Genomic DNA, 55,991 nt, shown 5'->3' with positions numbered 1-55,991 from the left:
GTCATCTATACCAAAGCCATGCCACCACACCTGGCCGTATTCTTCTCCGGCGTGTTCAACTTTCTCGGGGTTCTGCTGGGCGGTGTCGGGGTGGCCTATGCCATCGTCCACCTGCTACCGGTCGAGCTGCTGATCAATGTGAACACCGGGCACGGCCTGGCCATGGTCTTCTCCTTGCTGGCCGCGGCCATCACCTGGAACCTGGGCACCTGGTATTTCGGCATCCCCGCGTCCAGCTCCCATACCCTGATCGGCTCGATCCTCGGCGTGGGCCTGGCCAACGCCCTGATCAACGAGATCCCGCTGGGCGACGGCGTCAACTGGCAGAAGGCGATCGACATCGCCCTGTCGCTGGTGGTCTCGCCCATGGCCGGCTTCGCCGTGGCGGCCCTGGTGCTGATCGGCCTGAAGTGGTGGCGCCCGCTGTCGAAGATGCACAAGACCCCGGAGCAGCGCCGCAAGCTCGACGACAAGAAGCACCCGCCCTTCTGGAACCGCCTGGTCCTGGTGATCTCGGCCATGGGCGTGAGCTTCGTGCACGGCTCCAACGACGGCCAGAAAGGTATCGGCCTGATCATGTTGGTGCTGATCGGTATCGTCCCGGCGAAATTCGTCCTCGACCTGAACAGCACCACCTACCAGATCGAGCGTACCCGCGATGCCACCCTGCACCTGAGCCAGTTCTACCAGCGCAATGCCGCCACCCTGGGCGAGTACCTGGCACTGGGCAAGGCCATCCCGAGCGACCTGCCAGAGCAGTTCAGCTGCAACCCGCAGCAGACCGAACCGACCATTACCGCCCTGCAATCGTCGCTGGCAGGCGTGACCGACTACCGTGCCCTGAGCGCGGAGAAGCGTGTCGAGGTACGTCGCTACCTGCTCTGCCTGGACGACACGGCGAAGAAGGTCGGCAAGCTGCCTGGCCTGGATGCCCGTGAAAAGGCCGACCTGGACAAGCTGCGCAAGGACCTGACCGCCACCACCGAATATGCCCCGTTCTGGGTGATCGTGGCCGTCGCCCTGGCGCTGGGCCTGGGTACCATGGTGGGTTGGAAGCGCGTGGTACTGACCGTCGGCGAAAAGATCGGCAAGCAGGGCATGACCTATGCCCAGGGCATGTCGGCACAGATCACCGCCGCTTGCGCCATCGGCATGGCCAACGTGTTCAGCCTGCCGGTATCGACCACCCACGTACTGTCCTCGGGCGTGGCCGGTACCATGGTAGCCAACAAGAGCGGCCTGCAAGGCGGCACGGTGAAGACCATCCTGCTGGCCTGGGTACTGACCCTGCCGGCCTCCATGGGCCTGGCCGCGGGCTTGTTCTGGCTGGCGTCGAAGTCGATCAGCTGAACCGATCGCTGTTGCAGGAAAGGCGCCCCAAGGGCAATGCCGGTCAGTTAAGACTTTCAGTTGTCATTTGGGGCGGCTTCGCGCCCCATCGCCGGCAAGCCGGCGATGGGGGGTTAGCTCAACGTCGCTTGCCTCCCAGCAGCGACCCCATCAGCCCCCGCACCAATTGCCTGCCCAGCTGGTTGGCCGCCTGCCGCACCGCCGACTTGATCGCCTGCCCCGCCGCGCTTTGCAAAAACTCTCCCGCCTTGTCGGCGAAACTGTCCTCGTCAGCCTTGGGCTGCGGCACCGGCTCCACCGGTTCGCCCTTGCGTGCCATGAGCATTTCATAGGCCGACTCGCGATCGATCGGCTTGTCGTAACGCCCGGCCAACGGCGAGGCGGCGACCAAGGCACTGCGTTCGGCCGCGCTCAATGGCCCGATCCGCGACTGCGGCGGCGCCACCAGTACCCGCTGGACCTGTTCCGGCGTTCCCTTGTCCTGCAAGGTGCCCACCAGCGCCTCGCCGATACCGAGTTCGGTCAACACGCTCAAGGTATCGAACGCCGGATTGGGGCGGAAACCATCGGCCACGGCCCGGAGCGACTTCTGCTCCTTGGCGGTGAAGGCGCGCAGGCCATGCTGGATGCGCAAGCCCAACTGCGCCAATACCGCATCCGGCAGGTCGCCCGGCGACTGGGTGACGAAGTACACGCCTACCCCCTTGGAACGAATCAGCCGCACGACCTGCTCGAGGCGGTCTTGCAATGCCTTGGGGGTGTCGTTGAACAGCAGGTGCGCCTCGTCGAAGAACAGCGCCAGCACCGGCTTGTCGGCATCGCCCCGCTCGGGCAACTGTTCGAACAGCTCCGCCAGCAACCACAGCAGGAACGTGGCATACACCTTCGGCGCCTCGTGCACCAGGCGGCTGGCATCGAGCAGGTGGATGCGCCCACGGCCGTCGCTGTCCGGACGCAACAGGTCTTCCAGTTGTAGGGCCGGCTCGCCGAACAGCGCCTCGGCGCCCTGCTGCTCCAGGGTCGCCAAGCGGCGCAGCAAGGCCTGGGTGGAAGCGCTGGTCATCAGTGCGCTGTCTTCGCCCAGCAATTGGGGGTTGTCCTTCAGGTGCGCCAGCAAGGCCTTGAGGTCCTTCAGGTCCAGCAACAGCAGGCCCTCGCGGTCGGCCACCTTGAAGGCGGCATACAGCGCGGCCTGCTGGCTGTCGCTCAACTCGAGCAAATTGCCCAGTAACAGCGGGCCCATTTCGCTGAGCGTGGTGCGCAACGGATGGCCGGACTCGCCGGCGATATCCCACAAGGTGACCGGATAAGCCTGCGGGCGATGCGCCAGCCAGGGCATCCCGGCGATGCGCTCGGCCACCTTGCCCTGTGGCGTGCCGGCGGCACCGAGGCCACACAGGTCACCCTTGACGTCGGCGGCGAACACCGCCACACCTGCATCGCTGAAGATCTCGGCCAGGTGCTGCAGGGTCACCGTCTTGCCTGTACCGGTGGCACCGGCCACCAGGCCATGGCGGTTGGCCAGGCGCATGGGCTGGCCCACAGGCTGGCCGTCCGGGCCTGCTCCTACAACTATTTGCGAAGAATCTGACATCTTCTTTCTACCTCTCCTCAAGCTTTGCCGCCTATCGGCCGATATCCCATCGTGATTTCCCCCTGAAAGACAGGAACAACCCGAAAAGGACCCCGGTGATTGTTGCACTGTTTTCCAAGCTGCCTTCGTGCGAACGACCCGATAAAACCTTAGCGGACCCGATACGCCATGAACAAAAGCCTTCGCTTCAGCCACAAGATCCTCTTGGCGGCCTCGCTGATCGTGATACTCGCGTTCAGCCTGTTCACCCTTTACAACGATTACCTCCAGCGTAATGCGATTCGCGAGGACCTGGAGAACTATCTGGCTGAAATGGGCGAGTCCACCTCGACCAACATCCGCAACCTGTTCGAAGGCCGTATCAAGCTGGTGGAGAACCTGGCCCAGAACATTGCCCAGGATCCCGCCAACGCCGAAACCCTGATGGGCCAGAATGCCCTGATCTCAAGCTTCCTCACGGTCTACCTGGGCAAGGTCGACGGCGGCTTCAGCGTGCGTCCCGACGCGCCGATGCCCGACGGCTACGACCCGCGCGTACGCCCCTGGTACAAGGACGGCATGAACGCCAGCGGCGCGATCCTCACCGAACCCTACATCGACCTGACCACCAACAAGATGGTCATCGGCATCCTCAGCAAGGTGTCCAGCAGCGTCGGCGTGGTTGGCGGCGACCTGACCCTCGATGGCCTGGTGGAGATCATCAACTCGCTGGACTTCGGCGGCATGGGCTACGCCTTCCTGGTCAACGACCAAGGCAAGATCCTGGTCCACCCGGACAAGGCGCTGGTGATGAAATCGCTGTCGGACCTGTTCCCGCAGAACACGCCGAAACTCTCCAACGACCTGACCGAGGTCCGCTCCGACGGCCAGGACCGCCTGCTGACCTTCACCCCGATCAAAGGCCTGCCTTCGGCCAACTGGTACATCGGCCTGTCGGTGGACAAGGACAAGGCCTTCTCCATGCTCAGCAGCTTCCGCACCTCGGCGGTGATCGCTACCCTGGTCGCGGTGGTCATCATCATCGCCCTGCTCGGCCTGCTGATCCGTGTATTGATGCAACCGCTGCACGCCATGACCCGGGCCATGGAAGACATCGCCCAAGGCGAAGGCGACCTGACCAAGCGCCTGCAGATCCACCAGCATGACGAGTTCGGCATCCTCGGCAGTGCCTTCAACCGCTTCGTCGAACGCATCCACAGCTCGATCCGCGAAGTGTCCTCGGCCACCGAGCAGGTCAACGAAGTGGCCCTGCGGGTGATCAGCGCCTCCAACTCGTCGATGGCCAATTCCGACGAGCAGTCCAACCGCACCAACAGCGTCGCCGCGGCCATCAACGAGCTGGGCGCCGCGGCCCAGGAGATCGCCGGCAACGCCGCCCAGGCCTCGCAACACGCCACCTCGGCGCGCCTGCTGGCCGAGGAAGGCCAGCAGGTGGTGGAACGCAACATCGAAGCGATGAACCGCCTGTCGGACCTGATCGTCACCTCCAGCGCCCACATCGAGACGCTCAACAACAAGACGGTGAATATCGGCCAGATCCTCGAGGTGATCACCAGCATTTCCCAGCAGACCAACCTGCTGGCGCTCAATGCGGCGATCGAGGCGGCACGTGCCGGCGAGGCCGGCCGTGGTTTCGCCGTGGTCGCCGACGAGGTGCGCAACCTCGCCCACCGCACCCAGGAGTCGGCGCAGCAGGTGCAGAGCATGATCGAGGAGCTGCAGGTCGGTGCCCGCGAGTCGGTCGAGACCATGGACCAGAGCCAGCGCCACAGCCACGACAGCATGGCGATCGCCAACCAGGCCGGCGAGCGCCTGGGCAGCGTGACCCAGCGCATCGGCGAGATCGACGGCATGAACCAGTCGGTGGCCACCGCCACCGAGGAGCAGACCGCCGTGGTCGACTCGATCAACATGGATATCAACGAGATCAACATGCTCAACCAGGAAGGCGTCGAGAACCTGCAGGCCACCCTGCGCGCCTGCGCCGACCTCGAACAGCAGGCCACCCGCCTCAAGCACCTGGTCGGCAGCTTCAGGATCTAGCGGCAAGCAAAAGCAAAAGCAGGGGTGTGCACACTCCTGCTTTTTCTTGCCGCTTGAAGCTTGCTGCTCACAGCCGTCCCCGATCGAACAAACTATCCTTCAGGAAGGTCAACCTTTAGGCGCGTCATCGCCGGCCCATAGCGGCCGGATGACAGACCCGAAGACGATCCCGGAGGGATGCTGATCGTGCACATCGCTGACATCACCATGTTCTACGCCCCGGCCAGCGGCGGCGTACGTACCTATCTTGATGCCAAACACCGCCGACTCGACGCCAAGACCGGCGTCCGCCACAGCCTCTTGATCCCCGGCCCCAGCGCCAGCCACGCCGATGGCATCTACCAGGTGCCGGCGCCTCCCCTGCCTTTTGGCAACGGCTACCGCTTCCCGGTACGCCTGGCCCCCTGGTGCAACGTGCTGCGCCGCCTGCAGCCCGACCTGATCGAAGTGGGCGACCCCTACCTCACCGCCTGGGCGGCCCTGGAAGCACGGCGCAAGCTCGACGTGCCGGTGATAGGTTTCTACCATTCCGACCTGCCGCTGCTGGTCAGCAACCGCATGGGCAACTGGTTCACGCCCAATGTCGAGGCCTACGTCAGCAAGCTGTACGGCAATTTCGACCGGGTCCTGGCACCGAGCCAGGTGATGGCCGACAAGCTGCGCCGGCTGGGGGTCAGGGATGTGCACGTGCAACGCCTGGGCGTCGACCTGGCCACCTTCAACCCCGAGCATCGCGACCCACACCTGCGTACCGAACTGGGCATTCCCGACACCACCCGCCTGCTGGTGTTCGCCGGCCGCGGCTCGCGAGAGAAGAACCTGCCGGTGCTGCTCGACTGCATGCGCCACCTGGGGCGCCACTACCACCTGCTGCTGGCGGGCTCGAACATGCCAACCAATGTGCCGGACAACGTCAGCGTGATCGACGCGTTCTGCCCGCCCGAGGAGGTCGCGCGGCTGTTCGCCAGCGCCGATCTGCTGGTGCATGCCGGCGACCAGGAGACCTTCGGCCTGGTGATCCTCGAAGCCATGGCCAGCGCCACGCCCGTGGTGGCCGTGCGCGCCGGCGCCTTCGGCGAGATCGTCAACGAGCAGTGCGGCCGGCTGTGCCGCCCCAACGACGGCCAGGCCATGGCGCAGGCCGTGCGCGAGACCTTCGAGGCCGGCGTGCGCCAGCTCGGCGCCCAGGCCCGCCGCCACGTGGAGCAGCACTACTCCTGGGACACCGTGGTCAACGGCCTGCTGGAGCACTACCAGGCGGTCCTTGGCCACCTGCCGCAGGTCCGCGCCCATGCCTGAGGCCACCTCGCCACGCAGCCTGATGCTGGTGCTGCACGACGTCGCGCCTGAGACCTGGCCCGACTACCAGCCCTTCGTCCAAGCCATCGACGCCCTCGGCAATGTGCCCATGACCTGGCTGGTGGTCCCGGACTTCCACCACCGCAACGCCCTGGGCCGCTCGCCGACCTTCTGCCGCCTGCTCGAACGCCGCCTGGCACAAGGCGACGAACTGGCCCTGCATGGCTACTACCATGCCGACGACGGCCCGCCGCCACGCAGCCCCGGGGAGTACTTCATGCGCCGGATCTACACCCATGAAGGTGAATTCTACGGACTCGACGAAGGCGAGGCCTTGCAGCGCCTGGAGGCCGGCCTGGCGCTGTTCGGCCGCCAGGGTTGGCCGGTGGCAGGCTTCGTCGCGCCCGCCTGGCTGATGAGCGAAGGCACACGCCAGGCCCTGCGCCGCCTGCCCTTGCGCTATACCAGCACACCGCAGCACCTGTACCGCCTGCCGACATTCACTGCCATCGAGGCGCCGGGCCTGGTGTGGAGTGCCCGCAGCCCCTGGCGCCGCGGCTTGTCGAGGATGCTCTGCGACTGGCAATGCCGGCGCTGGCGCCAGGCCAGCACCCTGCGCCTGGGCCTGCACCCGGTGGACATGCGTCATCGCGCGTCCCGCGACTACTGGCTGCACACCCTGCTGGCGCTACGGGCGCAAGGCCGCGAGCCACTGACCAAGTCCGCCTGGCTGGACCGCCAGGCCAGGGCATGAACCGCCTGGGCTGGCTGGGCCTGGCACTGCTGTTGGCGGTGCTGGTCCCGGCCCTGCTCGGTGGCAGCGACCTGCTGCCCCGGCTGAAAACCTTCGCCCCCGGCCTGATGCTGATGCTGCTGGGCATGATCTTGCTGTGCTGGGTCATCAACGCCCTGCGTCTGCGCCTGCTGCTCGGCCAGCAAGGTACGCGGCTCGGGCGAGTGCGCAGCCTGGGTGTAGTCATGGCCACCGAGTTCGCCATCTGCACCACCCCAGGCGGTAGCGGCGGGCCCCTCACCCTCATGGCCCTGCTGGCCCGCGAACGCATCGGCCCGGCGCGCAGCGGCGCGGTCTTCGCCATGGACCAGTTGAACGACCTGGTGTTCTTCTTTTGCGCCATGCTGGCGATCGCCGGCTACGCCCTGTTCCACAGCCTGGGGCACAGCCAGGAAAGCATGCTGCTCGGCAGCGCGTCGCTGCTGTGCGTGGTGCTGGCTGGGGTGCTCGGGCTGCTGCGCTACCGGCGCCGGGTGATGCGCCTCAACGGCCGCCTACTGCGCCGGCTGGGCATGTCACGCCTGCGGCGGCGGCGCTGGGCGCGCAAGCTGCTGCATTTCAGCCATGCCCTGGCCGACACCTGGCGTCTGCCCAAGCGCACCCTGGCCCTGGTGTTCACCCTGACCTGCGCGCACTGGAGCCTGCGCTACAGCGTGCTGTACCTGGTGTTGAGGGGGTTGGGCGTAGAGCTGTCGTGGATACCGAGCTTCCTGGTGCAGATGCTGTCGCTCAGCGCCGGCCAGTTCAGCCTGCTGCCTGGTGGCGCCGGGGCCGCCGAGCTGACCTCGGCGAGCCTGCTGGCGCCGCTGGTGGGCAGTTCGACGGCGGCGGCGGCGATCCTGATCTGGCGCGCCGTCACCTATTACTTCTACCTGATCGCCGGTGGGCCGGTGTTCGTCTGCCTGCTGGCGCGTCCACTGCTGGAGCGCTGGCGTCGCCAGGCAGATTGAGCTGGCGCCAGAGTTCGGCGGCACCGGCGAAATCGGTGCCGGCATCGTCGCCCAGGGCGTCGAGATCGAAGCGGGCCAGGCAGCCCTCGCCCAACGTCGGCGGTGTCTCGGCTGCCGCCCTGTCGCGTGGGTCGACCATTATCCAATACTCGTCAGGGGGCGCTTTGCAGCCCCAAGGCTCAGTCGAACACCACGGTCTTGTTGCCGTGTACCAGCACGCGGTCTTCCAGGTGATAGCGCAGGCCACGGGCCAGGACCATCTTCTCCACGTCACGACCGAAACGCACCATGTCCTCGATGCTGTCGGCATGGCTGACACGGACCACGTCCTGCTCGATGATCGGCCCGGCATCCAGCTCCTCGGTGACGTAGTGGCAGGTCGCGCCGATCAGCTTGACCCCACGCAGGGCGGCCTGGTGATAGGGCTTGGCGCCGACGAAGGACGGCAGGAAGCTGTGGTGGATGTTGATCACCTTCTCGGCATAGGCCTGGCACAGCTGCGGCGGCAGGATCTGCATGTAGCGCGCCAACACCACGACATCAGCCGCATGCGCCTCGACCAGACGCGACACTTCGGCGAACGCTGGCGCCTTGTCCTTCGGATCGACCGGGACATGGAAGAACGGGATGCCATGCCACTCGACCATGCTGCGCAAGTCGTCGTGGTTGGAGATCACGCACGGGATCTCGCAGTCCAGCTCGTCGGTGTGCCAGCGGTGCAACAGGTCGGCCAGGCAGTGGGATTCGCGGCTAGCCATCAACACCACGCGCTTCTTCTGTGCCGAATCGGTGATCCGCCAGGTCATGGAGAACTCTTCGGCGATCGGCGCGAAGGCCTCGCGGAAGGCCTCGATATCGAACGGCAGGGATTCGGCGCGGATCTCATGGCGCATGAAGAACCAGCCGCTCTGCTCGTCGGAGTGGTGGCTGGCTTCGTTGATCCAGCCATTGTACAAGGCCAGGAAATTACTGACTTTCGCCACGATACCGACACGGTCGGGGCAGGCAATCACCAGTCGATAGGTGCGCATGAATGAGACTCCAGAACTTCGCAAAGGCGCATATTCTAGCGGCCTGCCAGGAAAAACGCAGTAATGATCGGCACAACCGCAGCGAATGCCGAGCGGCTTGAGTCGATGGTGAGAATGCACGGCGTCCGTAGGAAAACGATGATTTCATCACCGCATATGTAAATTTTTCTTAACCAAACAGATACGTTGTCGTCGGACAATTAACAGTTTATTGCTATTTTAATTGTTTACTTGAGAGTATCGCCTGTCTATTATTGTCCCCTACTGTCTGTCTCCCTGAACACGCATTAAGGAACACTCCATGTCCCTGATCAACGAGTACCGCGCTACCGAAGAAGCCATCAAGGAACTTCAGGCCCGCCTGGCCAACCTGTCGCAAGATGACAAGCTGAAGAAAGAGCTGGAGTTCGAAGGCAAACTGCGCGCACTGATGGGCGAATATTCCAAGTCCCTGCGCGACGTGATCGCCCTGCTCGATCCCGATTCCAAACTGAGCAAGGCGCCACGTGGTGCCGTAAAAACCACCGGCACCAAGCGTGCTCGCAAGGTCAAGCAATACAAGAACCCGCACAATGGTGAAGTGATCGAAACCAAGGGCGGCAACCACAAGACGCTGAAAGAGTGGAAAGCCAAGTGGGGCAGCGACGAGGTCGAAAGCTGGGCCACCCTGCTGGACTGATCCCCGGGTATTGTCCTTTTATACCCCCATGAAAAACGCCGGCACATTGCCGGCGTTTTTCATGGGGCACGCATTCTATAACTGATACTGCACCTTCAACTGCCGGAGATGCGCCTGCCAGGCCTCCAGCACCCGCCGCCCGGCCTCGTCCGCCGTGGCCCAACTGCTCTGCCAGGCCTGTTCGAAGTCACCGACGGTATTCGGCGCCCCCAGGCACGGATCGCTCAAGCGTTGCTGGCAGAATGATTGCCACCGTTGTCGTTCCTCGGTATTCAAGGTCTCGGCGAAGTTTCGTGCGCGATAACGGAACAACAGCTCCGGCAGCCGCGGATCATCGAACATCCAGTGCCCCTGACCCAATTGTGCAGGCTCCAGGCGACGGACTTGTTCGCACAGGCGCCGGTCCCGATCGCCGATAAACCCATCGTACAGTTGTTGTTCCGGATCCTCGCTGGGGGTGAAATCATCAGCGTTGTAAATGTGCGCCAGTTTTTCCTGCCAAACGTTTTGTTGATTGGCCAGTTGTTCGCCACGGCGTTGCAGCAGTGCCATATCCAGGCCCAAACGCTGCTGGTCAGCAGGGCGTAATACCGACAACGGCGCGAGCACCGGGCAACGATTGACCTGCACCAACTTCAAAGGTACAGGTAGTTGTCCCTCGGATAATTCATCGCGGCGCGTGTACAAACGCTGACGTAATGTTTCTGCGCTTTCCTGCAATAACGGCAGTGTTTCCAGGTGCAGGTCGCACACAATCAGTGCATTGCGATTACGCGGATGCCAGGCCAGCGGCAGCACCACGCCAAGATAGTTACGCTCTGCTGAAAAACGCCCCGAAACATGTACCAGCGGCTGCAGCAGGCGTACCTGTTCCATCACTTTGTGCTTGCTGCGCAACTGGAACAACCAGTCGTACAACCGAGGCTGCTGCTGGCGGATCAAGCGGGCCAGGGCGATGGTCGCCCGCACGTCGGAAAGTGCCTCGTGGGCCTGGCCATGGTCGATGCCGTTGGCCTGGCTGAGCAGCTCCAGGCGCAGGCTGGTACGACCATCCTGCTGCGGCCAGACGATCCCTTCCGGGCGCAAGGCATAGGCGGTGCGCACCACGTCGATCAGGTCCCAGCGGCTGTTGCCACCCTGCCATTCGCGGGCATAGGGATCGAAGAAGTTGCGGTAAAGGCTGTAGCGGGTGACTTCATCGTCGAAGCGCAGGGTGTTGTAACCCGCGCCACAGGTTCCGGGGCGCGCCAGTTGCTCATGCACTTTTGTCATGAACTCGGCTTCGCACAGCCCGTTGCCTGCCAGTTGCTCGGGGGTGATGCCGGTCACCAGGCAAGCCGCCGGGTGCGGCAGGATATCGTCGCTGGGCCGGCAATAAAGGCTGATCGGTGCCTCGATTTCGTTGAGTTCGAGGTCAGTGCGCACGCCTGCGACCTGCAGGGGCCGGTCGCGGCGCGGATCGATACCGGTGGTTTCGTAATCGTGCCAGAAGATGCTGGTGCTCACGGGGTCGTCCTGTAACAAGGTCGACCAGAGTCTACCGGAGACAGCCTCAGGCGGAAGCGTTCATGGGCCGGAAACTGAAGTAGCTGCGCAAGGAACGCACGAACTCCTCGTACTCGCGGGGTGCCTGCAACAGCATGAAGCCTGAATCGTAGTGCCCCGGCGTCTGGTCCTCGCGACACCATAGGCAACTGGCAGTCAGGTTGACGTATTGCCACCCGCCGCCTGCCAGCGGCAGGCGCAACTGCAGCTCGAAATCCGGCCCGACCAGCACCGGCAACTGGCTGATCAGCATCAACCCGTCCTCCGAGGCATTGCCGAGGTAGCCGATCTGCTGGTCGGTGAATCGGTTGTACACCTTGAGGACACAAGGCAACTGGTGACGTTCTATATGGCGTTCGATAAACATGCTGTCCGTACCTGATGCCAGGAAGACAAGGTACTGGCGGTGATCGTTACATCTGCCTGACAGATTAGCCCAGGGCGCCTGTCCAATTCCATGAAATCAACAACACCTTGGTGTTAGCGCCAAGGTGCACGGGTGACCGGCGTCGCCACCGCCGCCTCGCCAGGCCGATAGTGACCGAGTTGCTCGAGTGTCTGCAGCCGCGCCCGGGCGCGGTAGGCGTACTCGTTCTGCGGGTAGCGCTGGATCAGGTACTGGTAGGTCTGCGCCGCATCGACGTAGAGTTTCTGGCGCTCCAGGCACTGGCCCCGCAGCAGCGAGACTTCCGGGTGAATGAACGGCCGGGCACGGCTGGTACGGTCGACCTGCGACAGCTCCAGCATCACCCGCTGGCAATCGCCGCGGTCGTAGGCACGGTAGGCATTGTTCAGATGATGGTCCATCGACCAACGGGTGCAACCGACGACACTGGCCGCCACGGCCAAAACGATCAGGGCTCGCATGGGGGATCTCCTTTATTACGCAGTGTATCGGCTTGGTTTGGTATTTCTTCAGCTTCAAGCGGCAAGCTGCAAGCGGGTATGCGGCGCGAATCAGCTAGAGGCTTGCAGCTTGGAACCTCCGTTCAACCGCCAAGCCCAAGCGCTGCCAGGTAGTGCAATGGAACAATGACTACAGCGAGATTCCGGGGTAGCCTTTCGCTGCGCTTCACTATAGGAGTCTGTGCATGACCATCCGCCGTACCAAAATCGTCGCCACCCTCGGCCCCGCCAGCAACTCGCCGGAAGTGATCGAACAACTGATCCTCGCTGGCCTGGACGTGGCACGCCTGAACTTCTCCCACGGCACCCCGGACGAGCACAAGGCCCGCGCCCGCCTGATCCGCGACATCGCCGCCAAGCACGGGCGTCACGTCGCGCTGCTGGGCGACCTGCAGGGGCCGAAGATCCGCATCGCCAAGTTCAGCAACAAGCGCATCGAACTGAAGATCGGCGACACGTTCACCTTCTCCACCGCCCACCCGCTGACCGAAGGCACCCAGGACATCGTCGGCATCGACTACCCCGACCTGGTCAAGGACTGCGGCGTCGGCGACGAACTGCTGCTCGATGACGGCCGCGTGGTCATGCGTGTCGAGACCGCCACTACCGATGCCCTGCACTGCGTGGTGATCGTCGGTGGCCCGCTGTCCGACCACAAGGGCATCAACCGCAAGGGTGGCGGCCTGACCGCCCCGGCCCTGACCGACAAGGACAAGGCCGACATCAAGCTGGCGGCGGAAATGGACCTGGACTACCTGGCCGTGTCCTTCCCGCGTGACGCCAGCGACATGGAATACGCCCGCAAGCTGCGCGACGAAGCCGGCGGCACCGCCTGGCTGGTGGCCAAGATCGAGCGCGCCGAAGCCGTGGCCGACGACGAGACCCTCGATGGCCTGATCGCCGCCTCCGACGCCGTGATGGTCGCCCGTGGCGACCTGGGCGTGGAAATCGGCGACGCCGAGCTGATCGCCATCCAGAAGAAGATCATCCAGCACGCCCGCCGCAACAACAAGGCGGTGATCGTCGCGACCCAGATGATGGAGTCGATGATCCAGAACCCGATGCCGACCCGTGCCGAAGTGTCCGACGTGGCCAACGCCGTGCTGGACAACACCGACGCGGTGATGCTGTCGGCCGAGAGCGCCGCCGGCGCCTACCCGATCGAAGCGGTCCAGGCCATGGCGCGTATCTGCCAGGGCGCCGAGAAGCACCCGACCAGCCAGAAGTCCAGCCATCGCCTGCATACCACCTTCGAGCGCTGCGACGAAAGCATCGCCCTGGCGGCGATGTACACCGCCAACCACTTCCCCGGCGTCAAGGCGATCATCGCCCTCACCGAAAGTGGCTACACCCCGCTGATCATGTCGCGCCTGCGCTCGCACGTGCCGATCTTCGCCATGTCGCCGCACAGCGGCACCCAGGCCCGTACCTCGCTGTTCCGTGGCGTCTACCCGATCGCCTTCGACCCCGCCTCGCTGCCGCCGGAGAAAGTCAGCCAGGCCGCGGTCGACGAACTGCTCAAGCGCGGCCTGGTGCAACAGGGTGACTGGGTGATCCTGACCAAGGGCGACAGCTACCACACCATCGGCGGGACCAATGGCATGAAGATCCTGCACGTGGGTGATCCGCTGATCTGAGTCGATTCTCCAACGCCGTAATCCTGGGGCCGTTTCGCGCCCCTTCGCGGGCAAGCCCGCTCCCACATGGCCCTGCCAACCGCATCATTCGTGATCGACTCGGCCCCTGTGGGAGCGGGCTTGCCCGCGCAAGGAGCCCCACAAGCCATCAGGCATGCTCGAGAAACACATCGGCAAACAGCTGGTTCCTCGGCAACCCGGCAATGAACAGCCGCCGTGCGAAGCGCTCGACACTCCCCGGCGCCCCGCACGCCAGCGCCACCGTCTGCCGCGATGACAGGCGCAACCCCGCCAGCGCTTGCTCCAACTGATCGGCCAACCCCCACTCGACACTCACCCTGGGATATCGATCGGCCAGGTCCGCCAACGGCCCGGCCAGGTACTGTCCGGCGCGGTCATGGGTCACATGCAGCACCCGGATCCCACCCTGGTGCCCCTGGCGCAACGCTTCCCGCAGGATGCCCCACAACGGCGCAAGCCCTGTTCCCGCGGCCAGCAGCCACAAGGGTCGCTCCTGCCAGTCCGGGTCGTAGTGCAAGGCGCCGCCCCGCAGCTCGCCCAGGCGCAGCTCATCGCCCTCGGCCAGCCGCCTGGCCTTGTCGCAGAAGGCGCCAGGGCGCCGGCAATCCAGGTGGAACTCCAGGAAGTCATCTTCCCCCGGCAGGCTCGCCAGTGAATACGGCCGCGCCACGCCGTCCAGCCACAGCACCAGGTGCTGCCCTGCCTGGTAGCGCAATGGCCGCTCGGGCCTAAGGCGCAAGCGCAGCACGTCGCCGAACCACGCCAGGGCGCAGACGCGCGCAGGCAAGCCATCGCTCGACGGATCGAACACCGCCACCCGCAAGTCGGCGCTCACCCGGCACTGGCAGGCCAGGCGCCAGCCCTGCTCGCGCTGCGCAAGGCCCAGCGCCTCGGGCATGGCGTCCTCGGGCTGCCCCTCCAGGCAACGCACCAGGCAGGCATGGCAACTGCCGGCGCGGCAGCTGTAGGGCACGCCACAACCTGCGGCATTGAGGGCATCGAGCAGGTTGCTGGCGGCCGGCACTGTCCAGCAGCGCTCGCCGACGCAGAGTTCAGGCATGGTCGGTATGTCTCCACGAATCACATCGCCCACTCTAGGGCTTCGCGGGTAAATCAGCAAAAAGGGTGCCCGTCGGTTGCCGACCTTGGTCCAGACCACACGCAGGTGTGCCGGGGGCGGATGCGCGCTATACTGCCGCGCCCTTTTGCGTCGGCCAGCCTGCCGGCGCGCCTTGCAAGGCATTTCGACGCGCAGGTCGGCGGTGTCGGAAAGCCTTTATGAATGTTCCCGTCTTTAAGAGGAGCGCGCTGCATGACCGTGATCAAGCAAGACGACCTGATTCAGAGCGTTGCCGACGCCCTGCAATTCATCTCGTACTACCACCCCGTCGATTTCATCCAGGCGATGCACGAAGCCTACCTGCGTGAAGAGTCGCCCGCCGCGCGCGACTCCATCGCCCAGATCCTGATCAACTCGCGCATGTGCGCCACCGGCCACCGCCCGATCTGCCAGGACACCGGCATCGTCACCGTGTTCGTCCGCGTGGGCATGGACGTACGCTGGGACGGCGCCACCATGAGCGTCGACGACATGATCAACGAGGGTGTGCGCCGCGCCTACAACCTGCCTGAGAACGTCCTGCGCGCCTCGATCCTGGCCGACCCGGCCGGTGCCCGCAAGAACACCAAGGACAACACTCCGGCGGTGATCCACTACTCCATCGTCCCCGGCGACAAGGTCGAGGTCGACGTCGCCGCCAAGGGCGGCGGCTCGGAGAACAAGTCGAAGATGGCCATGCTCAACCCGTCCGACTCGATCGTCGACTGGGTCCTGAAGACCGTCCCGACCATGGGCGCCGGCTGGTGCCCGCCTGGCATGCTGGGCATCGGCATCGGCGGTACCGCCGAGAAGGCCGCGGTGATGGCCAAGGAAGTCCTGATGGAGTCCATCGACATCCATGAACTCAAGGCCCGCGGCCCGCAGAACCGCATCGAGGAACTGCGCCTGGAGCTGTTCGAGAAGGTCAACCAGCTGGGCATCGGCGCCCAGGGCCTGGGCGGCCTGACCACCGTGCTCGACGTCAAGATCATGGACTACCCGACCCATGCCGCCTCCCTGCCGGTGTGCATGATCCCCAACTGCGCCGCCACCCGCCACGCCCACTTCGTGCTCGACGGCACGGGCCCGGCCGAGCTGGAAGCGCCGTCGCTGGACGCCTACCCGGAAATCGTCTGGGAAGCCGGCCCGAGCGCCCGCCGCGTCGACCTCGACAGCATCACCCCGGAAGAAGTCGCCAGCTGGAAGCCGGGCGAGACCCTGCTGCTCAACGGCAAGATGCTCACCGGCCGCGACGCCGCGCACAAGCGCATGGTCGAGATGCTCAACCGTGGCGAAGCGTTGCCGGTGGACCTCAAGGGCCGTTTCATCTACTACGTAGGCCCGGTCGATCCGGTCGGTGACGAAGTGGTAGGTCCTGCCGGCCCGACCACCGCCACCCGCATGGACAAGTTCACCCGCCAGATCCTCGAGCAGACCGGCCTGCTGGGCATGATCGGCAAGTCCGAGCGTGGCCCGACCGCCATCGAGGCGATCAAGGACAACAAGGCCGTGTACCTGATGGCCGTCGGCGGCGCCGCCTACCTGGTAGCCCAGGCGATCCGCAAGTCCCAGGTCCTGGCGTTCGCCGAGCTGGGCATGGAGGCGATCTACGAGTTCGAGGTCAAGGACATGCCGGTCACCGTCGCGGTGGACAGCAACGGTGAGTCGGTGCACATCACCGGCCCTGCCCTGTGGCAGAGCAAGATCGCCGAGAGCCTGGCGGTCGAAGTGAAGTAAAACGCCCGACCGTTTGGGGCTGCCTTGCAGCCCCAAGCTTCAAGGCTCTGCCAGACCCGCGCAGCGGCCAACCCAGCCCTACAGAACCCGCTCGAACTGCTCCGGCCAGTCCCGCCGGGTGAACACCTGCCCTTCCCGCCGTACCCGTCGCACCTCCTCCAGATCCACCTCACAGACCAACCAACGGCTACCGCCAGGGCACAATTCGGCGCTCTCGGCGATCACGCCATTGGCCGGCATACCATGGTCCGGCGGCACGAACAGCCCTGCCCGCCCGATGTTCTCATCCAGCGCCGGCGACCAAGGCGCCATGCCCACCGTAGGGCTCTGCAACACGGCGATCTGGTTCTCCAGGGCGCGCGCCTGGGCGCCGATGCGCACGCGGTGATACCCCGCCTCGGTGTCGGTGCAACTGGGGGTGAGGACCAGGTCCGCACCGCCTTCGGCCAGGCGCCGGGCCAGCAGGGGGAACTCGTTGTCATAGCAGATCAGGATGCCCAGGCGCCCCAGGGCCGTGTCGAACACCTTGAGCCCTTCGCCTGCGGCGATCCCCCACTGCTCCCGTTCGAAGCGGGTCATGATCAGTTTGTCCTGATGGCCCAGCACCCCGTCCGGACCGAACAGCCAGGCACGGTTGCGGTAACGGCCATCGGCGTCGAGCACGGGCACGCTGCCAGGCTGCAGGTAGATGCCCCAGCGACGGGCAAGGCTTTCGCACAGCGCCAACCACGGCGCGACCAGCGGCTGGATGCCGGCGATCGACGCCTTCAGGTCGCTGCGCTGTTGTACCGGCAACTGGCCGCTGAGCACCAGGCCGGCATATTCAGGCAATAGCAGCAACTGCCCACCAGCCTCGACCGCCTCGGCGCACAAGCCGTGCAAGTGCTCGGCATAGGCGTCCCAGCTCTCGTACAGTTCGATGGCGTACTGGCACGCCGCGAGGCGGATCATACCGGCAGTTCCTTGAGCCAGAAGGACATGATCTTGGCCGATTCGGTCTGCTCGTCGAGGTCGCGCCAGGCATAGGTGGTGCGCAGCGACGGATCGTGCAGGAAGCCACGGTTGCGCCAGAAGCCATGCAACGGCTTGTAGTCCAGTGGGCGCCGGGGATGGCCGGCCGGGCGCTCGACAGCGCAGAAGGCGCAGTAGTCGAATTCAGCGAGCTTGTGGGCGTAGGATTCGCGCTCGATGAAGAAGCGCACGCCCAGGCCCTGGCCCCGGTAGGCCGGCAGCAACACCGACTCGCCGAAGTAGTAGACGCTCGCCGGGTCCCGGCCCTGGGCCAGGAACGGCTGCTGGAACTCGAGCGTCTCGTCGACCAGGGGCAGGCCGGTCGAGGCGCCGACCACCTTGCCGCCGTCCAGGGCCAGCACCACCAGGCTGCGCCCGGAACGGGCATAGGTGGACAGGTAGTCGGCCTCGTATTCCGGCGAGCCGTCGTAGAGGTAGGGGAACTCGCGGAACACCGTCAGGCGCAGGCGAGCGAGGTCATCGATGTAAGGCGCGATGGCAGCGCCGTGCAACAGGCGGATTTCCATGCGTAGCGGTCGTTTTGTCGATGTGGATGACGCGCTCGGCTAAGCCGGGCTTGAGGGGAAACCCTATCATCCGTTCCACGCCATTCCCTTTCCCGTACACGACAGGAACATTGCCATGACCGCTACCGAGCTCGTCAACGCCTACTACGCCGCCTTCAATGCCGGGGACATGCCGGCCTTCCTCGCCCTGCTCAGCGAGGACGTGATCCATGACATCAACCAGGGCGAGCGGCAGATGGGCAAGGCGGCCTTCGCAGCCTTCATGGACAAGATGAACCGCTGCTACCGGGAACGCCTGGCCGACATCGTGGTGATGCAGAACGCCGACGGCAGCCGCGCGGCCGCCGAGTTCACCGTGCACGGAGAGTACCTGGCCGATGACGAAGGGCTGCCACCGGCCAATGGGCAGACCTACGTGCTGCCGGCTGGGGCGTTCTTCTACATCCATTGCGGGAAGATCGCCCGGGTGACCAACTACTACAACCTCAATGACTGGGTCGAGCAGGTGGGCTGAGGGCTGGGGTTGGCAGTACAGTTTTGGGGGCGCTTCGCACAAGCCCGGGTAAACCTCGGATGATGCGAATGGCCCCCTCCTCTACGTCAGGCAATCCGCGTCCCGAGCAATTTGAGAAATGCCGCCAACCACGCCGGATGCGCTGGCCAGGCCGGTGCGGTCACCAGGTTCCCGTCCACGTGCGCCTGGTCCATGGCGATGTCCACATATCGCCCTCCCGCCAACCTCACCTCGGGCGCACACGCCGGATACGCACTGCACTCGCGCCCATCCAGCACACCGGCCGCCGCCAGCAACTGGGCCCCATGGCACACCGCAGCGATGGGCTTGCCGGCCTGGTCGAAGGCCTTGACCAAACCCAGCACCCGCTCATCCAGGCGCAGGTACTCAGGCGCCCGGCCCCCTGGGATCAGCAGCGCGTCATAGCCCTCGGCCCGCACCTGCACGAAGTCCTGGTTCAGGGCGAAAGCGTGCCCTGGCTTCTCGCTGTAGGTCTGGTCACCTTCGAAATCGTGGATCGCCGTGCGCACGGTCTGCCCCGCCAGTTTCTCCGGGCACACCGCGTGCACCGTGTGGCCGACCATCTTCAGGGCCTGGAAGGGCACCATCACCTCGTAGTCCTCGACGTAGTCGCCCACCAGCATGAGAATCTTCTTCGCCGTCATCGCCGCCACTCCTTCCGTAGCATGAGAACAATCCCTGCACGATAGTCCGCTTCGCCGTCTTAGTCGCGGCGATCCAGCAGGTTGACCACCAGGCGATCGAGCAATCCCCACAGCCGCTGCTGCACCCGCCACCAGAGCGGCCGGGCCTGCCAGCGCGCCAGGTCGACCTCCTGGCTCAGGGCGAAGTCGCGCTCGAAACTGGCCGCCACGGCGGCGGTCAACGGTGGGTCGATGGCCTCGACATTGGCCTCGAGGTTGAAACGCAGGTTCCAGTGGTCGAAATTGCACGAACCGACGCTGACCCAGTCGTCCACCAGCACCATCTTCAGGTGCAGGAAGCAGGGCTGGTACTCGAAGATCCGCACGCCGGCGCGCAGCAACCGCGGATAGTAGCGATGACCGGCGTAGCGTATCGCCGGATGATCGGTGCGCGGGCCGGTGAGCAGCAGGCGCACATCGATGCCCTTCTGTGCAGCCCGGCGCAAGGAGCGGCGCACGCTGAAGGTCGGCAGGAAGTACGGCGTGGCCAGCCAGATGCGACGCTGGCCACTGTTCAGGGCCCGTACCAGCGCATGCAGGATGTCTCGGTGCTGACGGGCATCGGCATAGGCCACCCGGCCCAGGCCCTGCCCCTGGGCCGGTACGCGAGGCAAGCGCGGCAACCCGAAGCCTTCCGGTGGGCGCCAGGCGGTGCGCCGGTTGTTGGCGTGCCACTGGCGATCGAACAACAGTTGCCAGTCAGTCACGATCGGCCCCTGCATCTGCACCATCACCTCATGCCACTCGCTGGTTTCGTCCCCCGGCTTCCAGAACGCGTCGGTGACACCGGTGCCGCCGACCACGGCCCAGCGCTCGTCCACCAGCAGCAGCTTGCGATGGTCGCGATAGAAGTTGCGCAACCCTCGCAGCCAGCGCAGGCGGTTGTACAGCCGCAGCTCGACACCCGCCGTCTGCAGGCGCTGGCGCAGGGCCGAGGGGAAGGCCAGCGCACCGTAGTCGTCGAACAGGCAGCGCACCCGCACACCCCGGCCAGCGGCCTGCTCGAGGGCCTCGACCACCGCCTCGGCGCAGGCGCCGGCTTCCACGAGATAGAGCTCCAGGTCGACCTGGAATTCAGCACGCACGATCGCCATGAGCATGCGCGGAAAGAACCTGGGGCCGTCGATCAACAGCTCGAACTGGTTGCCACCCCGCCAAGGGAAGACCGGCCCCGACATGTCAGCGAGCGGCGAAGATCAGCACCGCACTCACCGGTACCGATGGGCTGATGGAAGAAAGCCCGGCGAGCTTGCGCAAGGTCGCCAGGCCCGGCATCAGGCCGAAGTCCTCGGCGCGCAGCAGCAGCGGCTCCAGGGTCACCACCTGGAAGCGCCGCTCGTCCAGACGAGTGGCCAGCAACAGGACGTTGTAGCTGCGCGACTCGCCATGCAGGGTCACGGTCACCGGCAGGCGCAGCTCCACCTGGGCGCCGTTGGCAAGGTCATTGATCGGCCCCAGGTCGATCTGCGCCTGCACCTGGGCCTCCGGGAAACGGGCGACCTCGAACAGCTCGTTGCGCATGCGTTCGTCACGCAGCGGAACGCCGCCACTGACCGAGTCCATCTCGATGCGCAGTTGCGCCAGGCCCTTGCGGTCGACCTTGCCGTGCAACACCAGGAAGCGATGCACCTCGGCGGTATCGCCGTTCTTGCTGGTGACGAAGGACAGGCGCGAGGACTCGCCGTCCAGGTGCCAATTGGCGTGGGCGGGCAAGCACAGGGCCAACAGGAGGGCGGGCAGGAGACGGAGCAACTTGAACATGTGAAGTCCTTTGAAACAAGGCCGTCAACCTTACCCGCCCCTCTTCATGGCAGCAAGCGGCAGCCCGCGCGCGCCCCCTGCCAGGCGGCCACGCTACTGCGCCCCAGGCCCTCGGCGAACACCCGTCGCCGCGCAGGGTCTTCCTCCAGCCGGCCCAACGGCAGGTACTGCTTCACGTAGCCCTGGCAATACGCCGCGTCGAAGCCCATGACGAACCGGCACGAGCAGTACTCCTTGGCCGAGTAGGCCGAAAGAATCCCAGGGAAGTCCGCCACCGCCTGGCGCTCATGCCAGGCCCAGGCCAGCAGCAACGACATCGGCACCAGCCACACCAGGTGCTTCATGCGCCCTCCGCAGCCAGGGCAGTCAGCACCCGCTTGAGCAGCTCGTTGTGCCGGTAGCTGCCATCACGGTCGTCGCCGTAACGGACGATCACCAGCTTCTGCGAAGGCAGCAGGTAGAGCGCCTGGCCCCAATGCCCGAGCGCCGCATAGGTATCCAGCGGTGCGTCCGGCCAGGGTGCAGGGTGGCCCGGCAACGGCTGGTTGAGCCACCAGTGGCCGCCGGGGTTGGCCTCGCCGGGGGCTGCCTCGGCGTGCTCGAACAGGCGTCGGTTGAACGCCACCCAACCCGCCGGCAGTAGCTGGCGATCGCGCCAGCGCCCCTCGCGCAGCATCAGCAGGCCGATCCTGGCCAGGTCGCGGGCGCTCAGGTAGAGGTAGGAAGACCCCACGTAGGTGCCGGCGCCATCGCGCTCCCAGACGGCACTGTCGATGCCCAGCGGCGTGAACAGCGCCTGCCAGGGGTAGTCCTCGTATTGCCCAGGCTCGAGCATGCCCCGCAGGGCGGCGGCCAGCAGGTTGCTGTCGCCGCTGGAATAGAGAAAGCGTGCGCCCGGCGTCGCGTCGGCGGGCATCGCAGCGGCAAAAGCGGCCATGTCGGCGCGGCCACGGGTATAGAGCATGGCCACCACCGAGGACTTGAGCGGCGCGTATTCGTAATCCTCCTGCCAGGCCAGGCCGCTGGCCCAGTGCAGCAAGTCGACCAGGCGCAAGCAAGGGTGGGCTTGCAGTGGCGGGTAGTAACGGGCCGCCGGGTCCTCGAGGGCGAAGCGCCCTTCGCCCTGGGCCACGCCGAGCAGAGTGGCCAGCACGCTCTTGCTGATCGACCAGGTCAGGTGCGGGGTATCGACACCGCTTGGCGCGGCGTAGCGCTCATGCAGGATGCGCCCATCGCGAATGATCAGCAGCGCGTCGCTGCGCACACCCGTGCGCTCGGTCGCATGGCGCGCCGGGAAGGCATAGGCATCGACGGCCTGCCAGTCGAGCGCATTGGGCTCGGTGTGCCAGTCCGGGTCCGGCCATGCCTCGGCCCAGGCCGGCATGGCGACCATCCCCAGGATGCCCAACAGCCCCTTCAGCGTACCCATGGCCGGCCCTCTCGTCGCGGATCGGGCGAGCCTGCCAGGGTTTCATGACAATCCAGCGGCGGCCCAGGCCTTTTCCAGGCGCTTGTCGCGGGCGGCAGCGGCCAGCGCCAGCACGCCCTGGTCACGCTGCCAGCAATGTGCCCAGGCCTGCGGGCCGGCAGCCAGGGCCTTGTCGATATCGCCGCGCAAGCCCTGGAACTGGGCGAACAGCCCGGCGAGCAGCAGATGGCAGGCGGTGCTGTCGGCGCATTGCCGGCTGCCCTCGGCACAACCGCCAAGCAGGCCCAGCAGACGCAGGCGCAGCTCCCGTGGCCAGCCACTGTCCTGACCGACGCCATATAACCAGGCGACCAGCGCCGCCAGCACATAAAGGTCCTCGAGGGAGCGGAACGGTTTGACATAGGCGTCCCAGCCATCGCCGGCGAGCAGTTCGCAGGCGGCCTGCTGCAGGTGCAGGCGGGCATGCCCGACCTCGGGCATCAGCGGCAGCGCTGGCAGGGCCTCCAGACGCACCCCGGGCTCGCCCGGGTAGACCACCGCCAGGCTCAGGCGGGGAGGTTCGCCCTGCCCTTCGCTGCGCGCCGCCACCAACAGCCACTCGGCCTCGAGCCCTGCCGTCACGAAGTCCTTGCTGCCAGTCAGGCGCAGGCCATCGAGCCGGGTCTGCATGTCTGCCGGCCGCACGCTGCGCCGCTCAGTGGCGCATAGCGCGCCGAGGCTGGCCGGGGCGCTGGGCCAGAGCACGCGCAAAGCGGCCTGGTAGCCGACCAGGAAGGCCAGGCCCGGGGTGGCCATGGCACGGCCGCCGAGCACCGCCAGCTCGAAGGGGTTGACCGGCCCCAGGCGCTCGAGCAGCGCACCGTGGCTTTCGCCCAGGCTGTCGGCCCGGGGCTGGCGGAAAGGGTCGTTGAGTCGTTGCAACCAGGCCATCGGACGCTCCTCGCAAGGGGTTGTCACGCAAGCATCACCAAAGATTCACAGGGGTGACACCGCGCGTACCTAGGCTGACTTTGCACAACAAAGCCGACCGGCCGCAACCCTCTTTGGCTGGCTTAGGGAGACTCGCAATGACTCGGATCGCTCGCTCTGGCGACAACAGCACTGAACGCCGTCTGCAAGCCGAACGCCTGGTCGGCGTCGCGGCCCTGCAAGAAGCGCAGGCCCTGCGTTTCAAGGTGTTCAGCGCCGAATTCAAGGCCAAGCTCAAGGGCGCGGAACAGGGCCTGGACATGGACGACTACGACATCCACTGCCGCCACATCGGCGTGCGCGACCTGGCCAGCGGCCAACTGGTCGCCACCACCCGTCTGCTCGATCACCAGGCCGCCAGCAGCCTGGGCCGTTTCTACAGCGAAGAAGAATTCAGCCTGCACGGGCTGCTCCAGTTGCAGGGCCCGATCCTCGAGCTGGGTCGCACCTGCGTCGACCCGGCCTACCGCAACGGCGGCACCATCGCCGTGCTCTGGGGGGAGCTTGCCGAGGTGCTCAACGAGGGCCGCTACAGCTACCTGATGGGGTGCGCCAGCATCCCCATGCAGGACGGCGGCGTGCAGGCCCACGCCATCATGCAGCGCCTGCGCGAGCGCTACCTGTGCACCGAGCACCTGCGCGCCGAGCCGAAGAAGCCGCTGCCGAGCCTGGCCCTGCCGAACAACGTCATCGCCGAAATGCCACCGCTGCTCAAGGCCTACATGCGCCTGGGCGCGAAGATCTGCGGCGAGCCCTGCTGGGACGAGGACTTCCAGGTCGCCGACGTGTTCATCCTGCTCAAGCGCGACGACCTCTGTCCGCGCTATGCCCGCCACTTCAAGGCGGCGGTCTGATGCCGCGCCTGCGGGTACTCGCCCGCCTGGCCCGGCTGATACTGGTGTTGCTGCTGGGCATGCTCATGGCCAGCGTGATCGCCTTCGGCGAACGCCTGGGCCTGAAAGCCTCCGTCGAACGGCGCCAGCGCTGGACGCGCCGGTTCATGCAGCACTTGGTCGGCGCCCTGCCCTTCAAGGTGCGCGTGGTCGGCCCGTTGCCACGCCAGCCGATGCTGTGGGTCAGCAACCATGTGTCCTGGACCGACATTCCCCTGCTCGGCATGCTCACGCCCCTGTCGTTCCTGTCCAAGGCCGAAGTGCGCCACTGGCCGTTGGCCGGCTGGCTGGCGCAGAAGGCCGGGACCCTGTTCATCCGCCGCGGAAGCGGCGACAGCCAACGCCTGGCCCGGCAGATCGGCAACCAGCTAAACCAGCGACGGCCGTTGCTGATCTTCCCGGAAGGCACCACCACCGACGGCCGCAGCCTGCGTACCTTCCATGGTCGTCTGCTGGCCGCTGCCATCGACCTGGGCACGCCGCTGCAGCCGGTGGCGATCCAGTACCTGCGCGATGGCGAGCCCGACCCTGTGGCGCCGTTCATCGGCGACGATGACCTGGTTTCGCACCTGGTGCGGCTGTTCAGCCAACCGCGCGGCGAGGTGGTCATTCAGTTGCTGCAGCCGATCACCAGTGCGGGCAAGGAGCGGGCGGCCCTGGCCTTCCAGGCGCAGCAGGCGATCCACATGGCGTTGTTCGGCATCCAGGACGTGGAGATGGCGCCGCGTCGTCGGACGCAGGCGGCATAGTTGCGGCGGCGTCGGTACCGGCCTACTCGCGGCGGTACCGCCTCACCTGCCCGCCGCAGCAAAGGCCTGCAACTGCGGATAGAACTCGCGAAAATCCGCCAGCAACGGCTCGTACAGCCGCTCCAACTCCCCCATCACCCCACTCATCCCCTCCGGCCGCGACAGCCGCCGGGCGATCCCCTTGAACACCTGCTCCAGGGTCGCGAAGTCGCCATAAGCCCCCAGCCAGTCATCCGCCGCCATGAACGGCGCAATGTGTGCCAGCCGCCCCGGAAGCTCGGACTGGGCCAGCAGCACGCGATAGAACGCCTCGGTGAACTCGCCCAGTGGCTGTTCGGCATAGTCCGCCCAATGCCGCGCCAGGCAGTGGTCGAAGAACACATCGAGGATGATCCCGGCATAGCGCCGCCGCTCGCGGGGGAAACGCGCCAGCGCCGCCAGCACCAGCGGGTGGCTGTCGGTATAGCTGTCGATATGCCGGTGCAACCGGATCGAGGCCTCCAGCGCCGGCGGGAAACGCCCGTCCAGCGAGCCCTTGACGAAGTCGCCATACAGGCTGCCCAGCAGTTGCTGCGGCGCGTGGCCGCCCAGGTGAAGGTGTGCGAGGTAATTCATGGCGCCAGTCTAGCACCCACTCTGGCCATATCGTTATAACGCGATATAGCGATTCATGCTCAGCTCAGAACCTCTTCATATTTGTATATCGCGAAATATCGATTTATATTTCGCTCCATCGCGATATACCGCTACACACCACGAGCCCAACCATGCCTCTCGATCTCGACGAAATAATAAAAGCCCTGGCCCACCCGGTCCGGCGAGACATCCTCAACTGGCTGAAGGACCCCGCGGCGCAATTCCCCGACCAGCAGCACAGCACCGAATACGGCGTCTGTGCCGGGCAGATCGACCAACGCTGCGGCCTGTCGCAGTCGACCGTCTCCGCCCACCTGGCGACCTTGCAGCGCGCGGGCCTGATCAGCAGCCAGAAGATCGGCCAGTGGCATTTCTTCAAACGCAACGAGCAAACCATCCGGGCTTTCCTCGAGCAGATGAGCCAAGAGCTCTGACAAGGACCTTGCAATGCCCCTTTCCCTGTTGATCCTGGCGCTGAGCGCCTTTGCCATCGGTACCACCGAGTTCGTCATCATGGGCCTGCTGCCCGACGTGGCGCAGGACCTTGGCGTGACCATCCCCGGCGCCGGTTGGCTGGTGACCGGTTACGCCCTGGGCGTGGCCATCGGTGCACCGTTCATGGCCCTGGCCACCGCCCGCCTGCCCCGCAAGGCCGCGCTGGTGACGCTGATGGGCGTATTCATCGTCGGCAACCTGCTGTGCGCCGTGGCCAGCGACTACGACCTGCTGATGTTCGCCCGGGTGGTGACCGCCCTGTGCCACGGTGCCTTCTTCGGCATCGGCTCGGTGGTGGCCGCCAGCCTGGTGCCGGCCAACCGCCGCGCCTCTGCGGTGGCGCTGATGTTCACCGGCCTGACCCTGGCCAACGTGCTCGGCGTGCCCCTGGGCACTGCACTGGGCCAGGTCGCCGGCTGGCGTTCGACCTTCTGGGCCGTGACACTGATCGGGGTGATCGCCTTGATCGGCCTGGTGCGCTTCCTGCCGCTGCAGCGCCAGGAAGAAAAGGTCGACATGCGCGCCGAACTGGCCGCCCTCAAGGGCATCGGCATCTGGCTGTCGCTGGGCATGACCGTGCTGTTCGCCGCGTCCATGTTCGCCCTGTTCACCTATGTGGCACCGTTGCTCGGTGACGTCACCGGCGTATCGCCACGCGGCGTGACCTGGACCCTGCTGCTGATCGGCCTGGGCCTGACCCTGGGCAACATCCTCGGCGGCAAGCTGGCCGACCGCCGCCTGGGTGCCACCCTGGTAGGAGTGTTCGCCGCCATGGCGGTGGTGTCCACCGTACTGAGCTGGACCAGCAGCGCCCTGGTGCCGGCAGAAATCACCCTGTTCCTCTGGGCCACCGCCGCCTTCGCCGCCGTGCCGGCCCTGCAGGTCAACGTGGTGACCTACGGCAAGGCCGCACCGAACCTGGTCTCGACCCTGAACATCGGCGCCTTCAACCTGGGCAATGCCCTGGGCGCCTGGGTCGGCGGCAGCGTCATCGCCCATGGCTTCGGCCTGACCCGCGTGCCCCTGGCCGCAGCGGCCCTGGCGGTGCTGGCGCTGATCGTCACCCTCATCACCTTCAGCCAGCGCGGCGGCGATGCCGAACTGGCCAGCGCTTCCAATTGACCCACGCGAGGCTAAGCAGATGACCACGCTCTTCGATCCGATCACTCTGGGCGACCTCGAGCTGCCCAACCGCATCATCATGGCCCCGCTGACCCGCTGCCGCGCCGACGAAGGCCGCGTGCCCAACGCACTGATGGCCGAGTACTACGTGCAACGTGCCAGCGCCGGGCTGATTCTCAGCGAGGCGACCTCGGTGACGCCCATGGGCGTCGGCTACCCGGACACCCCCGGTATCTGGTCCGATGAGCAGGTGCGCGGCTGGACCAACGTGACCAAGGCCGTGCATGGGGCCGGTGGGCGCATCTTCCTGCAGCTGTGGCACGTGGGGCGCATCTCCCATCCCAGCTACCTGAACGGCGAGTTGCCCGTGGCGCCGAGCGCGATCCAGCCCAAGGGCCATGTCAGCCTGATCCGGCCGGTCACCGAGTACCCGACCCCACGCGCCCTGGAAACCGAGGAAATCGCCGACATCGTCGAGGCCTACCGCACGGGTGCCGAGAATGCCAAGGCCGCCGGCTTCGACGGCGTGGAGATCCATGGCGCCAATGGCTACCTGCTCGACCAGTTCCTGCAGAGCAGCACCAACCAGCGCACCGATCGCTACGGCGGCGCCCTGGAGAACCGTGCGCGCCTGCTGCTGGAAGTGACCGACGCGGTCATCGAGGTGTGGGGCGCCAACCGTGTGGGCATGCACCTGGCCCCTCGCGCCGACGCCCATGACATGGGCGACGCCGACCGCGCGCAAACCTTCACCTATGTCGCACGGGAGCTGGGCAAGCGAGGCATCGCCTTCATCTGCTCGCGGGAGCAGGAAGCCGACGACAGCATCGGCCCGTTGATCAAGGAAGCCTTCGGCGGCCCGTACATCGTCAACGAGCGCTTCGACAAGGCCAGCGCCAATGCGGCCCTGGCCAATGGCACGGCCGATGCGGTGGCCTTCGGTATCCCGTTCATCGCCAACCCAGACCTGCCGGCGCGCCTGGCTGCCGATGCGCCGTTGAACGAGCCGCACCCGGAAACCTTCTATGCCAAGGGGCCGGTGGGGTATATCGATTATCCGCGGATGTGACCACGGCTCGGGGTTGGCCAGTCAAGCCGCGTCCTGGGGCTGCTTTGCAGCCCCATCGACAAACCGGAGCACGCATCAAGGCAGGGCGTTGATCTGCTGCTGCAGGTTCTGGATCTGACTCTGCAGGGTGTTGAGGTTGCGGGTCACCTGGCTGCGGAAGGCGTCGAACTCCTGCACCGAGGCCCCTGCGGCAGGCGTCGGGCGGTTGTCGATCTGGCTCTTGAGCACCAGCACATCCTGCTCCAGGCTCTCGATGGCCGCGCTCGGGTTGCCCTGCTTCTTCAACGCCGCCACCTCATTGCTCAGGCTCTTGATCTGGCCGTCGAGCTTGCCGCCATCCACCTGGCCCGACTTCAGCGCCGCCAGTTCGCCATTGACGGCCTTGAGCTGCGCCTGCAACTGGTTCTGCAGCTCGGTCACCGCCTTCTGCTGCTCACGGGTATCGGCCAGCACCTGCTCCAGGCGCTTGCCCAGGTCACCGGCCTGGCCGGCCACCCCCTGCTGCTGCTTGCCCTGCTCGGCCAGGCTCGCCTGCAACTGACGGATCTGCAGCTTCAGGGCCTCGCTGCCGGTATTGGCGCTGGACTCGCTGGCCTCCACCTTGCCGCTGATCGCCTGCAAGCGCCCCGCCGCTTCCTCGCTGATGCGGGCGAAACTCTCCTGGGTCGCCACCAGTTGCTGCTCCATCAGCGAGATCTGCTGGAAGCTCCACCAGCCCAACCCCGCCAAGGCGATGAACGACGCGCACAGCAGTGCCCACAGGGGGCCGCTGCTGGCCGGGCGCGTGGCCTTCTGGCGGCTGCGCGCCACATGCGCCGGCAGCAGCTCGTCGTCATCTGGAGTACCGGCACGCAAGGTCGGTACGTCGTCGAAATCGTCGTGTGAGTCGTTACGCATGGATGCTTTCAACCGCGGTGGTAGCAAAGGGGCATTAGTATAAACCGCTCGGGCGGCGCATTGATGACCATCATCGGCGCGCCAGGTTCACGGATGCACGTTTTTCCACCAGGCGCAGAACTCGTCCAACGCCGTCCACAGGCTGACCTTCGGCCGGTAGTCCAAGTACTGGCGGGCGCGGCTGATGTCCAGGGTGAAGTCCTTGCTCATCACCTGCATCGCGGTACGCGACAGGGTCGGCTGCGGGCGTCCCGGCCACAGCAGGCAGGCCGCTTCGTTCAGCGCCGCCAGGCTGTAGGCCAGCCCGTAGGCGCGGTAGCGGGTGACCTGGGGCAACTGCATCTGGCGCATCACGTAGTTGACCACGTCCCACAGCGGCACGGGCTGTCCATTGCTGATGTTGTAGGCTTGGCCGAGCGCCTGCTCGTCGGCGAACAAGGCACTGAGCAAGGCATCGTTGAGGTTGTGCACGCTGGTGAAATCGACTTTGTTCAGACCATTGCCGACGATCGCCAGGCGACGCTTGCGCTGCATCTGCAACAAGCGCGCAAAGATGCTCGCATCGCCGGCCCCGGTGACGAAACGCGGGCGCAGGGCCAGCACCTGCAGGCCGAACTCCTGGGCACCGAAGACCTTCTGCTCGGCCAGGTACTTGGTCGTCGCGTAGTGGTCGTGGAAACGGCGCGGCAGCTGGTCTTCGCGGATGTCCAGGCGCGAGCGGCCGGTGAAGTAGATCGACGGCGACGACAGGTGCACCAGGCGGCGCACGCGCGCCTTGAGGCAGCCTTCCACCACGTTCTCTGTGACCACCACGTTGCCCTGGTGGAAATCCTGATAGCGCCCCCAGTTACCCACCGCGCCGGCGCAGTGCACCACCGCGTCGACGCCCTGGCACAGACGCCTGGCCAGTTCGCCATCGCCCAGGTCGCCCGGCATGAACTCGGCACCGCGCTTGACCAGGTGCTCCACGCCCTCGGCGCGCCGGCCGTTGACCCGTACCTCCAGGCCCTGCTCCAGGGCGAAACGTGCAAAGCGCCCGCCGATGAAGCCGCTCGCGCCGGTGACCAGAATTCGCATGTAAGACTCCGCCTTGCCAGATGACTGAAGCAACTGACGTCGCCCGCGCCTACAAGGGCACCAGCCAGCCCGGCGCCGTCTGGCGCAGGTGCTCGGTCAGTTGGGCGAGCAACTGCCCGCCATTGCGCCAATGATGCCAGTACAGCGGCACGTCGATGGGCGTATCGGCGCAGATTTCCACCAGTTGCCCGCCGGCCAGTTGCTCGGCGGCCTGCAGTTCAGGCACCAGGCCCCAGCCCAACCCAGCTTCGGTCATGCGCAGGAAGCCCTCGGAAGACGGGCACAGGTGATGGAGGAAACCGTCCTGGATACCCAGCGACGCCAGGTAGCGGTGCTGGAGGAAATCGTCCGGACCGAACACCACCGCCGGCGTGCGGGCCAGGCGCCGGACCTCGAAGCCCCGGGGAAAATGCCGTGCCATGAATGCCGGGCTGGCCAGCGCCCGGTAGCGCATGGCCCCCAGGGGCAGGCTGCGCGCCCCGGCCACCGGCCGCTCGCTGCCGCACAGGCAGGCGGCCACTTCGCCGGCGCGCATGCGCTTGAGGCCGACGTCCTGGTCTTCCACCACCAGGTCGAGCAGCACCTGTTGCCCGGCGCAGAAGGCCCCCACCGCACCGGCCCACCAGGTCGCCAGGCTGTCGGCGTTGAGGGCGATGCGCAGGCGCTCGGGCATGCCTTCCTCGTCCAGCGCGGGCACCTGGCGTTGCAGGTCGCGCTCGAGCAGGCGCACCTGCTGCACATGGTTGAGCAACTGGCGGCCGACCTCGGTCGGGCTTGGCGGCGTGGCACGTACCAGCACCGGCTGGCCGACGCGCGCCTCGAGCAGCTTGATGCGCTGGGAAATGGCCGATTGCGACAGGCCCAGAACCTGGGCGGCGCGCTCGAAGCCGCCTTGCTCGATGACGGCGGCAAGGGCGGCGAGCAACTTGTAGTCGAACATCGATTTTCCTAATGAGAGATCAGCTTTATTTGTTTTTCTTATAGCGCGCATTTCCCCACAATGGCCAGCATCTTCCTTGGCAACAAGCACCGGCGCAGAGCCGGTGCCCCTGGAGTGTTCCCGCTATGTGGCAAAGCTATATGAACGGCATGCTGGTGGCCTTCGGCCTGATCATGGCCATCGGCGCGCAGAACGCCTTCGTCCTGGCGCAGAGCCTGCGCCGCGAACATCACCTACCGGTGGCGGCCCTGTGCATCGTCTGCGATGCGATCCTGGTGGCGGCCGGGGTGTTCGGCCTGGCCACGGTGCTGGCGCACAATCCGACCTTGCTGGCGGTGGCCCGCTGGGGCGGCGCGGTGTTCCTGATCTGGTACGGCGCCAAGGCCCTGCGCAGCGCCTGCTCGAAGCAGAGCCTGCAGCACCAGGAAGGCCAGGGCATGCGTTCACGCCGGGCCGTGCTGCTCAGCGCCCTGGCGGTGACCCTGCTCAACCCTCACGTGTACCTCGACACCGTGCTGCTGATCGGTTCCCTCGGAGCCCAGCAGAGCGTGCCCGGCGCCTACGTGGCCGGCGCCGCCAGCGCCTCGCTGGTCTGGTTCTCGACCCTGGCCCTGGGCGCGGCCTGGCTCGCCCCCTGGCTGGCCCGGCCCGCCACCTGGCGTCTGCTCGACCTCATGGTGGCGGTGATGATGTTCGCTGTGGCGGCGCAGCTGATTTTTTCTTGAGTTTCAAGCGGCGAGCTGCAAGTAAAAGCGGATCGTGCGGGCTTCTCTTGCCGCTTGTCCCTATAGTTGTTGCGTGGTTATGCGCGAGGCCGGGTGCTATGATCCAGCCCTTGCGTCGCAAAGAGTACAAACTCGCCGACGCTCATCGGGCCGCCCGTGATCGGCCTTGCGCAAACCGCAAACAGACCTGAATCAGGAGATCTACCATGGCTTTTGAATTGCCGCCGCTGCCGTACGCCCACGATGCCCTGCAGCCGCACATCTCCAAGGAAACCCTGGAGTATCACCACGACAAGCACCACAACACCTATGTCGTGAACCTGAACAACCTGGTCCCAGGCACCGAATTCGAAGGCAAGACCCTGGAAGAGATCGTCAAGACCTCTTCGGGTGGCATCTTCAACAACGCCGCTCAAGTCTGGAACCACACCTTCTACTGGAACTGCCTGTCGCCAAACGGTGGCGGCCAGCCGACCGGTGCCCTGGCCGATGCCATCACCAAGGCCTTCGGCTCCTTCGACAAGTTCAAGGAAGAGTTCACCAAGACGTCCGTCGGCACCTTCGGCTCCGGCTGGGGCTGGCTGGTGAAGAAGGCCGACGGCTCCCTGGCTCTGGCCAGCACGATCGGCGCCGGCAACCCGCTGACCAGCGGCGATACCCCGCTGCTGACCTGCGACGTCTGGGAACACGCCTACTACATCGACTACCGCAACCTGCGTCCGAAGTACGTCGAGGCGTTCTGGCAACTGGTCAACTGGGACTTCGTCGCCCAGCAGTTCGAAGGGAACACCTTCAAGGCCTGATGCTCTGGGCATCTTGAATTGAAACATCCGATGCCGGGCGACTGGCATCGGATTTTTTTTGTCCACAGAGCGCCTGAAGACGCGCTGGGGATCTCCCTATCAGGAGTGGCAAGAGAAACGCCCACGATCCGCTTTCACTTGTGGCTTGAAGCTTGAAGCTGAAAGCTCGCGGCTCACCCACGAACCGCCCGCTCTTGCCCCAGGCGGATAGCACGCTAACATCAAACATCTGGAAAGCTGACGTAGCGCACTCAAGTCGCAGGGCCGCGCAACCGATACATTGCCAAGGGCCCTTTCTACCGTGGCAATCGGTCGATAGTGTACTGCCAGGGACAATGGCAAAATAATGGCACGCGCATGGATTAAGGAACTCCCCTTGAAGCTGGAATTTCGGAACAGCTTATCGGTCAAGTTGCTCAGGGTCGTGCTGCTCTCGGCGCTGGCGGTCGGTGTCGTTCTCAGCTGTGCGCAGATCGTCTACGACGCCTACAAGACCCGCCAGGCGGTGAACACCGACGCCCAGCGCATCCTCGACATGTTCCGCGACCCATCGACCCAGGCGGTGTACAGCCTCGACCGGGAGATGGGCATGCAGGTCATGGAAGGCTTGTTCCAGGACGAGTCGGTGCGCATGGCTTCCATCGGTCATCCCAACGAAACCATGCTCGCGGAAAAGTCCCGCCCGCTACAGGACATGTCCCTGCGCTGGCTGACCGACCCGATCCTCGGCCAGGAACGCACCTTCACCACCCCGCTGGTCGGCCGTGGCCCCTACAGCGAGTACTACGGCGACCTGAGCATCACCCTGGACACCGCCAACTATGGCAAGGGCTTCCTGATCAACGCGGTGATCATCTTCATCGCCGGCGTGCTGCGCGCCTTGGCCATGGGCCTGGTGCTGTACCTGGTCTATCACTGGCTGCTGACCAAGCCGCTGTCGAAGATCATCGAGCACCTCACCCAGATCAACCCCGACCGTCCCAGCCAGCACCAGTTGCCATTGCTCAAGGGCCACGAGAAGAACGAACTGGGCCTGTGGATCAACACCGCCAACCAGTTGCTGGCCTCCATCGAGCGCAACACCCACCTGCGCCACGAGGCCGAGAACAGCCTGCAACGCATGGCCCAGTACGACTTTCTCACCGGCCTGCCCAACCGCCAGCAACTGCAGCAGCAGCTGGACAAGATCCTCGTCGATGGCGGCCGCCTGCAGCGTCGGGTGGCGGTACTGTGCGTCGGCCTCGACGACTTCAAGGGCATCAACGAACAGTTCAGCTACCAGGTCGGCGACCAACTGTTGCTGGCCCTGGCCGACCGCCTGCGCGCCCACAGTGGCCGCCTCGGCGCCCTCGCCCGCCTGGGTGGCGACCAGTTCGCCCTGGTGCAGGCCGACATCGAGCAGCCCTACGAGGCGGCCGAGCTGGCCCAGAGCATCCTCGACGACCTGGAGGTGCCATTCGCCCTGGACCACCAGCAGATCCGCCTGCGCGCCACCATCGGCATCACCCTGTTCCCGGAGGATGGCGACAGCACCGAGAAGCTGCTGCAGAAAGCCGAGCAGACCATGACCCTGGCCAAGGTCCGCTCGCGCAACCGCTACCAGTTCTATGTCGCCAGCGTCGACAGCGAGATGCGCCGGCGCCGCGAACTGGAAAAAGACCTGCGCGAGGCCCTGCCGCGCAACCAGCTGTACCTGGTGTACCAGCCGCAGGTCAGCTACCGCGACCACCGCGTGGTCGGCGTCGAGGCGCTGCTGCGCTGGCAGCATCCGGAGCTGGGTATGGTCCCGCCGGACCAGTTCATTCCCCTGGCCGAGCAGAACGGCAACATCATCGCCATCGGCGAATGGGTGCTCGACCAGGCCTGCCGTCAGTTGCGCGAATGGCACGACCTGGGCTTCAGCGAACTGCGCATGGCGGTCAACCTGTCCACCGTGCAACTGCACCACAGCGAGCTGCCACGGGTGGTCAACAACCTGCTGCAGATCTACCGCCTGCCGCCGCGCAGCCTGGAGCTGGAAGTCACCGAGACCGGCCTGATGGAAGACATCAGCACCGCCGCCCAACACCTGATCAGCCTGCGCCGCTCCGGTGCCCTGATCGCCATCGACGACTTCGGTACCGGCTACTCCTCGCTCAGCTACCTGAAGTCGCTGCCGCTGGACAAGATCAAGATCGACAAGAGCTTCGTCCAGGACCTGCTCGACGATGACGACGACGCCACCATCGTCCGGGCCATCATCCAGTTGGGCAAGAGTCTGGGCATGCAGGTGATCGCCGAGGGCGTGGAGAGCGCCGAGCAGGAGAGCTACATCATCGCCCAGGGCTGCCATGAGGGTCAGGGCTATCACTACAGCAAGCCCTTGTCTGCCCGCGAGCTGACCCTCTACCTCAAGCAGGCGCACCGCAACCAGGTGAGCGCGCTCTAACCTCGTCGCCAGGGGGGCTCGCGAAAACGACCAATCTTGATGAAATGCGCAACCGCCCCTTTACACAAAATGCAAATCTTTCGCATTATGTGGCGGTTTCGCGTGCCCCGGCACACAGTCCAACCACACGACGCAGGAAACCAACAATGATTCGAATGCCTCTGGCCTCCGCCAGTCTGCTGGCCATCGCCATCGCCCTCGCCGGTTGCGGCGAAGGCAAGGATGAAAAGGCTGCCGCTCCGCAAGCCCAGGCACCTGCTGCCGCCAGCACCAACGCCGCGGCGCCGGGGGCTGTCGACGAAACGGCCGGCAAGGCCGTGGTCAAGCATTACGCCGAGATCGTCCATGCCGTCTACAGCGATTCGCTGAGCACCGCCAAGACCCTGCAGACCGCCATCGACGCGTTCCTCGCCAGCCCTAACGATGAAACCCTGGAAGCCGCCAAGCAAGCCTGGGCCGCCTCTCGCGTTCCTTACCTGCAGAGCGAAGTCTTCCGCTTCGGCAACACCATCATCGACGACTGGGAAGGCCAGGTGAACGCCTGGCCGCTGGACGAAGGCCTGATCGACTACGTCGACAAGAGCTACGAGCACGCCCTGGGCAACCCGGCGGCCAGCGCCAACATCATCGCCAACACCGAGATCCAGGTGGGCGAAGACAAGATCGACGTCAAGGACATCACCCCCGAGAAACTGGCCAGCCTGAACGAGCTGGGCGGCTCCGAGGCCAACGTCGCCACCGGTTACCACGCCATCGAGTTCCTGCTGTGGGGCCAGGACCTCAACGGCACCGGCCCAGGCGCAGGCAACCGTCCGGCTTCCGACTACCTGGAAGGCAAGGGTGCCACCGGAGGCCACAACGAGCGTCGCCGCGCCTACCTGAAGGCCGTCACCGATCTGCTGGTCAAGGACCTGGAAGAAATGGTCGGCAACTGGGCGCCGAACGTCGCCGACAACTACCGCGCCAAGCTGGAGGCCGAACCGGTGGCCGATGGCCTGCGCAAGATGCTGTTCGGCATGGGCAGCCTGTCGCTGGGCGAGCTGGCCGGCGAGCGCATGAAGGTTTCCCTGGAGGCCAACTCGCCAGAAGACGAGCACGACTGCTTCAGCGACAACACCCACTACTCGCACTTCTACGACGCCAAGGGCATCCGCAATGTCTACCTGGGCGAGTACACCCGCGTCGACGGCACCAAGATGACCGGTCCGAGCCTGTCGGAGCTGGTGGCCAAGATCGACCCAGCCACCGACGCGACCCTCAAGGCTGACCTGGAGGCCACCGAGGCGAAGATCCAGGTGATCGTCGACCACGCGCTCAAGGGTGAGCACTACGACCAGCTGATCGCTGCCGACAACACCGCCGGCAACCAGATCGTCCGCGACGCCATCGCCTCGCTGGTCAAGCAGACCGGCGCGATCGAACAGGCCGCTGGCAAGCTGGGCATCGCCAACCTGAACCCGGACACCGCCGATCACGAGTTCTGATCCTGGTGCAGTGGTTCGACAGAGGCGGCCCTCGGGCCAATGCCGGTCAGTTAAGACTTTCAGTTGTCATTTGGGGCTACCTTGCAGCCCATCGCCGGCAAGCCGGCTCCCACAGGGACCGCGGCGACCACATATGATGCGGTTTGCACGGACAATGTGGGAGCCGGCTTGCCGGCGATGGGCTGCAAGGTAGCCCCAAAAATGACAAAGCGCCGCTTAACTGACTGACATTAGCCTTCGGGCCGCCTTTTTCATGATCCGAACCTCATGAGCTTGGCAAATGCGAGGGCCGCTTCGCGCCCCGATGGCGGCCAATGGCATTGGAGCAAGCCCCCGCCCCCCCCCGCCAACTGACAAGGATTTCATCCAGCAAACGCAAATTGCTCTTATTCAAACCCCCTCGGCCTGCTAAGCTTGCACGCCGGTTTTTCGCTCACCCAGGATCCTCGATGTCCTCGTCGCTGTTCCGACTCCTTCCCTTGCTGCTGGCCACCACCCTGGCTGCCTGTGACGACGCCCCGCGCTTCACCCAGGCCGAACCCGGCGAGGCCCTTTCCGGCGGCAAGGCAACGGTGCAGCGCAGCGACCGCAACGCCTTCTCCTTGCCCTCGGCCAACCTCTCGCCGGAGCGGCGCCTGGACTTCAGCGTCGGCAACAGCTTCTTCCGCAACCCGTGGGTGATCGCCCCTTCCACCACCACCGCCCGCGACGGCCTCGGCCCGCTGTTCAATACCAACGCCTGCCAGAACTGCCACGTACGCGACGGCCGCGGCCATCCCCCCGAACCCGATGCCCGCAACGCGGTGTCGATGCTGGTTCGCCTGTCGATCCCCGATCAGCCGCAGTACGCCAAGGAAATCGAGCGTCTGGGCGTGGTCCCGGAGCCGGTCTACGGCACCCAGCTGCAGGACATGGCCGTCCCCGGCGTGGCCCCGGAGGGCAAGGTGCGGGTGGAATACACGCCTGAAACCGTGACCTTCGAGGACGGCCACCAGGTCGAGCTGCGCCGCCCGCGCCTGCAGATCACCCAGCTCGGCTACGGGCCGATGCACCCCGATACCCACTTCTCCGCCCGGGTGGCGCCGCCGATGATCGGCCTTGGCCTGCTCGAGGCCATCCCCGAGGCGGCGATCCTGGCCAACGCCGACCCGGACGACGGCAACGGCGACGGCATCCGTGGCCGGCCCAACCAGGTCTGGGACCAGGCCACGGGCAAGACCGTGCTCGGCCGCTTCGGCTGGAAGGCCGGCCAGCCCAACGTCAACCAGCAGAACGTCCACGCCTTCGCCGGCGACATGGGCCTGACCACCCACCTGCAACCCGTCGACGACTGCACCCCGACCCAGGCCGACTGCCTGGCCGCACCCAACGGCGATGGCGCCGATGGCGAGAAGGAGGTCAGCGACAACATCCTGCGCCTGGTCACCTTCTACACCCGCAACCTCGGCGTGCCAGCGCGCCGCGACGTCGATGCCCCCCAAGTGCTGGCTGGCAAGACCCTGTTCTTCCAGGCCGGCTGCCAGGGCTGCCATACCCCGCAGTTCACCACCGCCGCCGATGCCAGCGAAGCGGAGCTGGCCAACCAGGTGATCCGCCCCTACAGCGACCTGCTGCTGCACGACATGGGCCCGGGCCTGGCCGACAACCGCAGCGAATTCGCTGCCGGTGGCCAGGACTGGCGCACCCCGCCCCTGTGGGGCATCGGCCTGACCGAAGCGGTCAGCGGCCACACCCAATTCCTCCATGACGGCCGCGCCCGCAACCTGCTCGAGGCCGTGCTCTGGCACGGCGGCGAAGCCGAAGCGGCGCGCAACCATGTTCTGACCTTCGATGCCGAGCAACGCGCAGCGCTGCTGGCGTTCCTGAATTCACTTTAAGCGCAAGGAGCCGGGCATGTTCCGACCCAAACTGTTGTTCACCAGCCTCGCCGCACTCGCCCTGGGCGCCTGCTCGCCACAAGACCCGCAGGCGGTGACCTCCGCCGCCATCGCCAAGCAGGTGATCCTGCCGACCTACAGCCGCTGGGTCGAAGCCGACCGCGCGCTTGCCGCCAGTGCCCTGGCCTACTGCGAAGGCAAGGCCTCCCTGGAGACCGCCCGCGCCGACTTCCTCAATGCCCAGAAGGCCTGGGCCGAGCTGCAGCCGCTGCTGGTCGGCCCGCTGGCCGAGGGCAATCGCGCCTGGCAGGTGCAGTTCTGGCCAGACAAGAAGAACCTGGTCGGCCGCCAGGTCGAGCAACTGGTCAATGGCGACAAGCCGATCGATGCCCAGGCCCTGAGCAAAGCCAGCGTGGTGGTACGCGGCCTCTCGGCCTACGAGTACATCCTGTTCGACAGCAAGCCGGACGTTGCCACCCCCGAGCAGAAGGCCCGCTACTGCCCGCTGCTGGTGGCCATCGGCGAGCACCAGAAGGCCCTGGCCGAAGAAATCCTCAAGGGCTGGAACAGCACCGACGGCATGCTGTCGCAGATGACCAAGTTCCCCAACCAGCGCTACGCCGACTCCCACGAGGCGATCGCCGACCTGCTGCGGGCCCAGGTCACCGCCCTGGATACCCTGAAGAAGAAGCTCGGCGCCCCCATGGGCCGGCAGAGCAAGGGCATCGCCCAGCCGCTGCAGGCCGAGGCCTGGCGCAGCCACTCCTCGCTCAAGAGCCTGGAGGCCAGCCTCAAGGCAGCCCAGGCGCTCTGGGCCGGGGTCGACAACCAGGGCCTGCGTGGCCTGCTGGGCAAGGACCAGGCCGCCCTGGCGGAAAAGATCGACGACGCCTACGCCACCTCTGTCAAACTGCTGGCCGACAACCAGAAGACCCTGGGCGAGCTGCTCGCCGACGACGCCGGCAAGCAGACCCTCAACCAGATCTACGACAGCCTCAACGTCGTCCACCGCCTGCACGAGGGCGAGCTGGCCAAGGCGTTGAACATCCAGCTGGGCTTCAATGCCAACGACGGTGACTGATCATGCTGCGACGCCAGGCCCTCAAACTCGGTAGCGTGTTGCTCAGCGCCCTGACCCTGGGCGGTTGGAGCCTGTTTCGCAACAAAGGCAGCGAACCCCTGCTGCTCTCGGCGCGCGACGATGGCGACGGCAGGCACTATGCGGTCGGCTACCGTCTGGACGGTACCCAGGTGTTCGCCACCCAGGTGGCCCAGCGTTGCCATGCCATCATCGACCATCCCGAGTTGCCGATCGCCCTGTTCGTCGCCCGCCGCCCCGGCACCGAAAGCTACTTGGTCGACCTGCGCGACGGGCGCCTGCTGCAGACCGTCGCCTCGCAACCGGACCGGCACTTCTATGGCCATGCGGTGATCCACAAGAGCGGCCAATGGCTGTACGCCACCGAGAACGACACCCGCGACCCGGGGCGTGGCGTGCTCGGCATCTACCGCTTCGAGGGCGAACGCCTGGTGCACAGCGGCGAGATCCCGACCCATGGCATCGGCCCGCATGAACTGTGCTGGCTACCCGACGGCGAAACCCTGGTGGTGGCCAACGGCGGCATCCGCACCGAGGCCGAGAGCCGCGTGGAGATGAACCTCGACGCCATGGAGCCGAGCCTGGTGCTGATGCAGCGCGACGGCACCCTGTTGAGCAAGGAGACTCTCGCCCAGCAGATGAACAGCGTGCGTCACCTGGCAGTCGGCAGCGACGGCACCATCGTCGCCTGCCAGCAGTTCATGGGCGATGCCGAGGAAACCGCCGAGCTGCTGGCGATCAAGCGCCCTGGCGAGCCGTTCAAGGCCTTCCCGGTGCCCGAGCGGCAGTTGCAGTCGATGGCCCAGTACACCGCCAGCGTCGCCCTGCACAGCGACTTGCGCCTGGTGGCGCTGACCGCGCCACGGGCCAACCGCCTGTTCATCTGGGACCTGGACAGCGGCGCGGTGAAGCTCGATGCACCGATGCCCGACTGTGCCGGCGTGGGGGCGGTGAAGGATGGTTTCGTGGTCACCTCCGGGCAGGGGCGTTGCCGCTTCTATGATTGCCGCAAGCGAGAGCTGGTCGGGCAGCCGATGGACCTGCCCTCCGGGTTCTGGGACAACCACCTGCATCTGACCTGAGTATTTTCGGCGCCTGAGCGGCCCTGTTCGCGGCAGTTCGGCGCCACGATGCCGCGCAAGGCGGTCCAGGACATACACCACCGCTCGACTGTCCGACTGGACCGCGCCAGCACGGCATCGGTGTCTTGTCCTTTCCCTCTCCCGCCAAAACAGGCAATACTTCCCCCATTCGCACGTGGGCAGGATCGCCCGTTGTCGTGCCAGACGAACAACAACTACGCATCCAAGGAACCGGACTTATGCTGCGCCGCCGCATGCTGATCATGTTGGCCGTGGTCCTGCTGATCGTACTGGCCCTGGGGGGCATCAAGGCCTTCTCGATCTACCAGCAGATCCAGGTGTTCTCTGCCCCGAAACCACCGGTCAGCGTGCCTGCCGCGATGGCCGAGCGACGCCTGTGGCAGGAGCGCCTGCCCGCGGTCGGCAGCCTCAAGGCGTTCCAGGGCGTGGAGCTGAGCCTGGAGGTAGCGGGCACGGTCAAGTCGCTGCACTTCGACTCCGGCCAGCAGGTCAAGGCCGGCCAGTTGCTGCTGCAACTGGACAGCGACGAGGAAGCCGCGCTGCTGCGCACTGCCCAGGCCGACCTGGGCCTGGCCAAGGTGGATTTCGGCCGCGGCAGCCAACTGGTGGGCGATGCGGCCATCTCCCGTGGCGAGTTCGACCGCCTGGCCGCCCAGTACCGACGCAACCAGGCCGTGGTCGAGCAGCTCAAGGCATCGCTGGCGAAAAAGCGCATCCACGCGCCGTTCAGCGGCACCATCGGCATCCGCCAGGTAGATATCGGCGACTACCTGGCAAGCGGCACGGTGATCGCCACCCTGCAGGACCTCTCCAGCCTCTATGTCGACTTCAACGTGCCCGAACAGGCCTTGCCGCACCTGAGCCTTGGCCAGTCGTTGCAGGTCCAGGTGCCGGCCTACCCGGGCCAGACCTTCCCCGCCCGCCTCGGCGCCATCAACCCCAAGGTCGAGGAAAGCACCCGTAACCTGCTGGTCCGCGCCACCCTGGCCAACCCCGACGGCAAGCTGCTGCCAGGCATGTTCGCCAACCTGCAGGTGCTGCTGCCCGACCCGCGTCCCCAGGTGGTGGTGCCGGAAAGCGCCATCACCTACACCCTCTATGGCAACTCGGTCTATGTGGTCACCAAGAAGCAGAGCGAGGACCGGCAGGCACAGCAGGACGATGGCCAGCCGACGCTGATCGCCGAACAGCGTACGGTACGCACCGGCGAGCGCCGCGATGGGCTGGTGGTGATCAGCGAAGGCCTCGAGGCCGGCGAGCAGGTGGTCACCGGCGGGCAACTGAAGCTGACCCCGGGCACGGCCATCCGCATCAGCGCGGACAAACCTCTCGAGCAGGACGACCAGGGCGCCCCCGGCGCCGACTGAACAGGAGGCAGGCATGGCGTTCACCGACCCGTTCATCCGCCGCCCGGTCCTGGCCAGCGTGGTCAGCCTGCTGATCCTGCTGCTCGGTTTCCAGGCCTGGAGCAAGCTGCAGATCCGCCAGTACCCGCAGATGGAAAATGCCCTGATCACGGTGACCACCGCCTACCCCGGGGCCAACGCCGAAACCATCCAGGGCTACATCACCCAGCCGCTGCAACAAAGCCTGGCCAGCGCCGACGGCATCGACTACATGACCTCGGTGAGCCGGCAGAACTTCTCGGTGATCTCCGTCTACGCGCGCATCGGCGCCGACAGCGACCGCCTGTTCACCCAACTGCTGGCCAAGGCCAACGAGGTACGCAACGAACTGCCCCAGGACGCCGAGGACCCGGTGCTGAGCAAGGAGGCGGCCGACGCCTCGGCGCTGATGTACATCAGCTTCTACAGCCAGCAGATGAACAACCCGCAGATCACCGACTACCTGTCGCGGGTGATCCAGCCCAAGCTCGCCACCCTGCCGGGCATGGCCGAGGCGGAAATCCTCGGCAACCAGGTGTTCGCCATGCGTATCTGGCTCGACCCGGTGCGGCTGGCCGGCTTCGGCCTCTCGGCCACCGACGTGACCGACGCGGTACGGCGCTACAACTTTCTCTCCGCCGCCGGCGAGGTCAAGGGCGAGTACGTGGTCACCAGCATCAACGCCGCCACCGAACTGAAATCCGCCGAGGCCTTCGCCGCCCTGCCCCTCAAGACCGAAGGCGACAGCCGCGTGCTGCTGGGCGATGTGGCACGGGTCGAGATGGGCGCGGAGAACTACGACACGGTCAGCTCGTTCGATGGCATCCCCTCGGTGTACATCGGCATCAAGGCCACCCCAGCGGCCAACCCGCTGGAGGTGATCAAGGAAGTGCGGCGGATCATGCCCGACCTGGAAAGCCAGTTGCCGTCTAACCTCAAGGTGTCCATCGCCTACGACGCCACCCTGTTCATCCAGGCCTCCATCGACGAGGTGATCAAGACCCTCGGCGAGGCGGTGCTGATCGTCATCGTCGTGGTGTTCCTGTTCCTCGGCGCCCTGCGCTCGGTGCTGATCCCGGTGGTGACCATCCCCCTGTCGATGATCGGCGTGCTGTTCTTCATGCAGGTGATGGGCTATTCGCTGAACCTACTGACCTTGCTGGCGATGGTGCTGGCCATCGGCCTGGTGGTGGATGACGCCATCGTCGTGGTGGAGAACATCCACCGCCATATCGAGGAAGGCAAGACGCCCTTCGAAGCTGCCCTGGAGGGCGCGCGGGAGATCGCCATGCCGGTGGTGTCGATGACCATCACCCTGGCTGCGGTGTATGCCCCCATCGGCTTTCTCGAGGGCCTGACCGGGGCCTTGTTCAAGGAGTTCGCGTTGACCCTGGCCGGCGCGGTGATCATTTCCGGCATCGTCGCCCTGACCCTGTCGCCGATGATGTGCGCCCTGCTGCTGCGCCACGAACAGAACCCCAGCGGCCTGGCCCATCGTCTGGACCTGATCTTCGACCGCCTCAAGGACCGCTACCAGCGCCTGCTGCACAGCACCCTGGAGAGTCGTCCGGTGGTGCTGGTGTTCGCCGTGATCGTGCTGTGCCTGATCCCGGTGCTGCTGATGTTCACCCACAACGAACTGGCGCCGGACGAGGACCAGGGGGTGATCTTCATGATGAGCAACTCGCCGCAGCCGACCAACCTCGACTACCTCAACGCCTACACCGATGAGTTCACACCGCTGTTCAAGCGCTTCCCCGAGTACTACTCATCGTTCCAGATCAACGGCTTCAACGGCGTACAGACCGGTATCGGCGGGTTCCTGCTCAAACCCTGGAACGAGCGCGAGCGTACCCAGATGGAGCTGTTGCCCTTGGTGCAGGCCGAGCTGGAGGAGATCGGCGGCCTGCAGATCTTCGGCTTCAACCTGCCCTCGCTGCCCGGCACCGGCGAGGGCCTGCCATTCCAGTTCGTGATCAACACCGCCGGCGACTATGCGGCGCTGCTGGAGGTGGCCCAGCGCGTCAAGGACCGTGCCCAGGCCTCGGGCAAGTTCGCCTTCCTCGACATCGACCTGGCCTTCGACAAACCCGAGGTGGTGGTCGACATCGACCGGGCCAAGGCCGCGCAAATGGGCGTTTCAATGGATATCCTGGGCGGGACCCTGGCGACCCTGCTGGGCGAGGCGGAGATCAATCGCTTCACCCTCGAAGGCCGCAGCTACAAGGTGATCTCCCAGGTCGAACGGCCGTTTCGTGACAATCCCGGCTGGCTGAACAACTACTACGTGAAGAACGACCAGGGCCAATTGCTGCCGCTGTCGACCCTGATCACCCTGAGCGATCGCGCCCGTCCGCGTCAGCTCAACCAGTTCCAACAACTGAATTCGGCGATCATCCAGGGCGTGCCCATGGTCAGCATGGGCGAAGCGATCCAGACCGTGCAGGCGATCGCCCGGGAGGAAGCGCCGGAGGGGTTCTCCTTCGACTATGCCGGGGCGGCGCGACAGTTCGTCCAGGAAGGTAGCGCGCTGTGGGTCACCTTCGGCCTGGCGCTGGCGATCATCTTCCTGGTGCTGGCGGCGCAGTTCGAGAGTTTCCGCGATCCGCTGGTGATCCTGGTGACGGTGCCACTGTCGATCTGTGGCGCGCTGCTGCCCCTGTTCCTCGGGGTTTCCAGCATGAACATCTATACCCAGGTGGGCCTGGTGACCCTGATCGGGCTGATCAGCAAGCACGGGATCCTGATCGTCGAGTTCGCCAACCAGTTACGCGAGGAGAAAGGGCTGGGCGTTCGCGAAGCGATCGAGGCGGCAGCGGCCATTCGTCTGCGGCCAGTGCTGATGACCACTGCGGCCATGGTGTTCGGCATGGTGCCGTTGATCCTGGCCAGCGGCGCCGGGGCGGTCAGCCGGTTCGACATCGGGATGGTGATCGCGACCGGGATGTCCATCGGCACGCTGTTCACCTTGTTCGTGTTGCCCTGCATCTATACGTTGCTGGCGCACCGGACGGTGGCGGCGGGAGAGAAACGCGAGGTGCAGGCCCGCTGAGGGGGCTCATCTACCCGCTGAGGTAGATGAGCGCTCGCTCAACCAAGCGGCCGCAGGCCCTGGCGCAGGCCGAACAGGAACAACAACAGGTCGTGGTCCGGCTGGGCCTGGACCTGCTGCTTGACCACTACCCGAGGCAAGGGACACTGCCCGCCCATCTCTGCCTTGCTGAACACTGCCGGCCGCGGTTCTTCCCAGGCCGCCACCGCCGCCGTGGTCACCGCCAGGGCAGCCAACAGGAACAAAGCTCGAGCGATTTCTAGTTTCATTGCTCTAACCCTTTGACAGCGCTGCCAAACGCCATCTGGTAAAAGTAGAGCAGTGTCTGCCATTCCGCCTCATTGAGTGACGAATGGCGCCGCAACTGACGCAGGTCGTTGTAGGCCGCGCGCTGGCAGCGGATACGCCGCCGGCACTTCTCCAGGTCCAGCAGGGCCACTTCGGCTCGGGCGCGCTCGCCTTCGCCGCTGACCTTGACGAAGACATGCTTGCCATACAGGCAACCATGCTGCCAATGCCCCAGGTGCATGCGCGCCAGGTTGTCGGCCAGGTCCTTGAGCATGCGTTCATGCACGGCCTGGGGATAACGCTCCCGGGCCCCTTCGGCATGCCAGGTATCCAGTTCGACGAAGCCATCGAGGGCCTCGCTCACCAGCAGGGCACGCCATTGGCGATCGTCATCCCGCCTGGCACCGGCGAAGACGATGCGCGGCACACGCACACCGAGCCGCTCGAAACTGTGCAGGGCATCCAGCTCGCGCAGCACCGTCGGCCGGCCGAACGGATGCAGCAGGCTCCGGTAGATATGCCCGACCTGGCGCTTGGCATACAGCACTTGCCCGCGTTCGTCGTTCAGGCGCTGCACGCCACTCTCGCCGCCGCGGCGCTGGTTGGGCTCCTCGACCCACTCGCCCTGCTGCTGCCAGTAATACTCGAACCGCGACATTCTATTTTCGGCTACAGCCATGCAAACCTACCCTTTGCGCAACACATACACTCGCCACATGGCATAGAACGGCAAGAAGTCCAGACGTTCCTGAATTCTGAACCCGGCTGTCACGAATTCTTCTTCGACCGTGTCCACCGGTAACACGAAACGGTTCTGGTAGCTGCCCTGCTCTGCCCTGCTCTTGCGTCGCTGCTCGAGTTTCCTGCGCCGCCATGCCTTGAAATTGCCATCCACCCACAGCGACAGGATCACGCTGTCGCGGCTAACCCTCTGAAACTCCGAAAGAATCGTCTTGCGATGGGCCGCCTCGCCAATGTGGTGGAACAGCCGCATGCAGAAAATGCTGTCTACCGCGTTGTCGGGCAGGTCGATGGCAAAGGCAGACGTTTGCAAAGGCCGTACCCGTGCCACCACCTCTGGCGGTTGCGAGGCACAGGCTGTCTCGATCATCGCCTCGGAATTGTCGGCACCGATGATCACTCGGTTGGGCTTTTCTGCCAGCAATGGCCAGAAACGGCCGGCACCGCACGGCAGGTCCAGGACCAGGCCCGGTTCGCCGGCCAGCGCCAGGGCACGCCTGGCCAGCTGTTCGTCACGGTGGTGAGAGAGGCGACGCGCCAAGCCATCCTGGTGCTTGAGAAAGTATTCGCGGGCATGCTGCTCGTCGTACTTCTCGGAAAATTCAAGTTTGATGGGGCCTCGCATTGAACATCTCCTGATTCCAGTGCGCCGACTTTAGGCAGCTGCACGTTGGAATCAGGTCATGCAAGTGTGAAAAATCTGTCAGATGCACCGTAGGATTTTTCAGAAAGTTACCGGGAAGCAGGTGACTGGTCGCGCGTCTCGGTGTCTGGGGCCGGTGCGCTGCCCTGGCTCAGGTCCACCTGGAAGCGACAACCATGGGGCAATGTGGCCGTCAGGGTGACCCGCCAGCCCTGGTCGTCGCAGATCCGCTGCACCAGCGAAAGCCCCAGCCCCAGCCCCTCGCCCCGGCGCTCGTCGCCGCGCACGAAGGGGCGGAACATTGCCTCGCGCTGCTCCTCGGGGATCCCCACACCGCTGTCCTCGACACTGAAACCGTTGGGCTCCAGGCTCAGGCGGATGTAGCCGCTGTCGGTGTAGTGGGCGGCATTGCGCAACAGGTTGCCCATCACCGACTGCAGGAACGTGGCGTTGTACAGCACCGGGCTGGCACTGACGCGGCCATCGTAGTAGAGGGTCAGGCCCTTCTGCTCGATGGTGTCGCGCCAGACCCCGATCAGGTCGTCGGCGACCTCGCACAAGGTCGCCCGCGAGGCGATGGCCCCCTCGTCACGCTGGGCCCGGGCCAGCATCAGGAAGGTCTTGACCAGCTCGCGCATTTCTTCGGTCGCCCGCGCGATGCGCTCTACCTGGTTGCGGGAACGGCTGTCCAGGGCCGGGTTCTCCATCAACAGCTCGCAGGAGGTGGCCAGCACCATCAGCGGGGTGCGCAGCTCATGGCTGACATCGCTGGTGAACAACCGCTCACGGGTCAAGGCGTCGCGCAGCCGGCCCAGGGTATCGTCGAAGGCCGCCGCCAACTGGCCGACCTCGTCCGCCGCGTAGTCCGGCGCCAAGGGTGGCGCCAGGCCGAGCAACTGGTCACGGTGACGGACCTGGCGAGCCAGGCGGATCACCGGCGCCATCACCCGCCGGGCCAGCAGCCAGCCGAGGATCACCGCCAGCGCCAGGCTGAGCACGAAGCCCACCACCACGACCGCGAACAACACCCGCTCGCGCTCCTCGAAATCGCTCTGGTCCTGCAGCAGCACGTAGTGGCGGCCATCGACCACCTCGACCATGGCGTGGTACGACAGCTGGTCGCGAAACACTTCGTGAAAGCCTGGTTCCAGGTGGCGCAGGTCCTTGGGCAGTTCGAAGTCGTCGCGACCGCCGCTGAAGTAGAACAACTGGTCGGGGCGCGGCCGGTGACTCCAGTCGCTGATGCTGTCCATGCGCAGCAGGCGCTGCAGGTCCCCGCCGAGCACCGCGGAGATCAGCCGCTCCTCGACCAGGTGGACAGTGGCGACGATACCGAAGGCGAAGGCCCCGGCGACCAGGGCGCTCATCAGCGCGAAGGCGATGATGATGCGCTGGGCGAGGCTCTGCTTAAACTCCATCGCGACCCTCGGCGAGGCGGTAGCCGACGCCATGTACGGTGTGTAGCAGGGGCTTGTCGAACGGCTTGTCGATCACCTGGCGCAACTGGTGCACATGGCTGCGCAGGCTGTCGCTGTCGGGGCAGTCATCGCCCCACAGGGCCTCTTCCAGCACTTCGCGGCGCAGCACGTGCGGGCTCTTCTGCATCAGGACGGCGAGCAGCTTGAGGCCGACCGGGTTGAGCTTGAGCAGGCGCCCCTGGCGGGTGACCTCCAGGGTGTCGAGGTCGTAGCTGAGGTCGGCGACCTGCAGGGTCCGCCGGCCGCCCCCTTGGGAACGGCGCAGCACCGCCTCGATGCGCGCCGCCAGCTCCGACAGGGCGAAGGGTTTGAGCAGGTAGTCGTCGGCGCCGGAGCGAAAGCCTTGCAGGCGGTCGTCCAGTTGGTCGCGGGCGGTGAGCATGATCACCGGGGTGTCGCGGCGGGCGTCCTCGCGCAGGCGCTTGCACAGGGTGTAGCCATCGATGCCGGGCAGCATGATGTCGAGGACGATCAGGTCGTAGTGTTCGGTGGCGGCCAGGTGCAGCCCGGACAGACCGTCCTGGGCACAGTCGACGGTATAACCCTTCATGCCCAGGTAGTCGGCCAGGTTGGCGAGGATATCGCGGTTGTCTTCAACCAGTAGAATGCGCATCGGGGTCTCCTGTGCGGCGCTTTCGCGGGGCGCGGCAGGCGCAGCTTACGGCCATCGTGGCCGAGGCGCCAGCCTTGGGGCCGCTGCGCGGCCCATTCGCGGGCAAGCCCGCTCCCACAGGGTTCGAGTCGATCACTATGATGGGGTTCGCAGGGGCATGTGGGAGCAACGGTCTTGTGGTGTCTGTACCGGCCCTATCGCCGTCAAGCCGGCTCCCAGGCTTCACCACTGTCCTCGGGCCTGGCGCCACCCTAATGTGGGAGCCGGCTTGCCGGCGATGGGCTGCACAGCAGCCCCAAGGCCGAACAGCGGAATATCCCCAGGCAGCCACAATGAAAAAGCCCCGCACGAGGCGGGGCTTCTTCATGTGCAGCGGGTGAGGCTGGCTTACATCATGCCGCCCATGCCACCCATGCCGCCCATGTCAGGCATGCCTGCAGCCGGCTTGTCTTCCGGCAGGTCGGCGACCATGGCTTCGGTGGTGATCATCAGACCACCGATCGAAGCTGCGGCCTGCAGCGCCGAACGGGTGACCTTGGCTGGGTCCAGGATACCCATCTCGATCATGTCGCCGTACTCGCCGGTAGCAGCGTTGTAGCCGTAGTTGCCCGAACCCTGCTTGACCTTGTCGGCCACCACGCTCGGCTCGTCGCCAGCGTTGGCAGTGATCTGGCGCAGCGGGGCTTCGACCGAGCGACGCAGCAGGGCGATACCGACGTTCTGGTCTTCGTTGTCACCCTTGAGGTCAGCGACAGCTTGCAGGGCACGCACCAGGGCGACACCGCCGCCAGGCACGACGCCTTCTTCGACGGCTGCACGGGTGGCGTGCAGGGCGTCTTCGACGCGAGCCTTCTTCTCTTTCATCTCGACTTCGGTGCCGGCACCGACCTTGATCACGGCAACACCGCCAGCCAGCTTGGCCAGGCGCTCTTGCAGCTTCTCACGGTCGTAGTCGGAGGTGGTTTCCTCGATCTGGGCACGGATCTGCTTGACGCGAGCCTCGATGTCGGCGTCGGCGCCAGCGCCGTCGATGATGGTGGTGTTTTCCTTGGACAGGATGACGCGCTTGGCGTTACCCAGGTGCTCCAGGGTGGTGGACTCCAGGGTCAGGCCGATTTCCTCGGAGATGACCTGGCCGCCGGTCAGGGTGGCGATGTCCTGCAGCATGGCCTTGCGGCGGTCGCCGAAGCCAGGTGCCTTGACGGCCGCGACCTTGACGATGCCGCGCATGTTGTTGACCACCAGGGTGGCCAGGGCTTCGCCCTCGACGTCCTCGGCGACGATCAGCAGCGGACGGCCGGCCTTGGCGACAGCTTCCAGCACCGGCAGCAGTTCGCGGATGTTGGAGATCTTCTTGTCGACCAGCAGCAGCAGCGGGCTTTCGAGCTCGGCAACCATGGTGTCCGGCTTGTTGACGAAGTATGGCGACAGGTAGCCACGGTCGAACTGCATGCCTTCGACAACGGACAGTTCGTTCTCCAGGCCCGAACCTTCCTCGACGGTGATGACGCCTTCCTTGCCGACTTTTTCCATGGCTTCGGCGATGATTTCACCGATGGAGGTGTCGGAGTTGGCGGAGATGGTGCCTACCTGGGCGATGGCCTTGGAGTCGGCGCACGGCTTGGACAGGTTCTTCAGCTCGGCGACGATGGCGGCGGTGGCCTTGTCGATACCGCGCTTGAGGTCCATCGGGTTCATGCCGGCGGCAACGGCCTTCAGGCCTTCGTTGACGATGGCCTGGGCCAGGACGGTAGCGGTGGTGGTGCCGTCACCGGCAGCATCGTTGGCCTTGGAAGCGACTTCCTTGACCAGTTGGGCGCCCATGTTCTCGAAGGCGTCCTTCAGCTCGATTTCCTTGGCGACGGAAACGCCGTCCTTGGTGATGGTCGGCGCGCCGAAGCTCTTGGCCAGGACCACGTTGCGGCCTTTCGGGCCCAGGGTCGCTTTTACCGCGTCAGCCAGGACGTTGACACCAACGAGCATTTTCTTGCGGGCGGAATCGCCGAATTTTACGTCTTTAGCAGCCATGATCGTTTAATCCTTGAATTCTTCTGGAATAACGGAAACCGGGGTTGATCAGCCTTCGATGACGGCGAGGATTTCGTTCTCGCTCATCACCAGCAGGTCTTCGCCATCGACCTTCACGGTGTTGCTGCCCGAGTAAGGGCCGAAAACCACCTGGTCGCCCACTTTCACGGCCAGTGCGCGCACTTCGCCATTGTCCAGGATGCGACCGGTGCCGACGGCGACGATTTCGCCGCGGTTCGGTTTTTCAGCGGCCGAACCCGGCAGGACGATACCGCCAGCGGTTTTCGATTCTTCTTCGCTGCGACGGATGACGACGCGGTCATGCAGAGGACGAAGCTTCATTGTCGATCTCTCCCAAAGTGTGGTTTTCATCGGCCGGTGTCGACACCGGCGGGTTGAGGCTTCCGGCGTAGCCGGTGAGGGCCCGCACCAGGCGAACCCTCTGTGTCATGTCTGGTGGAAACCCACCAGAAACCTTGCGGTGACCCATACATGTGGTCGGCAAAATCAATTACAAGGCTTGCCCGAGAAAATTTTTCACCGAATCGCCCGGCAACGGATTTTTCACTGGCCCATTCGTGGCAAACCCGCTCCCCCGGGCCAGCGCTTGCTCGAGGTCAGCGCCGAACCTGGGGGAGCGGGTTTGCCGGGATACCGGAGCGCCGCGAGTGGGTATCTACTTGTTGTCGCGACGCTCGTACTCGCCCTCGATCACGTTGGGACGATGACCGGCATCCGGCCGGGCCTGGAACGGATCGTCCTGGAACGCCCGCTGGCGCATGGCCTGGGCTTCGGCGCGCTGGCGCAGCTTGCGCGCAGCCAGGTGGCGGGTGAACGGCAGCAGGCAGAGCAGGCCCAGCACGTCGCTGATGAAGCCTGGCAGCAACAGCAGGCCACCGCCGACGGCGAGCATCAGGCCCTGGAACATGTCCTCGGCGGGCAGCTCGCCACGCTGCAAGCTCTCACGGGCGCGCAGGGCGGTGGCCAACCCGGCCAGACGCATCACCAGCACACCCAGGGCAGAACCGGCGATGATCAGCAGCAACGCCGGGAAGAAACCGATGGCGGCGCTGACCTTGACGAAGACGAACAGCTCCAGCACCGGGAAAATCAGGAACAGCAATAAAAAAGCACGCATCAAGGGATCCTCGGCGGAAGACAACCTTCCAGTAAGACCATCAAATGGATGCGTGCGCTCGCTATTTCAACCCTCGACTTCAGTCGAAGCCGGCCATTGCTCGGCGCGAGCCAGCAAAACCAAGGCTTCGCGAACTTGTGTCGGCGTATTGCAGGTCGTCGGGAAAGCCAGCCAGTAGATCCCCTGGCCAATACGCAGGTGCATGCCCTCGCTGTCGATGCCGACCATCTCGGCCGCTGCGGTGCGCGGCAAGTCGGTCAGCTCGACATAGTGGGCGATGGCATTGGCATGGTCGCTGTTCATGTGTTCGATCATGCTCGCCTCGGCCTTGCCGGCGAACGGGTTGGCCAGGGTCACCTGGTCGAGCCAGTGGATCGCGCCGAAGCCACCGATGTAGCGATGGCGCACCGGCTCCAGCACCCAGAAGTCGAAATCGTGGGCCTTGTGGTAGTTGCTGGCCTCGGGGAAATAGCGGTAGTAGCGCTCGGCCGCCGCCTCGATGGCAGCTTCGTCGGTGAGCTTGCGCGCCTCGGCCATCACCGTCAGGCGGCCCACGGCCTGGACGTCCTCGGCGTCGCGCTCGCCCACCAGCAGCGAGCACTTGGCATCCTTCTGCAGGTTGTGGGTGTGCTGGGCGATACGGCTGATGAGGATCAGCGGCTGGCCCTGGGCATCCAGGCAGTACGGCACCACCGAACCGAAGGGGTAACCCGGCATGGACTTGGAGTGGGTCGAGAGGACACCGCGGTATTCCTTGAGCAGCAGTTCCCGGGCGGGACGGTTGGCGTTGGTACTCACTACAGGGCTCCTGGCGAATGGAAATCAGCTACCCGCTATAAGCTACAAAGCTGCAAGAAAAAGCAAGGCGGTGTGTTGCAAACGGTGGGGGCTTCACCCGATGCCAGCCGATTGAGCGACATCGGGGCTGCGTTGCAGCCCCACATGGAAAGTCTTGACTGACCGGTATTGGGCGCTACACCCGCTGTTTCTTGCAGCTTGCGGCTCGGAGCTTGCGGCTGCCCGCTACCAGGTGACCCCGAAGCCGGCGGTATAGCGGGTCTTGTCCAGATCGCTGTCGCGGGTGCCGCTGATGACGTCCTTCTCCGCCTTGAGGTTGAGCGAGGCCCACTCGGTGACCTTGTAGCGCAGGCCCACCTCCGCATCCAGCGAGTAGTCGGCCACGCCGCCCAGGGGCTTGCCGAACTCGCCGTTGGTGAACAGCTGGACGCTCTTGCCGATCAGGTAGCGGTTGTAGTCCCACTTCACCGCGGCGGCATAGAAGTTGTCCTTGCCGCCGTCCCGGTACTCGAAGTCGGTACGGTTGATCAGCGAACCGAGGGAGAAGGCACCCAACTCGTCGTCCCAGAACTGGTAGCCAGGGCCGGTACCCACGGTGCGCTGGCGAGCCAGGTCCTCGATGTGGTCACGCTTGTACTCCAGCCGGCCCTGCCAGAACCACTTGTCGGTGATGAAACGGTCCAGGGCGTATTCGGCACTCCAGTTGTTGGTGGTGGTGATGTCGTCCTTGGTCTCGCGGTTGTACTCGCCTTCGGCGTTGTGCCGCCAGCGACCATGGCGGGCGGTGGTCTTGAAACTCACGTCGTAGTCGTCGGTGTCGTTCTCGGCGCGCTTATAGTCCATGGCCAGGTCGACGTTGCCCTTCCACAGGAAATCCTCGACCAGCGGCCGGGGCTTCATGATCTGCTCGATGCTCGTCAGCTCCACCGTCTTGGGCACATCGCCATTGGCCAGGGTGACCTTGCCCGGCTCGGCGGCCTTGAGCGACTTGGTCTTCTCGCCGTTGTAGGCGTCCTGCTTGACCAGCAACTCCTGGTCGCTCTCCAGGGTCTGCACCTGCTTCCAGTCCAGGGCGATGGCGCCGCCGTAGGGTGTTTCCAGCAGCAGCTTGCCGCCATCGAACACCTTGATGGTGCCGCTGAGCCTGTCGCCGTTCTTCATCCACACGGTATCGGCGAACGCAGGGGCACAGAGGGAGGCGACGATCAGGCAAAGCAAGGTTCTAGAATACATAAGCGGACTACGGGTTCGATTTGACGAAAAAAGCCGGGCATTATCCAGATACCCACGACCAGAGCAAGGACAGACCCAGACCATGCCGTTGAGTTCCACTCTCATTTGCCACGACCGCCTGTCCGTTTTCATCTACAGGCCAGGGCAGCCCTGATGTCCGGCAACTCTCGCGTCCCCCCGGAAGATGCCGAGGCCCGACGAATGGCGCTGTATTCCGTGCTGGGCCAGATCCCTGCCGGCAAGGTGGTCAGCTACGGCCAATTGGCCGAACTGGCGGGCCTGGGGCGGGCGGCGCGCTGGGTCGGGCGTACCCTTGGGCAACTGCCGCCGGATACCCGCCTGCCCTGGCACCGGGTGCTGGGTGCCGGCGGTCGACTGAGCCTGGCGCTGGGCACGCCATCGGGCGACGAACAGCGGGCCAGGCTGCGCGCAGAAGGCGTCAATGTGGCCAATAATCGTGTGGATATGTCGCGTCATGGCTGGCGTCCAATGGAGCACAGCGGTTAGAGTGCGCGTTTTGTTTTCGCAAACTTGAGGCAGATGTTGGCCCATGCCCCGTAAAACCTGGCGCGCTGCGCTCGCTGCCTATGCCAGCCCATCGACCCTGGTGCTCCTGCTGCTTGGCTTTGCCGCCGGTTTGCCCTACATGCTGGTGTTCTCCACACTCTCCGTCTGGCTACGAGAGGCCGGCGTGGCCCGCGAGACCATCGGCTACGCCAGCCTGATCGGCCTGGCCTATGCCTTCAAATGGGTCTGGTCACCACTGCTCGACCAATGGCGCCTGCCGGTACTGGGCAGCCTCGGCCGACGCCGCTCGTGGCTGCTGCTGTCGCAGGTGTTGGTGGTGGTGGGGCTGGTCGGCATGGGCCTGTGCGACCCGCAGAAGCACCTGTCGTGGCTGATCGCCCTGGCGGTGTTGGTGGCCTTCGCCTCGGCCACCCAGGACATCGCCGTCGACGCCTACCGCCTGGAGATCGCCGACGACCAGCGCCAGGCGGCCCTGGCCGCCAGCTACATGGCCGGCTACCGGGTCGCCGCCCTGCTCGCCACCGCCGGCGCGCTGTTCTTCGCCGAATGGTTCGGCTCCACCGGCTTCAGCTACCTGCACAAGGCCTGGACTGGTACCTATGTGCTGTTCGGCGTGCTGATGCTGCCGGCGGTGTTCACCACCCTGGTGATGCGCGAGCCCCCCGTGCCCCTGCGCACCCAGCTGTCGGCAGCGCGCTACGGGCTGGTTCACCAACTGGCGTCGGTGTTCGTGCTGATCATCCTGCTGGTGTCGGTGCCGGCCAGCTTCACCCAACTGTTCAACACCGGTTGGGGCAGCGTGGTGTCCGGCGACGCGACCCCGCTCGACCTGCTGCTCGAAGACCGCGCCTTCCTGCGCCTGCTGCTCTATGTCCTGCTGACCTGGGCGTGCCTGTCGTCCCTGGGCCGGCGTGGCCTGGCGCCGGTGCTGACACCGGTGAACGACTTCATCCTGCGCTACCGCTGGCAAGCCCTGTTGCTGCTCGGCCTGATCGCCACCTACCGCATGTCGGACACCGTGATGGGGGTGATGGCCAATGTCTTCTACATCGACATGGGCTTCACCAAGG

53 protein-coding genes and 1 pseudogene (2 of these 54 only partly in view) are annotated in these 55,991 nt (G+C 65.4%); 26 read left to right on the top strand and 28 right to left on the bottom strand.

What is annotated here, in order from left to right:
* A protein-coding gene (locus NJF35_RS12455; RefSeq protein ID WP_253080365.1) for an inorganic phosphate transporter crosses the window boundary here: on the top strand, window positions 1-1,350 show its 3' portion. Its footprint begins 123 nt before the window's first position; only the last 1,350 of its 1,473 coding nucleotides appear in the window; its start codon lies off the left edge, out of view; the stop codon is at window positions 1,348-1,350.
* 118 nt (window positions 1,351-1,468) lie between these two features.
* On the opposite strand, the gene NJF35_RS12450 is transcribed toward NJF35_RS12455, so the two are convergent.
* Window positions 1,469-2,944, bottom strand: coding sequence for a helicase HerA-like domain-containing protein (locus tag NJF35_RS12450; RefSeq protein WP_225788023.1), 1,476 nt, complete (start codon window positions 2,942-2,944; stop codon window positions 1,469-1,471).
* Between the two features lie 168 nt (window positions 2,945-3,112).
* On the opposite strand from NJF35_RS12450, the pseudogene NJF35_RS24880 reads away from it, so the two are divergent.
* The 5 genes and pseudogenes from NJF35_RS24880 to NJF35_RS12430 form a co-directional block, all read left to right on the top strand.
* Window positions 3,113-4,129, top strand: a pseudogene (locus NJF35_RS24880) (cache domain-containing protein); the annotation flags it as partial.
* A 93-nt stretch (window positions 4,130-4,222) separates the two neighbouring features.
* A complete protein-coding gene (locus tag NJF35_RS24875; protein ID WP_410046035.1) occupies window positions 4,223-4,987 on the top strand; it encodes a methyl-accepting chemotaxis protein in 765 nt (254 codons plus the stop codon).
* A gap of 177 nt (window positions 4,988-5,164) precedes the next feature.
* On the top strand, window positions 5,165-6,286 hold the full coding sequence (locus NJF35_RS12440; RefSeq protein ID WP_253091127.1) for a glycosyltransferase family 4 protein: 1,122 nt from the start codon (window positions 5,165-5,167) through the stop codon (window positions 6,284-6,286).
* Entirely contained in the window at window positions 6,279-7,040 is a 762-nt protein-coding gene (locus tag NJF35_RS12435; RefSeq protein WP_225788020.1) for a DUF2334 domain-containing protein, read from the top strand. The genes NJF35_RS12440 and NJF35_RS12435 overlap by 8 nt, the downstream gene beginning before the upstream one ends.
* Window positions 7,037-8,029, top strand: coding sequence for a lysylphosphatidylglycerol synthase transmembrane domain-containing protein (locus NJF35_RS12430; protein WP_225788019.1), 993 nt, complete (start codon window positions 7,037-7,039; stop codon window positions 8,027-8,029). The genes NJF35_RS12435 and NJF35_RS12430 overlap by 4 nt, the downstream gene beginning before the upstream one ends.
* A gap of 179 nt (window positions 8,030-8,208) precedes the next feature.
* Here NJF35_RS12430 and purU read toward each other — a convergent pair whose 3' ends face one another.
* A complete protein-coding gene (gene purU / locus NJF35_RS12425) occupies window positions 8,209-9,060 on the bottom strand; it encodes a formyltetrahydrofolate deformylase (RefSeq protein WP_225788018.1) in 852 nt (283 codons plus the stop codon).
* A gap of 301 nt (window positions 9,061-9,361) precedes the next feature.
* On the opposite strand from purU, the gene mvaT reads away from it, so the two are divergent.
* Window positions 9,362-9,739, top strand: a complete 378-nt coding sequence (mvaT, locus tag NJF35_RS12420; RefSeq protein ID WP_225788017.1) for a histone-like nucleoid-structuring protein MvaT — start codon at window positions 9,362-9,364, stop codon at window positions 9,737-9,739.
* A 75-nt stretch (window positions 9,740-9,814) separates the two neighbouring features.
* On the opposite strand, the gene sbcB is transcribed toward mvaT, so the two are convergent.
* From sbcB to NJF35_RS12405, 3 genes are all read right to left on the bottom strand, one after another.
* Window positions 9,815-11,245, bottom strand: a complete 1,431-nt coding sequence (sbcB, locus tag NJF35_RS12415) for an exodeoxyribonuclease I (protein ID WP_225788016.1) — start codon at window positions 11,243-11,245, stop codon at window positions 9,815-9,817.
* 46 nt (window positions 11,246-11,291) lie between these two features.
* A complete protein-coding gene (locus NJF35_RS12410) occupies window positions 11,292-11,651 on the bottom strand; it encodes a PilZ domain-containing protein (protein ID WP_225788015.1) in 360 nt (119 codons plus the stop codon).
* 113 nt (window positions 11,652-11,764) lie between these two features.
* The gene (locus NJF35_RS12405) at window positions 11,765-12,151 is read right to left on the bottom strand and encodes a tetratricopeptide repeat protein (protein ID WP_225788014.1); all 387 of its coding nucleotides are present in this window, start codon (window positions 12,149-12,151) and stop codon (window positions 11,765-11,767) included.
* A 224-nt stretch (window positions 12,152-12,375) separates the two neighbouring features.
* Here NJF35_RS12405 and pyk point away from each other — a divergent pair, with 224 nt between their 5' ends.
* A complete protein-coding gene (gene pyk, locus NJF35_RS12400) occupies window positions 12,376-13,827 on the top strand; it encodes a pyruvate kinase (RefSeq protein ID WP_253091126.1) in 1,452 nt (483 codons plus the stop codon).
* A 148-nt stretch (window positions 13,828-13,975) separates the two neighbouring features.
* On the opposite strand, the gene NJF35_RS12395 is transcribed toward pyk, so the two are convergent.
* Window positions 13,976-14,908, bottom strand: coding sequence for an iron-sulfur-binding ferredoxin reductase (locus NJF35_RS12395; RefSeq protein ID WP_225788012.1), 933 nt, complete (start codon window positions 14,906-14,908; stop codon window positions 13,976-13,978).
* Between the two features lie 252 nt (window positions 14,909-15,160).
* Here NJF35_RS12395 and NJF35_RS12390 point away from each other — a divergent pair, with 252 nt between their 5' ends.
* Window positions 15,161-16,684, top strand: a complete 1,524-nt coding sequence (locus NJF35_RS12390) for a fumarate hydratase (RefSeq protein ID WP_225788011.1) — start codon at window positions 15,161-15,163, stop codon at window positions 16,682-16,684.
* A gap of 78 nt (window positions 16,685-16,762) precedes the next feature.
* On the opposite strand, the gene NJF35_RS12385 is transcribed toward NJF35_RS12390, so the two are convergent.
* Both NJF35_RS12385 and NJF35_RS12380 read right to left on the bottom strand, forming a co-directional pair.
* A complete protein-coding gene (locus NJF35_RS12385; RefSeq protein ID WP_225788010.1) occupies window positions 16,763-17,635 on the bottom strand; it encodes a carbon-nitrogen hydrolase family protein in 873 nt (290 codons plus the stop codon).
* Complete coding sequence (locus NJF35_RS12380) at window positions 17,632-18,222, bottom strand: GNAT family acetyltransferase (protein ID WP_225788009.1); 591 nt, start codon at window positions 18,220-18,222, stop codon at window positions 17,632-17,634. Before NJF35_RS12380 ends, NJF35_RS12385 begins: the two co-directional genes overlap by 4 nt.
* A 115-nt stretch (window positions 18,223-18,337) precedes the next feature.
* Between NJF35_RS12380 and NJF35_RS12375 the strand changes: the two genes are divergently transcribed.
* Complete coding sequence (locus tag NJF35_RS12375; protein ID WP_225788008.1) at window positions 18,338-18,736, top strand: nuclear transport factor 2 family protein; 399 nt, start codon at window positions 18,338-18,340, stop codon at window positions 18,734-18,736.
* An 86-nt stretch (window positions 18,737-18,822) separates the two neighbouring features.
* On the opposite strand, the gene NJF35_RS12370 is transcribed toward NJF35_RS12375, so the two are convergent.
* From NJF35_RS12370 to NJF35_RS12345, 6 genes are read right to left on the bottom strand one after another with little or no spacing between them, the layout of a single operon-like run.
* Window positions 18,823-19,401, bottom strand: coding sequence for a DJ-1/PfpI family protein (locus NJF35_RS12370; RefSeq protein ID WP_225788007.1), 579 nt, complete (start codon window positions 19,399-19,401; stop codon window positions 18,823-18,825).
* A 59-nt stretch (window positions 19,402-19,460) separates the two neighbouring features.
* The gene (locus tag NJF35_RS12365) at window positions 19,461-20,618 is read right to left on the bottom strand and encodes a phospholipase D-like domain-containing protein (protein ID WP_225788006.1); all 1,158 of its coding nucleotides are present in this window, start codon (window positions 20,616-20,618) and stop codon (window positions 19,461-19,463) included.
* Between the two features lies 1 nt (window position 20,619).
* On the bottom strand, window positions 20,620-21,201 hold the full coding sequence (locus tag NJF35_RS12360) for a YceI family protein (protein WP_225788005.1): 582 nt from the start codon (window positions 21,199-21,201) through the stop codon (window positions 20,620-20,622).
* 44 nt (window positions 21,202-21,245) lie between these two features.
* Entirely contained in the window at window positions 21,246-21,545 is a 300-nt protein-coding gene (locus tag NJF35_RS12355) for an amidase (RefSeq protein ID WP_253091125.1), read from the bottom strand.
* On the bottom strand, window positions 21,542-22,621 hold the full coding sequence (locus NJF35_RS12350; protein ID WP_253080390.1) for a serine hydrolase domain-containing protein: 1,080 nt from the start codon (window positions 22,619-22,621) through the stop codon (window positions 21,542-21,544). Before NJF35_RS12350 ends, NJF35_RS12355 begins: the two co-directional genes overlap by 4 nt.
* Window positions 22,622-22,672: 51 nt before the next feature.
* Entirely contained in the window at window positions 22,673-23,560 is an 888-nt protein-coding gene (locus NJF35_RS12345; RefSeq protein WP_225788003.1) for an acyl-CoA dehydrogenase family protein, read from the bottom strand.
* Between the two features lie 137 nt (window positions 23,561-23,697).
* Between NJF35_RS12345 and olsB the strand changes: the two genes are divergently transcribed.
* Window positions 23,698-24,453: an L-ornithine N(alpha)-acyltransferase gene (gene olsB, locus NJF35_RS12340; RefSeq protein ID WP_225788002.1), complete on the top strand. Its 756-nt coding sequence runs from the start codon at window positions 23,698-23,700 to the stop codon at window positions 24,451-24,453.
* Window positions 24,453-25,241 carry a lysophospholipid acyltransferase family protein gene (locus NJF35_RS12335; RefSeq protein ID WP_253091124.1) on the top strand — a complete coding sequence of 263 codons (789 nt, stop codon included), beginning with the start codon at window positions 24,453-24,455 and terminating at the stop codon, window positions 25,239-25,241. Before olsB ends, NJF35_RS12335 begins: the two co-directional genes overlap by 1 nt.
* A gap of 42 nt (window positions 25,242-25,283) precedes the next feature.
* On the opposite strand, the gene NJF35_RS12330 is transcribed toward NJF35_RS12335, so the two are convergent.
* A complete protein-coding gene (locus NJF35_RS12330; RefSeq protein WP_253091123.1) occupies window positions 25,284-25,856 on the bottom strand; it encodes an ACP phosphodiesterase in 573 nt (190 codons plus the stop codon).
* 152 nt (window positions 25,857-26,008) lie between these two features.
* Here NJF35_RS12330 and NJF35_RS12325 point away from each other — a divergent pair, with 152 nt between their 5' ends.
* Genes NJF35_RS12325 through NJF35_RS12315 form a run of 3 tightly spaced genes read left to right on the top strand, consistent with a single transcriptional unit; the run spans window position 26,009 to window position 28,563 of the window.
* Window positions 26,009-26,311 (top strand): ArsR/SmtB family transcription factor, encoded by a 303-nt coding sequence (locus NJF35_RS12325; RefSeq protein ID WP_225787999.1) that lies wholly within the window; start codon window positions 26,009-26,011, stop codon window positions 26,309-26,311.
* A gap of 13 nt (window positions 26,312-26,324) precedes the next feature.
* The gene (locus NJF35_RS12320; protein ID WP_225787998.1) at window positions 26,325-27,494 is read left to right on the top strand and encodes an MFS transporter; all 1,170 of its coding nucleotides are present in this window, start codon (window positions 26,325-26,327) and stop codon (window positions 27,492-27,494) included.
* Window positions 27,495-27,513: 19 nt separating this feature from the next.
* Entirely contained in the window at window positions 27,514-28,563 is a 1,050-nt protein-coding gene (locus NJF35_RS12315; RefSeq protein ID WP_253080353.1) for an alkene reductase, read from the top strand.
* Window positions 28,564-28,638: 75 nt separating this feature from the next.
* On the opposite strand, the gene NJF35_RS12310 is transcribed toward NJF35_RS12315, so the two are convergent.
* The 3 genes from NJF35_RS12310 to NJF35_RS12300 all read right to left on the bottom strand — a co-directional run bounded on the left by NJF35_RS12310 (window position 28,639) and on the right by NJF35_RS12300 (window position 31,477).
* Window positions 28,639-29,460, bottom strand: coding sequence for an ATPase (locus NJF35_RS12310; RefSeq protein WP_253091122.1), 822 nt, complete (start codon window positions 29,458-29,460; stop codon window positions 28,639-28,641).
* A gap of 87 nt (window positions 29,461-29,547) precedes the next feature.
* The gene (locus tag NJF35_RS12305) at window positions 29,548-30,537 is read right to left on the bottom strand and encodes an NAD-dependent epimerase/dehydratase family protein (protein WP_225787995.1); all 990 of its coding nucleotides are present in this window, start codon (window positions 30,535-30,537) and stop codon (window positions 29,548-29,550) included.
* A 49-nt stretch (window positions 30,538-30,586) separates the two neighbouring features.
* Window positions 30,587-31,477, bottom strand: a complete 891-nt coding sequence (locus NJF35_RS12300) for a LysR family transcriptional regulator ArgP (RefSeq protein WP_225787994.1) — start codon at window positions 31,475-31,477, stop codon at window positions 30,587-30,589.
* Window positions 31,478-31,602: 125 nt separating this feature from the next.
* On the opposite strand from NJF35_RS12300, the gene NJF35_RS12295 reads away from it, so the two are divergent.
* The 9 genes from NJF35_RS12295 to NJF35_RS12255 all read left to right on the top strand — a co-directional run bounded on the left by NJF35_RS12295 (window position 31,603) and on the right by NJF35_RS12255 (window position 45,433).
* The gene (locus tag NJF35_RS12295) at window positions 31,603-32,202 is read left to right on the top strand and encodes a LysE/ArgO family amino acid transporter (RefSeq protein WP_225787993.1); all 600 of its coding nucleotides are present in this window, start codon (window positions 31,603-31,605) and stop codon (window positions 32,200-32,202) included.
* A 206-nt stretch (window positions 32,203-32,408) separates the two neighbouring features.
* Window positions 32,409-33,005 (top strand): superoxide dismutase, encoded by a 597-nt coding sequence (locus tag NJF35_RS12290; RefSeq protein WP_084855819.1) that lies wholly within the window; start codon window positions 32,409-32,411, stop codon window positions 33,003-33,005.
* A 376-nt stretch (window positions 33,006-33,381) separates the two neighbouring features.
* Window positions 33,382-35,433, top strand: coding sequence for a putative bifunctional diguanylate cyclase/phosphodiesterase (locus tag NJF35_RS12285; protein WP_225787992.1), 2,052 nt, complete (start codon window positions 33,382-33,384; stop codon window positions 35,431-35,433).
* 146 nt (window positions 35,434-35,579) lie between these two features.
* Window positions 35,580-36,917, top strand: a complete 1,338-nt coding sequence (locus NJF35_RS12280) for an imelysin family protein (RefSeq protein ID WP_253091121.1) — start codon at window positions 35,580-35,582, stop codon at window positions 36,915-36,917.
* 449 nt (window positions 36,918-37,366) lie between these two features.
* A complete protein-coding gene (locus NJF35_RS12275; RefSeq protein WP_253091120.1) occupies window positions 37,367-38,794 on the top strand; it encodes a di-heme oxidoredictase family protein in 1,428 nt (475 codons plus the stop codon).
* Between the two features lie 16 nt (window positions 38,795-38,810).
* The gene (locus NJF35_RS12270) at window positions 38,811-39,875 is read left to right on the top strand and encodes an imelysin family protein (RefSeq protein ID WP_225787989.1); all 1,065 of its coding nucleotides are present in this window, start codon (window positions 38,811-38,813) and stop codon (window positions 39,873-39,875) included.
* A 2-nt stretch (window positions 39,876-39,877) separates the two neighbouring features.
* Window positions 39,878-40,975: a DUF1513 domain-containing protein gene (locus NJF35_RS12265; protein ID WP_225787988.1), complete on the top strand. Its 1,098-nt coding sequence runs from the start codon at window positions 39,878-39,880 to the stop codon at window positions 40,973-40,975.
* A 239-nt stretch (window positions 40,976-41,214) separates the two neighbouring features.
* Window positions 41,215-42,363, top strand: coding sequence for an efflux RND transporter periplasmic adaptor subunit (locus NJF35_RS12260; RefSeq protein WP_225787987.1), 1,149 nt, complete (start codon window positions 41,215-41,217; stop codon window positions 42,361-42,363).
* Between the two features lie 13 nt (window positions 42,364-42,376).
* Window positions 42,377-45,433: a multidrug efflux RND transporter permease subunit gene (locus NJF35_RS12255; protein ID WP_225787986.1), complete on the top strand. Its 3,057-nt coding sequence runs from the start codon at window positions 42,377-42,379 to the stop codon at window positions 45,431-45,433.
* A 38-nt stretch (window positions 45,434-45,471) separates the two neighbouring features.
* Here NJF35_RS12255 and NJF35_RS12250 read toward each other — a convergent pair whose 3' ends face one another.
* From NJF35_RS12250 to NJF35_RS12205, 10 genes are all read right to left on the bottom strand, one after another.
* A complete protein-coding gene (locus tag NJF35_RS12250; protein ID WP_225787985.1) occupies window positions 45,472-45,702 on the bottom strand; it encodes a hypothetical protein in 231 nt (76 codons plus the stop codon).
* A complete protein-coding gene (locus tag NJF35_RS12245) occupies window positions 45,699-46,400 on the bottom strand; it encodes a lipopolysaccharide kinase InaA family protein (protein WP_225787984.1) in 702 nt (233 codons plus the stop codon). The genes NJF35_RS12250 and NJF35_RS12245 overlap by 4 nt, the downstream gene beginning before the upstream one ends.
* A 6-nt stretch (window positions 46,401-46,406) precedes the next feature.
* Entirely contained in the window at window positions 46,407-47,087 is a 681-nt protein-coding gene (locus NJF35_RS12240) for a class I SAM-dependent methyltransferase (RefSeq protein ID WP_225787983.1), read from the bottom strand.
* Between the two features lie 107 nt (window positions 47,088-47,194).
* Window positions 47,195-48,523, bottom strand: coding sequence for a sensor histidine kinase (locus tag NJF35_RS12235; RefSeq protein ID WP_225787982.1), 1,329 nt, complete (start codon window positions 48,521-48,523; stop codon window positions 47,195-47,197).
* Entirely contained in the window at window positions 48,513-49,196 is a 684-nt protein-coding gene (colR, locus tag NJF35_RS12230) for a two-component system response regulator ColR (protein ID WP_186553893.1), read from the bottom strand. Before colR ends, NJF35_RS12235 begins: the two co-directional genes overlap by 11 nt.
* A 387-nt stretch (window positions 49,197-49,583) precedes the next feature.
* Window positions 49,584-51,224 (bottom strand): chaperonin GroEL, encoded by a 1,641-nt coding sequence (gene groL / locus NJF35_RS12225; protein WP_225787981.1) that lies wholly within the window; start codon window positions 51,222-51,224, stop codon window positions 49,584-49,586.
* A gap of 48 nt (window positions 51,225-51,272) precedes the next feature.
* Complete coding sequence (locus tag NJF35_RS12220) at window positions 51,273-51,566, bottom strand: co-chaperone GroES (protein WP_225787980.1); 294 nt, start codon at window positions 51,564-51,566, stop codon at window positions 51,273-51,275.
* A gap of 334 nt (window positions 51,567-51,900) precedes the next feature.
* Window positions 51,901-52,362 carry an FxsA family protein gene (locus tag NJF35_RS12215; RefSeq protein ID WP_225787979.1) on the bottom strand — a complete coding sequence of 154 codons (462 nt, stop codon included), beginning with the start codon at window positions 52,360-52,362 and terminating at the stop codon, window positions 51,901-51,903.
* Window positions 52,363-52,428: 66 nt separating this feature from the next.
* Window positions 52,429-53,160, bottom strand: coding sequence for a HugZ family protein (locus NJF35_RS12210; RefSeq protein ID WP_253091119.1), 732 nt, complete (start codon window positions 53,158-53,160; stop codon window positions 52,429-52,431).
* 225 nt (window positions 53,161-53,385) lie between these two features.
* Entirely contained in the window at window positions 53,386-54,393 is a 1,008-nt protein-coding gene (locus NJF35_RS12205) for a DUF481 domain-containing protein (protein ID WP_225787977.1), read from the bottom strand.
* A gap of 153 nt (window positions 54,394-54,546) precedes the next feature.
* Here NJF35_RS12205 and NJF35_RS12200 point away from each other — a divergent pair, with 153 nt between their 5' ends.
* Both NJF35_RS12200 and NJF35_RS12195 read left to right on the top strand, forming a co-directional pair.
* Window positions 54,547-54,900 carry an MGMT family protein gene (locus tag NJF35_RS12200; protein ID WP_225787976.1) on the top strand — a complete coding sequence of 118 codons (354 nt, stop codon included), beginning with the start codon at window positions 54,547-54,549 and terminating at the stop codon, window positions 54,898-54,900.
* A gap of 43 nt (window positions 54,901-54,943) precedes the next feature.
* On the top strand, window positions 54,944-55,991 hold the 5' portion of the coding sequence (locus NJF35_RS12195) for an AmpG family muropeptide MFS transporter (protein ID WP_253091118.1). The gene runs 500 nt beyond the window's last position; 1,048 of the gene's 1,548 nt are visible here — the first part of the coding sequence; the start codon lies at window positions 54,944-54,946; its stop codon lies beyond the right edge, outside the window.

It is taken from the genome of Pseudomonas guariconensis (assembly GCF_024127895.1).
Lineage (GTDB): Bacteria > Pseudomonadota > Gammaproteobacteria > Pseudomonadales > Pseudomonadaceae > Aquipseudomonas > Aquipseudomonas guariconensis_B.
The sequence above is the reverse complement of the archived record's forward strand: the minus strand, read 5'-3'. Positions and strand labels throughout refer to the sequence as shown.

Excerpts from the sequence above, each read along its gene's own strand:
- NJF35_RS12385 (WP_225788010.1), bottom strand. The coding sequence starts at position 17,635 with ATGATCCGCCTCGCGGCGTGCCAGTACGCCATCGAACTGTACGAGAGC.
- NJF35_RS12310 (WP_253091122.1), bottom strand. The coding sequence starts at position 29,460 with ATGCGTAACGACTCACACGACGATTTCGACGACGTACCGACCTTGCGT.
- NJF35_RS12360 (WP_225788005.1), bottom strand. The coding sequence starts at position 21,201 with ATGTTCAAGTTGCTCCGTCTCCTGCCCGCCCTCCTGTTGGCCCTGTGC.
- NJF35_RS12330 (WP_253091123.1), bottom strand. The coding sequence starts at position 25,856 with ATGAATTACCTCGCACACCTTCACCTGGGCGGCCACGCGCCGCAGCAA.
- NJF35_RS12255 (WP_225787986.1), top strand. The coding sequence starts at position 42,377 with ATGGCGTTCACCGACCCGTTCATCCGCCGCCCGGTCCTGGCCAGCGTG.
- NJF35_RS12270 (WP_225787989.1), top strand. The coding sequence starts at position 38,811 with ATGTTCCGACCCAAACTGTTGTTCACCAGCCTCGCCGCACTCGCCCTG.
- pyk (WP_253091126.1), top strand. The coding sequence starts at position 12,376 with ATGACCATCCGCCGTACCAAAATCGTCGCCACCCTCGGCCCCGCCAGC.
- NJF35_RS12395 (WP_225788012.1), bottom strand. The coding sequence starts at position 14,908 with ATGCCTGAACTCTGCGTCGGCGAGCGCTGCTGGACAGTGCCGGCCGCC.
- NJF35_RS12265 (WP_225787988.1), top strand. The coding sequence starts at position 39,878 with ATGCTGCGACGCCAGGCCCTCAAACTCGGTAGCGTGTTGCTCAGCGCC.
- NJF35_RS12335 (WP_253091124.1), top strand. The coding sequence starts at position 24,453 with ATGCCGCGCCTGCGGGTACTCGCCCGCCTGGCCCGGCTGATACTGGTG.
- NJF35_RS12355 (WP_253091125.1), bottom strand. The coding sequence starts at position 21,545 with ATGAAGCACCTGGTGTGGCTGGTGCCGATGTCGTTGCTGCTGGCCTGG.
- NJF35_RS12300 (WP_225787994.1), bottom strand. The coding sequence starts at position 31,477 with ATGTTCGACTACAAGTTGCTCGCCGCCCTTGCCGCCGTCATCGAGCAA.
- NJF35_RS12345 (WP_225788003.1), bottom strand. The coding sequence starts at position 23,560 with ATGGCCTGGTTGCAACGACTCAACGACCCTTTCCGCCAGCCCCGGGCC.
- NJF35_RS12390 (WP_225788011.1), top strand. The coding sequence starts at position 15,161 with ATGACCGTGATCAAGCAAGACGACCTGATTCAGAGCGTTGCCGACGCC.
- NJF35_RS12375 (WP_225788008.1), top strand. The coding sequence starts at position 18,338 with ATGACCGCTACCGAGCTCGTCAACGCCTACTACGCCGCCTTCAATGCC.
- NJF35_RS12220 (WP_225787980.1), bottom strand. The coding sequence starts at position 51,566 with ATGAAGCTTCGTCCTCTGCATGACCGCGTCGTCATCCGTCGCAGCGAA.
- NJF35_RS12250 (WP_225787985.1), bottom strand. The coding sequence starts at position 45,702 with ATGAAACTAGAAATCGCTCGAGCTTTGTTCCTGTTGGCTGCCCTGGCG.
- olsB (WP_225788002.1), top strand. The coding sequence starts at position 23,698 with ATGACTCGGATCGCTCGCTCTGGCGACAACAGCACTGAACGCCGTCTG.
- NJF35_RS12290 (WP_084855819.1), top strand. The coding sequence starts at position 32,409 with ATGGCTTTTGAATTGCCGCCGCTGCCGTACGCCCACGATGCCCTGCAG.
- NJF35_RS12200 (WP_225787976.1), top strand. The coding sequence starts at position 54,547 with ATGTCCGGCAACTCTCGCGTCCCCCCGGAAGATGCCGAGGCCCGACGA.
- NJF35_RS12365 (WP_225788006.1), bottom strand. The coding sequence starts at position 20,618 with ATGTCGGGGCCGGTCTTCCCTTGGCGGGGTGGCAACCAGTTCGAGCTG.
- NJF35_RS12235 (WP_225787982.1), bottom strand. The coding sequence starts at position 48,523 with ATGGAGTTTAAGCAGAGCCTCGCCCAGCGCATCATCATCGCCTTCGCG.
- NJF35_RS24875 (WP_410046035.1), top strand. The coding sequence starts at position 4,223 with ATGGCCAATTCCGACGAGCAGTCCAACCGCACCAACAGCGTCGCCGCG.
- NJF35_RS12410 (WP_225788015.1), bottom strand. The coding sequence starts at position 11,651 with ATGTTTATCGAACGCCATATAGAACGTCACCAGTTGCCTTGTGTCCTC.
- NJF35_RS12205 (WP_225787977.1), bottom strand. The coding sequence starts at position 54,393 with ATGTATTCTAGAACCTTGCTTTGCCTGATCGTCGCCTCCCTCTGTGCC.
- NJF35_RS12215 (WP_225787979.1), bottom strand. The coding sequence starts at position 52,362 with ATGCGTGCTTTTTTATTGCTGTTCCTGATTTTCCCGGTGCTGGAGCTG.
- NJF35_RS12295 (WP_225787993.1), top strand. The coding sequence starts at position 31,603 with ATGTGGCAAAGCTATATGAACGGCATGCTGGTGGCCTTCGGCCTGATC.
- NJF35_RS12450 (WP_225788023.1), bottom strand. The coding sequence starts at position 2,944 with ATGTCAGATTCTTCGCAAATAGTTGTAGGAGCAGGCCCGGACGGCCAG.
- NJF35_RS12315 (WP_253080353.1), top strand. The coding sequence starts at position 27,514 with ATGACCACGCTCTTCGATCCGATCACTCTGGGCGACCTCGAGCTGCCC.
- NJF35_RS12280 (WP_253091121.1), top strand. The coding sequence starts at position 35,580 with ATGATTCGAATGCCTCTGGCCTCCGCCAGTCTGCTGGCCATCGCCATC.
- NJF35_RS12245 (WP_225787984.1), bottom strand. The coding sequence starts at position 46,400 with ATGGCTGTAGCCGAAAATAGAATGTCGCGGTTCGAGTATTACTGGCAG.
- colR (WP_186553893.1), bottom strand. The coding sequence starts at position 49,196 with ATGCGCATTCTACTGGTTGAAGACAACCGCGATATCCTCGCCAACCTG.
- NJF35_RS12440 (WP_253091127.1), top strand. The coding sequence starts at position 5,165 with ATGCTGATCGTGCACATCGCTGACATCACCATGTTCTACGCCCCGGCC.
- NJF35_RS12260 (WP_225787987.1), top strand. The coding sequence starts at position 41,215 with ATGCTGCGCCGCCGCATGCTGATCATGTTGGCCGTGGTCCTGCTGATC.
- mvaT (WP_225788017.1), top strand. The coding sequence starts at position 9,362 with ATGTCCCTGATCAACGAGTACCGCGCTACCGAAGAAGCCATCAAGGAA.
- NJF35_RS12325 (WP_225787999.1), top strand. The coding sequence starts at position 26,009 with ATGCCTCTCGATCTCGACGAAATAATAAAAGCCCTGGCCCACCCGGTC.
- purU (WP_225788018.1), bottom strand. The coding sequence starts at position 9,060 with ATGCGCACCTATCGACTGGTGATTGCCTGCCCCGACCGTGTCGGTATC.
- NJF35_RS12320 (WP_225787998.1), top strand. The coding sequence starts at position 26,325 with ATGCCCCTTTCCCTGTTGATCCTGGCGCTGAGCGCCTTTGCCATCGGT.
- NJF35_RS12430 (WP_225788019.1), top strand. The coding sequence starts at position 7,037 with ATGAACCGCCTGGGCTGGCTGGGCCTGGCACTGCTGTTGGCGGTGCTG.
- NJF35_RS12240 (WP_225787983.1), bottom strand. The coding sequence starts at position 47,087 with ATGCGAGGCCCCATCAAACTTGAATTTTCCGAGAAGTACGACGAGCAG.
- NJF35_RS12380 (WP_225788009.1), bottom strand. The coding sequence starts at position 18,222 with ATGGAAATCCGCCTGTTGCACGGCGCTGCCATCGCGCCTTACATCGAT.
- NJF35_RS12405 (WP_225788014.1), bottom strand. The coding sequence starts at position 12,151 with ATGCGAGCCCTGATCGTTTTGGCCGTGGCGGCCAGTGTCGTCGGTTGC.
- NJF35_RS12370 (WP_225788007.1), bottom strand. The coding sequence starts at position 19,401 with ATGACGGCGAAGAAGATTCTCATGCTGGTGGGCGACTACGTCGAGGAC.
- NJF35_RS12275 (WP_253091120.1), top strand. The coding sequence starts at position 37,367 with ATGTCCTCGTCGCTGTTCCGACTCCTTCCCTTGCTGCTGGCCACCACC.
- groL (WP_225787981.1), bottom strand. The coding sequence starts at position 51,224 with ATGGCTGCTAAAGACGTAAAATTCGGCGATTCCGCCCGCAAGAAAATG.
- NJF35_RS12305 (WP_225787995.1), bottom strand. The coding sequence starts at position 30,537 with ATGCGAATTCTGGTCACCGGCGCGAGCGGCTTCATCGGCGGGCGCTTT.
- NJF35_RS12435 (WP_225788020.1), top strand. The coding sequence starts at position 6,279 with ATGCCTGAGGCCACCTCGCCACGCAGCCTGATGCTGGTGCTGCACGAC.